Raw genomic sequence first — 55,501 nt, 5'->3', positions numbered from 1 at the left:
GTGTAGAGCCTGGTGGTCATACGTTTGGCCGGTACGGTCAAATAATGATCAACCAGTCCCATTCGGCAATTCCGCAACAACCCGTTGCAGCGCCGCCGCGTCGCCCGCGGTGGCCTGACGGCGGCACAAAGGATGAAATAAGCATGGGCACCCCGACCGTACTCTGGTTCAAGCAGCTGGGCATGCACGACGTCGAACTCGTCGGCGGCAAGAATTCCTCCCTGGGCGAGATGATCCAGCACCTGAGCAAGGCCGGGGTCAGCGTGCCGGATGGCTTCGCCACCACGGCCGAGGCCTACCGCGAGTTCCTGGCCCACGAGGGCCTGGCGGACCGCATCAACGCGCAGCTGTCGGCGCTGGACGTCGACGATGTGCAGACCCTGGCCAGGACCGGCAAGGCGATCCGCGAGGCGGTGGTCAAGGCGCCCTTCCCCGCCGCGCTGGAAAAAGAGATCCGCGCCGCCTACCAGCAGCTGCTGGACGAGGCCGGCGTCGAGATTTCGGTGGCGGTGCGCTCCTCCGCCACCGCCGAGGATCTGCCCGACGCCTCCTTCGCCGGCCAGCAGGAAACCTTCCTCAACGTGCGCGGCATCGAGGACGTGCTGGAGAAGATGAAGGAAGTCTTCGCCTCGTTGTTCAACGACCGCGCCATCGCCTACCGTGTGCACCAGGGCTTCGACCACTCCAAGGTGGCGCTGTCGGCCGGCGTGCAGCGCATGGTGCGCTCGGACATCGGCAGCAGCGGCGTGATGTTCACCATGGACACCGAGTCCGGCTTCCGCGACGCGGTGTTCATCACCTCCAGCTACGGCCTGGGTGAGGCCGTGGTGCAGGGCGCGGTGAATCCGGACGAGTTCTACGTCTACAAGCCGGGCCTGAAGGCCAAGCGCCCCGCCATCATCAAGCGCGGCCTGGGCGAGAAGGCCAAGAAGATGGTCTACGCCAACAGCGGCGGCAAGGCCGTCGAGTTCGTGCCGGTGGCCGAGGCCGAGCGCCGCCAGTTCTCGCTCAACGACGCCGACATCACCGATCTCGCCACCCAGGCCGTGACCATCGAGGCCCACTACGGCCGTCCGATGGACATCGAGTGGGGCAAGGACGGCCTCGACGGCAAGATCTACATCCTGCAGGCGCGTCCGGAAACGGTGAAGTCGCGCGCCTCCGGCAACACCTTGCGCCGCTACAAGCTGAAGAGCCGCGGCAAGGTGATGGCCGAAGGCCGCGCCATCGGCCAGAAGATCGGCGCCGGCAAGGTGCGCAACCTCACCTCGCTGGACCAGATGACGCGGGTACAGCCCGGCGACGTGCTGGTCACCGACATGACCGATCCCGATTGGGAGCCGGTGATGAAGCGCGCCTCCGCCATCGTCACCAACCGCGGCGGCCGCACCTGCCACGCCGCGATCATCGCGCGCGAGCTGGGCATCCCCGCCGTGGTCGGCACCGGTGACGCCACCGAGCGCCTGCGCGACGGGGTCGAGGTCACGGTGTCCTGCGCCGAGGGCGATACCGGCTTCGTCTATGACGGCCACATCGACTTCGCCGTCGACGAGGTGGAGCTGGACAAGATGCCGGAGATCCCGGTGAAGATCACCATGAACGTCGGTACGCCGGAGCAGGCCTTCGATTTCGCCAGCCTGCCCAACCGCGGCGTCGGCCTGGCGCGCCTGGAGTTCATCGTCAACCGCCAGATCGGCATCCATCCGCAGGCGCTGCTGGAACTGGACAAGCAGCCGGCGGACGTGCGCCGCATCATCGACCCGATGATCGCCGCCTACCCCAGCGCGCTGGATTATTTCTGGATGCGCCTGGCCGAAGGCGTCGGCATGATCGCGGCGGCGTTCGCGCCGGAGCCGGTGATCGTGCGCCTGTCGGATTTCAAGTCGAACGAATACGCCAACCTGGTCGGCGGCAGCCGCTACGAGCCGCACGAGGAAAACCCGATGCTGGGCTTCCGCGGCGCCTCGCGCTACATCTCCGAGGCCTTCCGCCCCTGCTTCGACCTCGAGTGCAAGGCGCTGAAGTACGTGCGCGACGAGATGGGCCTGAAGAACGTGCAGGTGATGATACCGTTCGTGCGCACCCTGAGCGAAGCCAGGCGTGTCTGCGAGATCCTCAAGGAAAACGGCCTGGAGCGCGGCAAGAACGACCTCAAGCTGATCATGATGTGCGAACTGCCGAGCAACGCCATCCTGGCCGACGAATTCCTCGAGTACTTCGACGGCTTCTCCATCGGCTCCAACGACATGACCCAGCTGACCCTGGGCCTCGATCGCGACTCGGCCACGGTGGCCGCGGGCTTCGACGAGCGCGACCCGGCGGTGAAGAAGATGCTGCACCTGGCCATCTCCGCCTGCCGCCGCCAGGGCAAGTACGTCGGCATCTGCGGGCAGGGCCCTTCCGATCATCCGGACCTGGCGCGCTGGCTGCTGGACGAGGGCATCGAGAGCATGAGCCTGAACCCGGACACGGTGGTCGAGACCTGGCTGTTCCTGGCGGGGCAAAAGGCCTGATGCCGGGATGGGCGCGATGAACCCGGTCAGGCATGGTCGAAGCGGCGCATGGCTCGCCGCGGCGGCCCTGCTGCTCGGCTTCGCCGCCCATGGCGACGACGGTGCGCTGCCGCCGCTGCAGCACTCGGGCGACATCAGTTACCTGAGCGGCGGTATCGGCCTGGACGAGTCACAGGCGATCAGAGCGGCGGCGGCGAAGTATCCGCTGTCGCTGACCTTTGTCGCCCGCATCGACCAGCACGAAACCTATAGCGCGCCCGAGCTGGTGACCATTCTCAAGGCCGATGGCGCGCCGATTCTGGAAATCAAACCCGACGGTCCCTTCATGCTGGTGGACCTGCCGGCCGGCAAGTACCGCATCACTGCCGGTTCGGCGTCGTGGAGCAAGACCCAGGCGGTGGAGCTCAAACGTGGCGGACACAAACAGCTGGTGTTCCAGTTGCCCGAGTCCGGCGCGGAGTAGGCTGGCCATGGCCTTCGTCTTTCCGGATTGGTGCTTGCGCGCTGCGCGCTCCCGCTCCCCCGCCCCTCTCCCGCAGGTGGGAGAGGGGAATTGAGTCTGTTTCGTTTTTTTCCGTTTGCGTCTTTGTGGTTCGGGGCGAAACGCCTTTTCGCCTTCGGCGTGGTGGCTCTGGCCACTTCCACGGCTCATGCCGACCAGTCCGGCCGCTTCGACTACTACCTCCTCAGCCTGTCCTGGTCGCCGCAATACTGCGCCGGCTCGCACCGCGACGACGGGCTGCAGTGCAGCCGCCCTTACGCTTTCGTCGCGCACGGGCTGTGGCCGCAGAACGAGCGCGGCTATCCGCAAGATTGCGGCGGCCGCGAGCGGGTCGGCGACGACACCATCGCGCGGATGCTGCCGCTGATGCCCAGCCGCGGCCTGATCATCCACGAGTGGCGCAGCCACGGCGCCTGCAGTGGCCTGGGCGCCGACGACTATTTCGACACGGTGACGCGGGCTTACCGCAGCGTGCGCATTCCCGAGACTTACCGTTCGCTCGACCATTACCTCACGGTTGATCCGGCGCAGTTGAAGCGGGATTTCGTGGGTGCCAATCCGGGACTGCGCGAAGCGGACCTGGCGGTGCAGTGCTCGGGGCATTACCTGCAGGAAGTGCGGGTGTGCCTGACGCGTGAACTGAGTCCACGGACCTGTGGGTCCGATGTGCGTGATGAGTGCGGGGGTAGTACGGTGTTGCGGCCGGTGCGCTGACGGCAAGTACGTCGCTGCCCCCTGGATTCCGGCTTTCGCCGGAATGACGGGCTTGAAAGGTTCGCGCTTAAAACGATCGAGCCTTCAACTGGAACGAAATCAGGAGCCGCTGAAAGGCAGCAGAGTCGTGATGGCATCCCGCCCGACCTTGCGCGCCCGCTTGTCCTCGTACATGGCGCGATCCGCCACTTCGGCAGCGCTGGGCAGGCTGCCATGCACGCTGCGCAGGGCATGGCCGATGGAGGCGGAGACGCCCACGGCCTGCAAGGCCCGGCGCAGCCGCTCCTCCACCATCGGCGCCACCTCCGGCACGATGTCGGTGGCGAGGAAGGCGTATTCGTCGCCGCCGACGCGGGCCACCACGTCGCGGCGGCGCACGCAGCCGCGCAGGGCCTGGGCGGCGCGCTGCAGGAGGGCGTCGCCGCTGGCGTGGCCCTCGCGGTCGTTGACCGCCTTGAGACCGTCCAGGTCGATGACGAAGATGCCGGCGTCGAGGTTTTCGCGCTGGCTGCGCTGCTCCTCGATCAGCAGGCACTGTTCCCAGCCGCGGCGGTTGTAGAGCAGCGTCAGGGAATCGGTGGCGGCCTCGCGGCGCGCCTGCTCCTCGCGCAGGGCCAGCTGCTGCCGCTGCTCGACGTAGAGGCGCATGATCAGTTCGGCGTTCCAGATCAGCAGCACCACGAACACCATGACGCTGGCGGCGACGGTGATGGCCACGCCGAGCGACAGGTCGATGATGCCCTGGCGGATGGCCCACACCTGGAGGTAGCCGAACAGCGCCGGCACCAGCACCGCGGCCAGCAGCATGCGCCGGCTGGCGAGACCGCCGTCGGGCTGGGCCGAGAGCAGGCTGGCCAGACCACGGCCGGGATGCAGGCTCTGCAGGCCGGCGGCGAGCAGGGTCATGCTCAGCGCCGCCAGCGGCGGCATGCCGAAGCGGATGCCGGCCTGGGCCTGGCCCAGGCGGTCGAGGTCGAACAGGTAGCTGAGCAGGGCGGCGGCGGGCAGGAACAGGCTGGCGGCGGCGGCGACGTCCGCCAGGTCGAAACGGTCGCGGCGCCGGCCGAAGTAGAGCCAGGCGGCGATGCCGAAGAGGACGAAGGTGAGTGCGGTCTGCGGCGAGGGCCGGCCGTCGAAGTCGATGTCGACTTCATGCATCTGGCGGGCGTAGAGCAGGTCGCCGAGGCCGCTTTCCAGGCCCAGGATGTATTCGGCCAGCACCAGGGCGCCGATGGCGGCGAGGATCATGGCGAGGAACTGGCCGCCGCGCAGCGGCAGAGGCCGCTTGTTGACCGCGTTGGCGGTGCAGGCGGCCAGGGTCAGAGCGGCGAGGCACAGGCACAGGCCGGTCAGCGGCACCTCGGCCGGCTGATGCGGCACTACCTGGATCAGCCAGGTCCAGCCGAATTTCCAGGCCAACAGCAAGGCCACGCCCGCGCCCAGGGCGAACAATGCGCAAGTAAAGGCAAACCTGGGCAAGCGCATGCGCAACTCCATCCCTCCCCATCCCTGGCAACCACATCCGTTGGCTGCAGTTTAGCGCTGCAAGAGTCGAACCGGAAACCGGGATTTGCCACAGGAGCGCCTCGGCGGTGGCCGGACAACGATGTCATGGCGACCGTCCGTCGGTAAATGCCCGGCACAGGCCGGTTGAGGCCGGTTTCAGGGGACGCGCAGGTCTTCGATGGTCATGTCCGGCCGCAGCGCCAGGCGCTGGCGGAACCAGAGGAAGGCCGCGCTGGCGTCGGGCGCGGGGCCCTTGATGCCGAACTCGATGTGGCGGGGGCGGCTGCCGTCGCCGCGGTACGGCAGGCTGGATAGCTTCACCGCGGGGAATTCACGCAGGGTGCCTTCCATCAGCTCGAGCAGGTCGCCCTCGCTGTTGGACCCGTAGGCGCGCAGGGAAAACTCCACCGGGGGATCGGCGCGGTGCAGGCGGCGCAGGGGCCCGTCCAGCACCCATTGCAGCATCGGCCAGGCCATTTCGGGGAAGCCGGGCACGAAGTAGCAATCGCCGATGGAGAAGCCGGCGATGCGGTTGACGGGATTGGGAATGAGCGCGGCGCCCTGCGGGAAGTGTGCCATCAGCACGCGGTTGGGCAGCGCCCGCTCGCCGTACTCGGCCTCGATCAGGGCGATGCCCTCGGCGTGCGGCAGCAGCGGCACGCCGAAGGCGCGGGCCGCCGCCTGGCGGGTGCAGTCGTCGGGGGTGGCGCCGATGCCGCCGCAGGACAGCAGCGCGTCGCCGCGGTCCCGCGCCTGGGCGATGGCGGCGGCGATCTGCGCCTCGTCGTCGCCCAGGAACTGCGCCCAGGCCAGGGCGATGCCGCGCGCGGCAAGCAGCCCGATCACGTGGGGCATATGGCGGTCGGTCCGCTTGCCGGAAAGCAGTTCGTCGCCGATGACCAGCAGGCCGAGTTGCTGCATTGCCGGGGGCCCTACTCCACCGCCCAGCCGTACTTCTCGACCGCGTTGAAGATGTCGGTCTCGGTGACGATGCCGATCACATCCTTGCCCTGCACCACGGTGAAGCGGCTGAGGTTGCTGTCGGTGATCTTGCTGGCCGCCTCGCGGATGCTGGTTTCGGCGGTGACGGAAACGATGGGGCGGCTGGCGACATCGCGGACCTTGGTGGTCGCCGGATTCCTGCCCTTGCCACGCACGATCTTGGCGACGATATCGCGGCGGGTGATGATGCCCCACACGCCGTCCTGGTCGGGCTCGACCACGACGGAGCTGATGTTGTTGTCGGTCATCAGGTGCATGGCCTGCTCCACCGTCTCTTCGTCGGTGACGGTGATGAGCGAGCGCGTCATCAGGTCGGCGACGGTGTGCGGCACGCGGCCGGTTTCCAGCATCTCCTCCATCGGCTGCAGCAGGCGGCGGATTTCGCGCTGCTTGCGCTCCTTCACCAGCTGCTCCTGCTGCGCCTTGCGCTTGGCCTCGAGGTCGATGCCGCCCTCGATGCGCTCGATCAGGGCATCGGCGAACTGGGAGGTGCCGACTTCGGTGGCGCCGTCGATCTGGCGGGCGAAGTCGTAGGTGACGATGCCGTCGCTGACCACTTCCGGGTAGACCAGGGTGATCAGGTCGGCCGCTTCCTTCCAGCCCATGTACTCCAGCATCATCACGCCGGAGAACAGCAGCGAGCCGGGGTTGACCTTGTTCTGGTTGGCGTACTTCGGCGCGGTACCGTGGGTGGCCTCGAACACGGCGACGTTGTCGGCGATGTTGGCGCCGGGGGCGATGCCCATGCCGCCCACTTCGGCGGCGATGGCGTCGGACAGGTAGTCGCCGTTGAGGTTGGTGGTGGCGATGACGTCGAACTCGTCCGGGCGCAGCAGCATCATCTGGAACATGATGTCGGCGATGCGGTCCTTGATGACGATCTTGCCTTCCGGCACCTTGCCCTTGAACTCGCCGTAGAGCTGCTCTTCGGTGATGGTGACCTTGCCGAATTCCTCGCGCGCGACGGCGTAGCCCCAGTTGCGGAAGGCGCCTTCGGTGAATTTCTGGATGTTGCCCTTGTGCACCAGGGTGACCGATTCGCGGCCGTTGTCGACGGCGTACTGGATGGCCTTGCGCACCAGGCGCTTGCTGCCGAATTCGGAGATGGGCTTGATGCCGATGCCGGCGCCTTCGAAGAACTTGGCCTTCATTTCCCTGCGCAGGAAATCCGCCACCTTGGCGTTCTCCGGCGTGCCGGACTTGTATTCGATGCCGGCGTAGACGTCCTCGGTGTTTTCGCGGAACAGGACGATGTCGACCAGGTCCGGGCGCTTCAGCGGGCTGGGCACGCCGGCGTAGTGGCGCACCGGGCGCACGCAGGCATAGAGATCCAGGTCCTGGCGCAGGGCCACGTTGAGGCTGCGGAAGCCGCCGCCGACCGGGGTGGTGAGCGGGCCCTTGATCGAAACGACGAGTTCCTGCAGCACCTTCAGCGTTTCGTCCGGGCAGTAGTTGCCGTCGTAGAGGCCGGCGGCCTTCTCGCCGAGGAAGGTTTCGCACCAGTGGATCTTGCGCTTGCCGCCGTAGGCCTTGGCCACCGCCGCATCCCAGATGCGCAGGCAGGCCTTGGTGATGTCGGGACCGATGCCGTCGCCCTCGACGTAGCCGACGATGGGCTGCTCCGGCACGTGCAGCTTGCCGTCGCGGACGGTGATTTTCTCACCGGTGGTGGGGATCTTGATATGGCGGTACGCGGTGCTCATGGGGAATCCTTCTCCTCAGCCTTGCGCCGATGCTGCCCCGGTCGCCTTTGGCCGTGTCTTGTGGTCACGCGATCGTGGCATTCTAGCATCGGAGGGGGCGTCGCCCGGCGCGCGCAAACGGCGTAGGCTGGGCGTCAATCGCAGCGGAGAATGCCCAGGAGGATCGCCTTGAAATCGCCTACCGCCCTGATTCCGGTGGCCCACGGCTCGGAGAGCCTGGAGACCGTCACCCTGATCAATGTGCTGCGCCGCGCCGAGGTGGAGGTGACGGTGGCGAGCATCGAGACCGAACTCGTCGTCGCCGGCACGCGCGGCGTGCGCCTGCATGCGGACAAGCGCCTGCTCGATACCCTCGGACAGAAGTACGAGCTGATCGTGCTGCCCGGCGGCGAAAAAGGCGCGGAGGCGCTGAACCGGCATGCGCCGCTGATCGAGATGCTGCAACAGCAGAACGATCTGAAGCGCTGGCTGGCGGCGATCTGCGCCGCGCCGGCCCTGACCCTGGCGCCGCATCACCTGCTCGACGGGCGCAAGGCGACCTGTTTCCCGGCGTTCAAGGCGAGATTGCCCGGCTACGTCGACCAGCCGGTGGTGGTGGACGGGCATATCGTCACCAGCCAGGGACCGGGCACGGCGATGACCTTCGCCCTGATCCTGGTGGAGTTGCTGGCGGGACCGGCGAAGAGCCGGGAGGTGGCGGCGGGCCTCCTGTTATGAAGTACATAAAGTCCGGCTCAAACGAAAACGCCCGCTAAAGCGGGCGTTTTCACCGCAAAGCGAGCCTCAGGCGGCCTGCTTCTTCGACACCGCTTCTTCCAGCATCTTCTTCAGCTCGCCGGCCTGGAACAGGTCCAGCGTGATATCGCAGCCGCCGACCAGTTCGCCCTTGACGTAGAGCTGGGGGAAGGTGGGCCAGTTGGCGAACTTGGGCAGGGTGCGGTACACCTCTTCGTCTTCGTAGATGTTGACGTAGGCGTATTCCACCCCGCAGGCATTGAGCGCCTGCACCGTGCGTGCGGAGAAACCGCACTGGGGGAAGTCCGGCGTGCCCTTCATGTAGAGGATGATCGGGTTGTCGGTGACCTGCTGTTTGATCCGTTCAAGGACGTCCATCGTGCGCTCGCGTTGAAACCCAGATGCTTATTTTACCACCACCGGCACCGTCACACATGGCATGGTTAATAACTCCTACGACTAAGCCGAGGATTTTTTTGCCTTTCATGCCGGAACTTCGGCCGCCGCGGCCGGGTCCACCGTATACGGTATTGAATTTGCACGGCCCCTGCCCTAAGGTGTGCGGCGGACAAAACTTCGAACCCCCATCGAACTCCACGTTCAAAAAGAGGAACGTCATGGCCTTTACCCTCCCCGAATTGCCCTACGCACGCGAAGCACTTGAGCCGCACATGTCGCGTGAGACGCTTGAATACCACTACGGCAAGCACCACAAGACCTATGTCGATACGGCCAACAAGCTGATCGTCGGCACCGAGTTCGAAAACGCCTCGCTGGAAGAGGCGGTCAAGAAGTCGTCCGGCAAGCTGTTCAACAACGTCGCGCAGATCTGGAACCACACCTTCTTCTGGAACAGCCTGACGCCGAAGCAGGCCGCCCCCGGCAAGAAGCTGGCGGACGCCCTGGTCAAGCAGTTCGGCGGCATCGACGACTTCAAGAAGCTGTTCACCGAGACCGCCATCGGCACTTTCGGCTCCGGCTGGGCCTGGCTGGTGCAGAAGCCGGACGGCTCCCTGGCGGTGGTCAGCACCTCCAACGCCGCCACCCCGCTGACCACGGCCGACAAGCCGCTGCTCACCTGCGACGTGTGGGAGCATGCCTACTACGTCGATTACCGCAACGCCCGCGCCACCTACCTGGACCATTACTGGAGCCTGGCGAACTGGGCTTTCGCCGAGAAGAATCTGGGGTGAGGACTCGCGCCTAGGCGATGACTAAATGTCATCGCCTGCGAGGCCGAACGCCCGGCCATGGATGGCCGGGCTGGGGGTTGGAAAACCGCCTCCTTCGCGCCAGGGATGGCAAGTGACTGTTAGAATTGTACGGGCCGCCCCGTAATGGGGCGGCCCTTTTGTTTTTTTAGGGGTGTTTGTTGGGTGCTTGTTTCAACAGTCCAGGCATGGATGCCTGGCATCTTGGGCAGGATGCATACTAATTTGCTTGGTATCTTGGGCAGGATGCCCATGCGGAGCCTCACATGGCGGCAAGACATTTTCTGAAATTCAGCGCCCTCCAGGCGGATGAAGCCCGGCGCATCGTGGCGCGCGCCATCGAGCTGAAAACCGCCCGGCCGGAGCACCGGCCCCTGCTCGGCCGCACGCTGGCGATGATTTTCGCCAAGAGTTCGACCCGTACCCGCGTGTCCTTCGAAGTCGGCATGTCCAAGCTCGGCGGCCATGCGCTGATGCTGGCGACGGCGCAGACCCAGCTCGGGCGCGAGGAGCCGCTGTCGGACACGGCCAAGGTGCTGTCGCGCATGTGCGACGCCATCATGATCCGCAACGATTCGCAGGCGGACCAGGAAGAGCTGGCGCACCATTCGCGCGTGCCGGTGATCAACGGCCTGTCCGAGCTGCACCATCCCTGCCAGTTGCTGGCCGATGTGCAGACCTGGTTCGAGCACCGCGGCGATCCCAGGGGCAAGGTCGCGGTGTGGGTGGGCGACGGCAACAATGTCTGCAATTCCTGGATCGAGGCGGCGAAGCTGTTCGGCTTCACCCTGCGCGCCGCGACGCCGCACCAGTACCGCCCCGCGGCGGAGGTGCTGAAGTTCGCCGGCAAGTCGGTGGAGCTGATCGACGATCCGGCCAAGGCGGCGGCCGGCGCCGACCTGGTCGTCACCGATACCTGGACCAGCATGGGCCGCGAGGCGGAGCGCGCCGAGCGCATGCAGATCCTGGCGCCGTTCCAGGTCAACCGCAAGCTGATGTCGCTGGCGGCGAAGGACGCCATCTTCATGCATTGCCTGCCCGCGCATCGCGAAGAGGAAGTCACCGCCGAGGTCATCGACGGTCCGCAGAGCGTGGTGTTCGACGAGGCGGAGAATCGCCTGTGGGCGCAGATGGCGCTGCTGGAGTTCCTGCTGGTTCCCTGAAGCTCTTCCCCACTCAACGTCTCCGGAGGTTGTCCCCATGAGAACACGCGCCCCCTTTGTTCCCGACGACCTCCATGCCACGGTGCAGCATGCACTGGCCGAGGATGTGGGCAGCGGCGATGTGACCGCACGGCTGGTTCCGGCGGAGCAGAAATCCTCGGCGCGGGTGATCGCACGCGAGGCGGCGGTGATTTGCGGCCAGCCCTGGTTCGACGATGTGTTCGCCCGGCTGGACCGCACCGTCGAGGTGCGCTGGGAGGTGCAGGAAGGCGCGCATGTGGAGGCCGAACAACTGTTGTGCACCTTGCATGGGCCGGCCCGTGCCCTGCTTACCGGCGAGCGCACGGCGCTCAATTTCCTGCAGACCCTGTCCGGAACCGCCACGGCGGTACGCCGCTATGTCGACGCGGTGGCCGGCACCAATGCCAAGATCGTCGATACGCGCAAGACCCTGCCCGGCCTGCGCAACGCGCAGAAGTACGCAGTGGTATTCGGCGGCGGAGTCAACCACCGCATCGGCCTGTACGACGGCATCCTGATCAAGGAGAACCATATCGCCGCGGCGGGCGGCATCCGCCAGGCGATCGCCAACGCGCAGGCGCTGAAGGCCGGTGTGCCGCTGATGACCGAGGCGGAGGACCTGGAGGAGGCGCGCGCGGCGCTGGCCGCGGACGTGGATCTGCTGCTGGTGGACGATTTTCCGCTGGAGCAGCTGCGCGAGGCGGTGAAGCTGGTGCGGGCGCATCGCGCCGGCGGCGGCAAGACGGTGCTGGAGTATTCAGGCAACACCACGCTGGGCAATGTGCGCGCCATCGCCGAGACCGGGGTGGACCGCATCGCCGTCGGCGCCATCACCAAGCATGTGCACGCGGTGGATATCTCGATGCGGTTCAGCGGCGGTTAGGAAATCAGAGTTGGCGCGGCAGCGGTAACCGACTTGCGCCGTGGCGTATGCTCAGCACCTCTACACTTCGGCTGCGGACGCGATAAATAATGCGATAGTCGCCTTCAAGGATTTCGCGAATGCTTTCCCGCTGATACTCCGGCACGACGCGCCCGCTGTGTGGTTGCTCGCCGATTTGTTCGCCGCGATCAAGCACGCGCGCCACCCAACGTGCCGCATTCACAGGCTGGTCCTGGGCGATGTAGTCGTGGATTTCCTGCAGACGGCGCTGTGCGCGCACAGTCCAGACGACCTTCACTCAGGCAATCCGAAATGTTTACGCAGGGTGGCAGTGTCCACCACCCTGCCGGCATCGCTGTCAGCAATGCCGGCCTCGATGTCTTCGATTACGGCCAAAGCCTCAGCCACATCTTCCCAAGTAGCATCGTCAGGCAAATGATCGATCAGCTCATGCGCTTTCTGCTTGAGGGTAGGTGCGATATTGGCCATCTGCGAATCCTCCTTAGAGCCTGTAACAGAATGAATCGCACCTGCGTTGCAGTCCAAAATCGCGTCAGGCAAGGCGGAGGCCCCAGCCATGGTGATTCCATGGCTGGGGCTGACAACGCAGTCTGGCGCGATTTTGGGCGCAACCCTCCGGGACGGGGCCATTTTTGCGCAGTGCTGCGCCGGCCAGAGCGCACCATGGAATCACCATGCCGCACTCTGTCCGACTTGCACTGCGCAAAAATGACCGCCGTCGCAGGCGCGATTCATTCTGTTACAGGCTCTTAACGGCTTCATTCTAGCAGTCTGGGCAATGCTCACAATCCAGCTACAACGGCGCTCATTGGCACCTAATCGTTAAACAATTTGTCCTTTTGTCCCTTTCCTCGCACCATGACCCACAGGTCGTCCGGACAGGAAGCGCAGCACCGCCGTATTGAAAGCCTGCGGCGCCTCCAGCGGCACGGCATGGTGCATCCCGGCGAAGATCTTCAGATGCGCGTCGTGCAGGGCCTTGGCGAAGACCTCGGCGTCCGTCACCGGGAAGTAGTCGTGCTCGGCGGCCAGCACCAGCACCGGCATGATCAGCCGGTCCAGTTTCTCCAGCACACTCCAGCCCAGCAGCTGCTTCAGGGTTTCCAGGTAGACGCCGCGGTCGTTGGCCATGCCGCCGGCGGTGGCGCGGTCGCGCAAGGCCTGCTGGTGCGGCCCCGGGAACAGCTTGCCGGCGACGGCGCTGGACAGCCGCTGCGGCCCCAGCACGCCCATCATGAGGTAACGGTAGGCGAACAGGATGCGCTTGCCGAAGGTGTTGGTGCGGAAGCTCGGCAGCGTGTCGGCGGCGATCAGGCGTTCGATCCGCTGCGGCCGGTCCACCGCCATCTGCAAGGCCACCGCGCCGCCCATGGAATGACCGATCAGGTGGAAGCGCTCGACCTGGAGCTGCTCGAGCAGGTGCCAGATGTCGCCGGCGAAGGTGGCGACGCCGTAGTTGCCGGAACGCTCGCTCCGGCCGAAGCCGCGCAGGTCCGGCGCGATGACGCGGTAGTGCTCGGCGAAGGCCGGGATGTTGTATTCCCAATCCCTGCAGCTGGCGCCGATGCCGTGCAGCAGCACCAGCGGCGGACCGGCGCCGGCCTCCTCGTAATGGAGGCGGACGCCGGGTAGCTCGGCGTAGGGCACGCCCCGCCCTCAGCGGCTCCCGCCCGCCGTGGTGGGCGTGCAGAAGCAGTAGACGTAGGCGTTGTTGGGATCGTTGAAGCGGCTGAACAGCAGGGCGGCGTCCTGCACCGGCTGGACCAGCAGGCTGGCGTGCTGCGGCAGGAAGGCGGCGAGGAACGATAGATCGGCATGCGAGCCGCCGAGGATCTTGCCCAGCCACTGCGCCAGCAGGTCGCGCTGCGGCTGCAACTCGTCGATGCGGTAGCCGCCCGGCTTGAGGTCGGCCAGCTTGGCGGCGGCGGCTTCGGCGTCCTCGATGCCGCCGAGGCTGTCGACCAGGCCCAGGCCCTTGGCGGCGACGCCGCTCCAGACGCGGCCGCGGGCGATGCTGTCGACCTTGTCCACCGGAATGTTGCGCCCCTTCGAAACGCCGGCGATGAACTGGTGGTAGCCGTGCTCGATGTTGGACTGCATGATGGTCTTCATCTCCGGCGACAGCGGCCGGTCGGCGCGGAAGGCGCCGGCCAGCGGCGTGGTGCCGACGCCGTCGGTGTGGATGCCGAGCTTGTTCATCGGCTGGTCGATGGTGGGGATCAGGCCGAAGATGCCGATGGAGCCGGTGATGGTGGACGGCTCGGCCCAGATCTGGTCGGCGGCCATGGAGATCCAGTAGCCACCGGAGGCGGCCAGGGTGGACATCGACACCACCACGGGCTTGCCGTCGTCCTTCAGCGCCTCGACCCCGCGGCGGATCTTCTCGGAGGCGGTGACGCTGCCGCCGGGGGAGTTGACGCGCAGCACCACGGCCTTGACGTCGTCGTCGTGGCGCGCTTCTTCGAGCAGGCCGGAAATGGTGTCGCCGCCGGCGGTGTCGTTGTCGCTCTCGCCGTCGACGATCTCGCCTTCCACCACCACCAGCGCGATGCGGGTGGAGGACTGCGGCTTCTGCTCGTGCCGGGTGGCGCGCAGGTAGCTGGAGAAGTCGATCTGGCGGAAGGTGCCCTTGTCCTTGTCGTAGCCGACCTTGTCGGCCAGGCGTTTACGGAATTGGGACAGGGTCTCGACGTGGTTCACCAGGTGGGCATCGAGCGCGTAGGACGCGGCGTCGCCTGAGCGCTTGAGCAGCTCGGGGGCGAAGTCGCGCGCGTAGGTATCGGCGGCCTTGTCGGGCAGCTTGCGTGCGGCGGAGATCTGCTGGTTGTAGACGTCCCACAGGTCGCCGAGCCAGGCCTGGTTGGCGAGCTTGGCTTCGGGGGACATGTCGTTGCGCAGGAACGGCTCGACCGCGGACTTGTACTCGCCGACGCGGAAGACGTTGATCTGGACGCCGAGCTTGTCCAGCGCGTCCTTGAAGTAGTTGGTGTACATGCCGTAGCCCTGGAGCATCAGCATGCCCATGGGATCGAGCGAGACTTCATCGGCCTGGGCGGCGATGTAGTACTGCGCCTGATCGAAGGATTCGCCGTAGACGTAGATGGGCTTGCCGGCGGCGCGGAATTTCTTCATCGCGACGCCCAGCTCCTGCAGCTGCGGCAGGCCGGCGGATTGCAGGTCGTCGAGGCGCAGCACGGCGAAGGGGATGCGCGGGTCGGTGGCACCCAGCTTGAGGGCGTCGGTGAGGTCGCGCAGCAGGGTTTGCGAGGGGTGCGTCTGGCCCAGTTGGCGCAGGACGTTCTGGCCGGTGCTGTTAACCTGCTCGACCACGGTGCCGGTGGGAATCAGGGTCAGGGCGATGTTGTTCTCGACATGTACCGGCGTGCCGCCCTGGAAGGCGAACCAGACCAGCATCAGGGAGATCAGCATGCCGATGACGAAGATGGTGCGGTAGATGCCGACGACCAGCCGCCAGATCCAGCCGAAAAAACGCAATACAGGAGATTTGGACTCGCTCATCGAAATGCCGGAAGAAAAATAGGGAAATAAGTGGTGTTCAGGAGTATCGCATGCCCTTGCCGCGGCGCGCCTTTCAACGGCGGCGCAAGCGCTGGGCCGGCGCGGCGCCAGCGGCCCGGAAGGTGGCGCCGGGCCGGCGGGAAAGTGAATGCTTTCCGATAGTTGCCGCCTATACAGGGATTAAGAACATTTAACTGGTTTTATCGCTTTGGCGTCCTTAGAATGCTGATCGCAAGCTCGGGGCCAGGCTTCGACCGTCGGCCCGGGCAAAGTTCAATCCGGGTTGGATGCGTCAGCCGCCGCAGGCGTTGCAAGGCAGCTCTGGCAAAGCGCGATGCCGCCCCTACATTCCCTTGCTACGATCATCCGATCCCCTACCCTTCGTTCAGGAACAATGAGCAACCATCACCGCCTCATCATCCTCGGCTCCGGCCCCGCCGGCTACACCGCCGCGGTGTATGCCGCGCGCGCCAACCTGAAGCCGGTGCTGATCACCGGCCTGGAGCAGGGCGGCCAGCTGATGACCACCACCGAGGTGGATAACTGGCCGGGCGACGTGCACGGGCTGATGGGACCGGACCTGATGGAGCGGATGCGCCAGCACGCCGAGCGTTTCGATACGCAGTTCGTGTTCGACCACATCCATGAGGTGAACCTGAAGCAGCGCCCGTTCAAGCTGCGCGGCGACCAGGGCGAGTACACCTGCGATGCGCTGATCATCGCCACCGGCGCCAGTGCCATGTACCTGGGCCTGGATTCGGAGCAGGCCTACCGCGGCAAGGGCGTTTCCGCCTGCGCCACCTGCGACGGCTTTTTCTACAAGGGCCAGGACGTGATGGTGGTGGGCGGCGGCAACACGGCGGTGGAAGAGGCGCTGTACCTGTCCAACATCGCCAACAAGGTGACCATCGTGCATCGCCGGGACAAGTTCCGCGGCGAGAAGATCCTGCACGACAAGCTGTTCAAGAAGGCGGCGGAAGGCAAGGTGGAAGTGGCCTTCAACACGACGCTGGACGAGGTGCTGGGCGATCCTTCGGGTGTCACCGGCGCGCGCGTCAAGGACAGCGACGGCAGGACCCGCGATATCGCGCTCAAGGGCGTGTTCATCGCCATTGGCCATTCGCCCAATACCGCCATGTTCGAAGGGCAGCTGGAAATGCACAACGGCTACCTCAAGGTGCGCAGCGGCAGCAACGGGGGCGCCACCGAGACCAGCGTGCCGGGCGTGTTCGCCGCCGGCGACGTGATGGATCACGTCTATCGCCAGGCCATCACCTCGGCCGGTACCGGTTGCCAGGCGGCGCTGGATGCGGAGAAGTTCCTGGACAAGATTCCGGAAACAGTGCCTGTCGGGGAATAGAACCTCCATGCAGGAGCCGGTCGTTCGTGACCGGACCATTCAGAGAAGCAAAACAGAATCCCGGCCATGGCCGGGATTTTTTTGCCCGGCGCAAACGTCCGGCGGCGTTGCCATTCGCCGCTGGTCCGGGCAAGCTCTGGTTGCAGGCCCTCTCCAGAACGGGGCCGCCCCGACCTGGAACCACGGCATGAAGATGAAACTCTACCTGAGCCTCACCTCGCCTTTTGCGCGCAAGGTGCGCATCCTGGTGCAGGAGTTGGGCCTGAGCGATCTGGTCAACGAGGTCCTGGTCGATCCCTACAACGCACCCGAGGACTTCCTCGACGCCAACCCGCTGTCCAAGGTGCCGGTGCTGGTGACCGAAAAGGGCGAAAAGCTGCCCGACAGCCAGTTGATCGCCGAATACCTGCTGACCCGCGGCCGCGGCCTTGCACCGATGCCGCGCGGCGGCCAGCGCTGGGCCCTGCTGCGCCGCCTGCAACTGGCGGACGGCATCATGAGCGCCGCCGTCTCCAGCCGCCGCGAGAAGCTGCGGCCGCCGGAACTGCTCAACCAGGGCTGGGTGGACCGCAAGACCGCCGCCATGAACCGCGCGCTCGATGCACTCAACGCCGAGGCGGCCGAACTGCTGCACGACGGCCCGGTGCGCATGGTGGAAATCTCCCTCGGCTGTGCCCTGGGCTATCTCGACTTCCGTCATCCGCAGCTGCAGTGGCGCCAGGACCGGGAGCGCTTGGCCAGCTGGTATTTCAGTTTCGCGCAGCGTCCCTCGATGCAGTCCACGCAACCGCCCGCCGGAGCCTGAATGGTCCTGCGCCTGCCGGTCTTCCTCGCACTGCTCGCGGCCCTGCTGCTGCAGGGCTGCACCAGCTGGGGCCCCGCCCCGGAGCGGGCCAAGCGCGAGGCCATCATCGAAACCGCGCTGGGCCAGGTGGGGCGTCCCTACCGGTACGGCGGCGATTCGCCCGATGGCTTCGATTGCAGCGGGCTGGTCGAATACAGCTATGCCGAGGCCGGGATCAAGGTGCCGCACAATACTTCGGCCTTGCGCGGCAGCGGTTCGCATATCGACCTGGACGATGCGCGTCCGGGCGACCTGCTGTTCTATCGCTTCGACCGCAGCCCGTCCTCGCTGCACGTGGCCATTTACCTGGGTCACGGCAAGATGGTGCATGCGCCGGCCCACGGCAAGCAGGTTTCGGTGATCCACACCGATGACAACCCGTGGCCGGGGCGTTTCCTGGGGGCGGTGCGGGTGCTGCGCTAGACCCGGACGTTTTACCGTTGACCTGTTTCTTACGCGCGCAAAAAAGCCGGCGCCGCGATGCGGCGCCGGCTTCGAGCCAATTGACCCGCGCAATCCGGCCGCAGCCGGACAGCGGTATCAGCCGAGCTTTTCCTTGATGCGGGCGGCCTTGCCGGCCAGACCGCGCAGGTAGTACAGCTTGGCTCGGGCGACGTCACCGCGGCGCTTCACCGAGATCTCGGCGACCTGCTGGCTGTAGGTCTGGAACACGCGCTCGACGCCTTCGCCGTGGCTGATCTTGCGCACGGTGAACGCGGAGTTGATGCCGCGCGAACGAATGGCGATGACCACGCCCTCGAACGCCTGGAGGCGCTCGCGGTCGCCTTCCTTGACCTTGACCTTCACTTCGACCGTGTCACCGGCGCGGAAGTCCGGGACTTTCTTGGACTGCATCTGTTCCGCGTCGAGCTGCTGAATGATGTTGCTCATGTTCATGTTTCCACCTCACCGTTGTCTCAAAGTCGAACGTCCTGTTCGAAATACCGGTCATCCATGGCCGGACTGCTCAACTACTACAGGACATCCGAATCAGGGCTGTCCAATCCGGCTTCGGCGATGAATTCACGCAGAAGCCTTGTTTGTTCCTTGTTCAGCTCCAGGCCCGCCAACAGATCGGGCCGCTTCAACCAGGTGGCGCCGAGGGCCTGCTTCAGCCGCCAGCGCGCCACTTTCGCATGGTCGCCCGACAGCAGCACCTCCGGCACCGCCTCACCGCGCCAGTGTTCCGGCCGCGTGTAATGCGGGTGGTCGAGCAGGCCGCTGGCGAACGAATCGTTCGGCGCCGACTGCTCGTGGCCGAGGGCGCCGGGCAACCAGCGCGCGATCGCATCCACCAGCGCCATCGCCGGCAACTCCCCGCCCGAAAGCACGAAATCGCCCAGCGACAGCTCCACATCCACCGCGCGCATCGCGCGTTCGTCCGGCCCTTCGTAGCGGCCGCACAGCAAAATCAGGCCCGGCTCCAGCGCCAGACGCCGGACCCAGTCCTGGGTCAGCGGCTCGCCCTGCGGGCTCAGGCCGATCACCCTGGCCTCGCCGATCGCGGCCTTGGCGGCGGCGATCGCCGCAGTCAGCGGCTCTGCTTCCATCACCATGCCGGGGCCGCCGCCGTAAGGCCGGTCGTCCACCCGCCGGTCGCGGTCCTCGCTGTAGTCGCGGATGTCTCGCGCCTTCAGCTCCAGAATGCCGGCTTCCACCGCCTTGCGGGGGATGCCGAACCGCACCACCTGCTCCACCAGTTCGGGGAACAGGGTCAAAATCTCAATCTTCACTTCAGTAGTCCGGCGCCCATTCGGCGACGATCCGCTTTTGCTCCAGGTCGACCGACTGGATGATCGGCCCGACCACGAACGGGATCAGCCGCTCGATCTCGCCCTGTTCCAGCACCAGCACGTCCTGCGCGCCGTTTTCCATCACGCTGACCACCCGGCCCAGCGCTTCGCCGGCGCTTGAAACGACTTCCAGGCCGACCAGGTCGTCCCAGTAGTAACTACCCGGCGGGGCTTTCGGCAACGAGGCCCGATCCACCTGGATCTCGGCGCCGAGCAGCATGGCCGCGATGTCGCGATCCTCGATCGGCGCGCCGCTGGGGTCGCTGATCTTCGCCACCAGGCCGGCTACCTGCGCCTTGCCCTCGATCAGACGGGCTTCATAAGGCTGCGCGGTGAGCAACCACCAGCGCGAATAATTCAGCAGGTTCTCGGCGGGGCGGGTGTAGGACTGCAGCTTGACCCAGCCACGGACGCCGAAAACGCCGGCGATGCGGCCAAGCGTGACCCGATGGGTCACTTAGGCTGCTTTCTCCGCCACGGGAGCCGCTGCGGCAGCGCCCTTCACCAGGTAGGCGACGCGCTCGGAAATCTGCGCGCCCTGGCCCTTCCAGTATTCGACGCGGGTGGTGTCGACCACCAACTTCTGCTCGCCGCCCTTGGCGTTCGGGTTGTAATAGCCCAGGCGCTCGATGAACTTGCCGTCGCGCGAGGACCGGCTTTCGGTCGCCACGAGGTGATAGAACGGACGCTTCTTGGCGCCAGCGCGAGCCAGACGAATTTTTACCATGGTTTCAACTCTCGAAAATATCCGCGACTGCGTGCGCGAAAGCGTGCGATTTTAGCTGTCGTTGCACGAAAAATAAAGCCGGAAACCGGCTTTTCTGCTTTGGAGACGCCGGCTTGGCGCTGTTTCGGCCAAACGGCACCCCGATTTGGGGCGATTCCGTCCGGTGGCCTACCGCATCATCCCCGGGGGCATGCGGCCGGCGAGGCTGCGCATCAGCTTGGCCATGCCGCCGCCGGAGAGCTTTTTCATCATCTCGCGGGTCTGGTCGAACTGGCGCAGGAGTTTGTTGACCTCCTGCACTTCCATGCCGGCGCCGGCGGCGATGCGGCGCTTGCGCGAGGCCTTGATCAGGTCCGGGAAACGGCGTTCCTGCAGGGTCATGGAGTTGATGATGGCGACGGCCCGCTTGATCTCGCGTTCCGGCTGGGCCTTTTGCAGCTGCGCCTGCATCTTGGCGCCGCCCGGCAGCTTCTCCAGCAGGGACTCGACACCGCCCATGTTCTGCATCTGCTGCATCTGCTCGCGGAAATCGCCCAGGTCGAAGCTCTTCTTCGACTTGAGCTTGCCGGCCAGCTTGGCGGCCGCTTCGGCGTCGACCTTGCGCGCCGTCTCCTCGATCAGGCCGAGCATGTCGCCCTGGCCGAGGATGCGCGCTGCGATGCGGTCCGGATGGAACACTTCCAGCGCCGCCGACTTCTCGCCGACGCCGATGAACTTGACCGGCTTGCCGGTGACGTGGCGGACGGACAGCGCGGCGCCGCCGCGGGAGTCGCCGTCGGCCTTGGTCAGGATCACGCCGGTGAGCGGCACGGTTTCCGAGAAGACCTTGGCGGTCTTGGCGGCGTCCTGGCCGGTCATCGAGTCGACCACGAACAGCGTCTCGATGGGGTTGAGCGCGGCGTGCAGGGCCGCGATCTCCTTCATCATCGCTCCGTCGATGGAGGTGCGGCCGGCGGTATCGACGATCAGCACGTCGAGATACTGCTTGCGCGCGTATTCCACCGCGGCGGCAGCGATGGCCAGGGGATCCTGCCCCGCCTCGCTGGGGAACCATTCGACACCGACGCCGGCGGCGACGATCTTCAACTGCTCGATGGCGGCCGGACGGTAGACGTCGCAGGACACCACCAGCACTTTCTTCTTGTCCACCTCGCGCAGGCGCAGGGCCAGCTTGCCGGTGGTGGTGGTCTTGCCCGAGCCCTGCAGGCCGCACATCAGCAGGATGGCGGGCGGCTGGGTGCGCAGGTTGAGCGCTTCGGCCGTGCCGCCGAGGACCTCGGTCAGTTCCTGCTGGACGATGCGCAGCAGGGCCTGGCCCGGGGTGAGGCTCTGCGTGACTTCCTGGCCGACGGCGCGCGCCTTGACCCGCTCGACGAAGTCGCGCACCACCGGCAGCGCCACGTCGGCTTCCAGCAGGGCCATGCGCAGTTCGCGCGCGGCGGTGTTGACCTGGTCCTCGGTGAGGCGGCCCTGGCCGCGCAGGGCGTCGAGCGTGCGGGTCAGGCGACTGCTTAGATTTTCGAACATGGAGAGGCGCAAGGCAGAGACGTTAGATGGACCATTTTACGCGCTGCGCAGCCTGCTTGTTTGAATAGTCGGCGCCATGGATGGCGCCTTTCTTGTCAGGACGACACTACGACAGGATGATGTCGCCGCGCTTGAGGTGGCTGTAGTCCCAGCCGGCCAGGGCGGTGAGGCATTGCTGCTCGATGGCGCGCTCGGTGCCGGGCTTGTGGTGGGTCAGGAACAGCTTGGGGCGGTGGCGCAGCTTGGCCAGTTCGTGGCCGAGCAGGCTGGGGGTGAAGTGCTTGGCGATCTGTCCCAGCGCGGCGTCCTCGTCGGGAAAGGCGATCTCGATCATCAGGCGGTCCAGCCGCGGCTGGGCATTGAGGAAGTGCCACAGGCGGTCGTCGGCATAGGTGTCGCCGCTGAAGGCGAAGACGCCCTCGCCGCTGTCGATCAGGTAACCGACCGCCGGCACCGTGTGCAGGACCTCGAACGGCGTCACCTTGAGGCCGCCCAGGCGGGTGGTGACCGCCGGCGCCAGGGCGTGGAAGGTCATCAGGGGATGCTCGGCATCGGGTAGCTTGGTGAAGTCCGGCCACAGCTTCCAGTTGAACAGGTGCTCCTGCAGCGCCTCGACCGTTTCGCGGGAGGCGTGGACATGCAAGGGGCGCTCGATCAGGCCGAACAGGTTGTCGGCCATGAAGGCCAGGCCGCAGACGTGGTCGAGGTGGGAATGGGTCAGCAGCACGTCGCTGATCCGGCCCATCTGGGCCAGGCTCAGATCGCCTACGCCGGTCCCGGCGTCGACGAGCAACTCGTCATCGACCAGCAGACCGGTGGTCCGCAGCCCGGGCCCCACTCCCCCGCTGCACCCCAAGACTTTGATGCGCATTGCGATTTGTTTAGAAGTTAGACCGGATACTAGCACAGCATTTCGACCCCGAACCGTGCACCGGGTCCGTGTAAATCCGCCGCGCCGATGCTATCGTGGAGGGTGTCCAAGACTGTTTCCCCATGCACCTGATCCTTAGCCTGATCGCCGCCCTGCTCTACACCGGGGCCGCCTGGAGAGCCGCGCGCAATACGCAGGCCGACGTGCTGTCGCAGCGCGGGCTGATTCCCGTGGCGCTGGCGCTGCACGCCGCAGCCCTGCTGCTGCAAACCGTATTCGGCGCCAAGCTGCAGATCGGCGTCGGCGAGGCCGCCTCGCTGCTGGCCTGGCTGTCGGCGCTGATGCTGTGGGTGTTCTGCCTGCGCGAGCCGTTGCAGGCGCTGGGCGTGGTCAATTACCCGTTCACGGCGCTGTGCGCGCTGTGGCCGGCGCTGGTGAGCGGCGAGATCAACCCGATCCCGCTCGACGACTGGCGCCTGGGCGTGCATATCGTATTGTCCCTGCTCAGCGCGGGGCTGCTGACCCTGGCGGCGATCCACGCCCTGGCCATCGCCATCCTCGACCGGGTGTTGCACCGCCCGGACAGCATCGCCCTGGCGCGGCGGCTGCCGCCGCTGCAGACCATGGAGAAGCTGCTGTTCCAGCTGATCTTCGTCGGCTTCTTCCTGCTGTCCCTGACCCTGTGCAGCGGCCTGCTGATCATTCCCGACCTGCACGGCGAACACCTGGCGCAACTGATCCTCACCGCCAGCGCATGGCTGATCTTCAGCGTGCTGCTGTGGGGGCGCCTGCGCTATGGCTGGCGCGGCCGCACCGCCATCCGCTGGGCGCTGTCCGGCTACGCCACACTGGTCGCGGCGTATTTCGGCAGCAAGCTGGTGCTGGAACAGATTTTCAACATTCACTGGAGTTGAGCGGGTTCCGCCACGAAAAGCCGACCTGAAGCACATTTGCTGCGCCGCAGCGCTTGACAGCAGACGGTAGGTTTCCGTAACTATGGTGGTCCGCGTTCCGCCCCCCAAGAGCGTTTTTTGGACGATATACCCCTATCCGCGCTGTTTGGCCTGCTGATACTCCTGGTCGGTCTCGCCGCTTTCTTCGCCGGTTCCGAAACCGGGTTGATGATGCTCAACCGTTACCGGCTGCGGCATTCGGCCAAGCAGGGCAGCCGCAGCGCGCAGCTGGCGCAGAGCCTGCTGGAACGCCCCGACCGCCTCATCGGCCTGATCCTGCTGGGCAACGTGCTGACCAGCACCCTCGCCGCCTCGGTGGCCCTGCTGATCGGCTACCGGCTGGGCGGCCAGACCGGCGCCGCCGTGGCGCCGCTGGCGCTGACCTTCATCCTGCTGATTTTCGGCGAAGCCGCGCCGAAAACCCTGGCCGCGCTCTACCCGGAGCGGGTCGGCCTGCCCTCGGCCTATGTCTATTGGCCGCTGCAGCGCCTGCTGTTCCCGGTGCTGGTGCTGGTCAACATGCTCAGCAACGGCCTGCTGCGCCTGTTCGGGGTGAGCCCGGAAGACGCCGCCCAGCACTCGCTGTCCGCCGAGGAACTGCGCTCGGTGGTGGCCGAGGCCGGCGCCATGATTCCGCAGCGCCACCAGCGCATGCTGCTGTCGATCCTCGACCTGGAGCGGGCGACCGTCGAGGACATCATGATCCCGCGCAACGAGATCCTGGGCATCGACCTGTCCGAGCCCTGGGACAAGGCCCTGGAAGTGATCACCGGCAGCAGCCACACGCGCCTGCCCGTATTCGACGGCTCCATCGACGAACTGAAAGGCGTGGTGCACCTGCGCAAGCTGGTGCGCCTGGCGGTGGGCAACGAGCTGAACCTGGATAGCCTGATGACCCAGGTGCGCGACCCCTACTTCATCCCCGAGGGCACGCCGCTCAACCAGCAGCTGCTCAACTTCCAGGACCAGAAGCGCCGCATCGGCTTCGTCGTCGACGAATACGGCGACATCCAGGGCCTGGTGACGCTGGAAGACATCCTGGAAGAGGTGGTCGGCGAGTTCACCTCGGACCCGGCGACACGGGTCAAGAACGTCTACCTCGACGCCGACGGCAGCGTGCTGGTGCACGGCTCGGTGACGGTGCGCTCGCTCAACCGCTCGCTCGGCTGGAAGCTGCCCACCGGGGGACCGAAGACGCTCAACGGCCTGGTGCTGGAGAAGCTGCAGGAACTGCCCAAGCCGGGCCGGCGCCTGGAGATCAACAACTACCAGATCGAGATCACCGACACGCGCGCCAACGCGGTGAAGACGGCGCGCATCCGGCCGGTGGCTGCCGCTACCGCGGCGCTTGCGGCTGGTAGCCGCTGACCAATACTGTAGGTCGGCTCAAGCGAAGCGGAGCCGACAGCGCAGTGAATCATCTGTGCCTGTCGGTTCCGAGCGCTACGCGCTCTTGAACCGACCTACTCCCGCCTCCCTACGGCGGAGTGAGTTTTTCCCTGGCGATGAATTCCTGCAATCCGTTCGCGGCCGTGGCCTTGACCTTGGTGCGCAGCTTGTCGGTCCAGCCCAGCAACAAGCCGGGAAGGCCGAGCGCCTGGCGTGACCAGCGGTAGAAATCGAAGCGGTCGACGTGGCGCAGGATCAGGCCGTCGCGGAATTCGAATTCGGCGTCGATGATGTTGTGCACCTTGCGCCGGGTCATGCTGAAGCTGTACCAGGCTTCCCAGTGGGCGCGGCCGCGCGTGTCGTCGGCCTGGAGGTTGCCGAACTCCACCCGCAGATCGGTGCCGCGCACGCACAACATGCGCCACATCGCGCCGACCTGCCAGCCGTGCAGATCGAACACTTCGTCGGTGAAATGCGCCTGGCTGTGGTAGCAGGCCGCCATGGCGGCGTAGTCGCGGCGCGAGAATGCCAGATAGAAACGCTGCAGCAGTTCGACATTCGGATGCATCGCCCTTCTCCCCTGTGCCTTGACGGCTCGGACAGCCCCTGGAGGCCTTTTGTTGGCTCTTATATGTGCAGCAGCGCCTGATCCAGGCGCGGTACGGCGAACACTTCCATATCCAGCTTGACGGTGCGCCGCGGCCGGTTGGCTTCGGGCACGATGGCGCGCTTGAAGCCGTGCTTGGCCGCTTCCACCAAGCGCTCCTCGCCGTTCTGCACCGGGCGGATTTCGCCGGCCAACCCCACCTCGCCGAACACCACCATGTCGTGCGGCACCGGGCGGCCGCGGAACGAGGACAGCGCGGCCAGCAGCAGCGGCAGGTCGGCCGCTGTTTCCTGGATGCGCATGCCGCCGACGACGTTGGCGAACACATCCTGATCGGACAGGGCGATGCCGGCATGGCGATGCAGCACGGCCAGCAGCATGGCCAGCCGGTTGCCTTCAAGGCCCAGGGCGACGCGGCGCGGGTTGCCGGCCTGCGAAGCATCCACCAGCACCTGCACTTCCACCAGCAGCGGCCGGCTGCCCTGGCGCGTCACGGTGATGACGCTGCCCGGTACCGGCTGCTCATGCCGCGACAGGAACAGGGCGGAAGGATTGCTCACCTCGCGCAGGCCGCCATCGGTCATGGCGAAGACCCCCAGCTCGTTGACCGCGCCGAAGCGGTTCTTCACCGCGCGCACGATGCGGTAACGGCTGCCGACGTCGTGCTCGAAATACAACACGGTGTCGACCATGTGCTCGAGCACCCGCGGCCCGGCGATGGCGCCTTCCTTGGTGACGTGGCCGACCAGCACGATGGCGCAACCGCTGGCCTTGGCGTAGCGCACCAGTTGCGCGGTGCACTCGCGCAGCTGCGAAACCGAGCCAGGCGCGGCTTCCAGCGTATCGGTGTAGAGGGTCTGGATCGAGTCCAGCACGACGAAGCCCGGCTTGGTGCGGACCAGCGTATCGAGGATGGTCTCGAGCATGGTTTCCGCCAGCACCGGCAGGTCCAGCCGCGGCAGCCCGAGCCGGCGCGCGCGCAGGGAAACCTGGGTCAGCGATTCCTCGCCGGTGACGTAGAGCGTATCGAGGCGCCCTTCCAAGGCGGCCAGGGCCTGCAGCAGCAGGGTCGATTTGCCGATGCCGGGGTCGCCGCCGATCAGGATCACCGCGCCGGGCACGATGCCGCCGCCCAGCACCCGGTCCAGCTCGCTCAGCCCGGTGGGAATGCGCGCGGTATCCTCTTCCGCCACCTGGTCCAGCCGCTGCACCGCGCTGCTCGGCGCCACCAGGCCGGGCGCGGCGCGGCCGCGCGCCTTCGGCGCGGCCATGCCCTCGACCAGGGTGTTCCAGGCACCGCACTCGCCGCATTGTCCCGACCACTTGGGATATTCGGTCCCGCAGTTCTGGCAAAAGAACACGGTTTTGCGGGCAGCTTTGCGGGACGTGACGGACTTCTCCATAGAAACGCGATTGTCTCAGATAGGGGGCGTTGATTACCCGGAAAAACGGTAGTATGCGGGCGACAAGTGCCCGTCAACAATGTTGAATCTGGATGTGGGCGGGGAACAGCCCCCATCGACACAGCCTGCAAGTTGACGGGGGGCAGTTTCCCGTCAATTTGATTTGGCAAGCGGACGGGGACAAGAACGAAAGTCCGATGGGGATTTGAATGAAGCAAGGATTCTTTCGCTCCGACTGGTTCGCCGCGCTGGCCTTCGCGTTGGTGTTTGCCGTGGTCGCTTATCTGGCCTTCGGCAACGCATTCCAGAGCGTGGAACGTTCGGCCTACGATTTCGGGGTGAGCCACCGCAACCGCACACCGTCGGATCGCGTGGCGGTCATCGCCATCGACGATCAGAGCATCCAGAACCTGGGCCGCTGGCCCTGGCCGCGTACCCTGCACGCCCAACTGGTGGACAAGCTGCGCGCCGGCGGCGCCAAGGTCATCGGCAGCACCGTGTTCTATTCCGAGTCGGAGCAGGACGCCGGCGCTGTGGTGATCGACGACCTGGCCAAGTCGCTGCAGGCTTCGCCGCTGACGCAGCAGATCCCGGCCGAGATCGACAGCTTCAACGTCATGCTGCAGGACACCGCGCAGCACGACCGCGCCGTCGCCGGCATCGCCAAGGCCTACCGTCAGTCCTCGCTGGCCACCGACTACAGCAAGAGCATCGAAGCGTTCAGCGCCAAGCTGGATGCGGCGCGCAAACGCCTGGCCGCGGACAACTCGCTGGCGCAGTCCTTCACCGCCGCCGGTGACGTGCTGCTGCCGATGAGCTTCGAACTGGGCCGCCCGCAGGGGCGTCCGGACAAGCCCCTGCCCGATTACATCCGTCGCTTCGCCCTCAGCCACATCGTCGACCGCGTCGACGCCAAGAGCCACGGCGCAGTCCCGATCCCGACCATCAGCGTGCAGATACCGGTGCCCGAACTGGGTACCGTGGCCGCCGGCGTCGGTGCGCTCAACTCGACCCTCGACCTGGACGGCGGCATCCGCCAGGAGCCGCTCGTGCTGCAGTACTACGACGAGCTTTATCCCTCGTTGTCGCTGTTGCTGGCGGCGCAGGCATTGAACCTGAAGCCTGCCGACATCGAGGTACGCCTGGGTGAAGGCGTGGGGCTGGGCGGCCTCAACATCGGCACCGATGCCCAGTTGCGCATGTACACGCATTTCTACAACAGCCGCGACGACCAGGCGCCGTTCCCGGTGGACTCGTTCTACGATGTCTACGCCGGCAAGATTCCGGTGGAGAAGTACAAGGACAAGATCGTGCTGATCGGCGCAACCGCGCGCGGGGTCGGCACCAGCTTCCCCACTCCGGTATCCGCGGCGATGGCGCCGGTGTTGACCCTGGCGCACACCGTATCGAGCCTGCTGCAGCAGGACTACTACGCGCGCCCGTCCTGGGCCGGCTGGGCCGAGCTGGCCCTGTACCTGCTGCTGGCCGCCTACCTGGCTTTCGCGGTGCCGAAGCTGCCGGCAGTCGGTGCGGCACTGGTTACGTCCGGCCTGGTGGTGGCACTGTTCGTGGCCGAATTCGTTCTGCTCACCGGCGACGCCCTGTGGCTCAAGCTGACCACCCCGGCGCTGCTGCTGGTGTTCGGGCACCTGTTCATGACGGTGAAGAAGTTCCGCATCACCGAGAAGCTGAAGAAGAGCTCCGACGCCGAAAGCGCCGAGAGCAACAAGATGCTCGGCCTGGCCTTCCAGGGCCAGGGCCAGCTCGACATGGCGTTCGAGAAGTTCAAGCGCGTCGACAACGTCGACGACCGCCTGCTCGACCTGATGTACAACCTGGCGCTGGATTTCGAGCGCAAGCGCCAGTTCAACAAGTCCGGCGCGGTCTACGAATACATCGCCAAGCACAATCCCAAGTTCAAGGACGTGCAGGAAAAGCTGTCGCGGGCCAAGAAGATGGAAAGCACCATCATTCTCGGCGGCGGCAGCCGCGGCGGCGCCACTACCGCCGGCGGCACCCTGATCATGGGCGGCGACAACACGGTGGAAAAGCCCATGCTTGGCCGCTACCAGGTGGAGCGCGAGCTGGGCAAAGGCGCCATGGGCGTGGTCTACCTGGGCAAGGATCCGAAGATCGGCCGCATGGTGGCGATCAAGACCATGGCCCTGTCGCAGGAATTCGAGCCGGACGAACTGAAGGAAGTGAAGGAGCGCTTCTTCCGCGAGGCGGAAACCGCGGGGCGCCTGTCGCATCCCAATATCGTCTCCATCTACGATGCCGGCGAGGAGCACGATCTCGCCTACATCGCGATGGAATTCATCAAGGGTTACGACCTGGTGCGCCACACCAAGCCCAATGCCCTGCTGGAAGTGCCGGAGGTGCTCAAGATCATCGCCGACGCCGCCGACGCGCTGGACTATGCGCACGGCAACGGCGTGGTCCACCGCGACATCAAGCCGGCCAACATGATGCTGCTGACCGACACACGGGTGATCAAGGTCACCGACTTCGGCATCGCCCGCATCACCGACAGCAGCAAGACCAAGACCGGCATGGTGCTGGGCACGCCCAGCTACATGTCGCCGGAACAGTTGTCCGGCAAGAAGGTCGACGGCCGCTCCGACCTGTTCTCGCTGGGCGTGACGCTGTACCAGCTGCTCACCGGAGCGCTGCCGTTCCAGGCCGACTCGATGGCGACGCTGATGTTCAAGATCGCCAACGAGCCGCAGGCACCGGTGCTGACGCTGCGGCCGGACCTGCCGCCGGAACTCGAGGAGATCATCAGCCACGCCCTGCAGAAGCAGCTCGAGGCCCGCTACGCGGCCGGCCGTGATTTCGCGCGCGATCTGCGCGGGCTGCTCCGCTAACCCGCGGCTGTATGCCGATGGCGCTCAAGGGCAAGGTGGCGACCGCTCTGCTGACCGATGTCGGCCAGGTGCGGGACAACAACGAGGACGCCATCGCCGAGGACGGCGATATCGGCCTGCTGATTCTCGCCGACGGCATGGGCGGCTACAACGCTGGCGAGATCGCCAGCGGCATCGCCACCGCCACCGTGCTCGACGTGGTGCGGCGCGAATGGCCGAAACTGAAGCACGGTCAGGTCGACGGCGAGAGCGGCTACAGCGTGGAATCCCTGCTGCTGCGGCAGGCCCTGGAAAACGCCCACACCACCATCTACCAGGTGGCGCAGAGCCAGCCGCAGTGCGCCGGCATGGGCACCACCGCGGTGGTCTGCCTGCTCTACGACGACCGCCTGTCCATCGCCTATGCCGGCGACTCGCGCCTGTACCGGTTGCGCGGCGGCAAGCTGGAACAGATCACGCGGGACCACTCGCTGGTGGAGGAACTGGTGGCCCGCGGCCACTACTCCCGGGAGGACGCGATGCAGCTGGTGCGCCGCAACATCGTGACCCGCGCCCTGGGCGTCGAACCCACCGTGGAGGTGGACCTGATCGAGGAAGGGGTGGAGCCGGGCGACGTGGTGCTGCTGTGCTCGGACGGCCTCACCGACATGATCGACGACGAGGGGATCCGCTTAACCCTCGTGCAGTTTGCTGATAATCTCAACACCGCGGCGGAAATGCTTGTCCGCAAAGCAAATGAGCGCGGCGGCAGGGACAACGTTTCAGTGGTGCTGGCACGGGTGGACGCCGCATTTCCGCACAAGCGGCCGTGGTACGAGCGCCTGATCGAATGGTTTTGAGCATACAAATGGGAATGGGGACTGTCTGACATGGCCAAGCTGATCATTACCGACGCCGAGGGCGCGACGCGGGATTTCCCGCTGAGCAAGGAGCGCGTCAGCATCGGGCGCCATCCCGACAACGACATCAGCCTCAACGACAAGGCGGTGTCCGGCCGCCATGCCGTGGTCATCACCATCCTGCGCGACTCCTTCCTGGAAGACCTGAACAGCACCAACGGCACCCAAGTCAACGGCAAGCAGATCGCCAAGCACCCGCTGTCCAACGGCGACACCATCAGCATTGGCCGCAACACCCTGAAATACCAGTCGGAAGTCGTCGCCGGTGAGGATGACGACTTCGAGCGGACCATGATCCTGCGTCCCGGCCAGATGGGCGCGGCGTTCGAGTCCCAGGTCAACAAGGCGGCGGCGTCCGCGCCAGGTCACGAACCTCCGGCCGGCGGCAAGCCGCTGGTGGGCAAGCTGCGCGTCGCCTCCGGCCCCAACGCCGGCAAGGAACTGGAACTGACCAAGGCGCTGACCACCATCGGCCGCCCCGGCGTGCAGGTGGCGGCAATCACCCGCCGCGCCGACGGCTATTACATCGTCCACGTCGGCGGCAGCAGCGGCGGCCAGCACCCCCTGGTCAACGGCCAGGAAATCGACGCCCAGGCGCGCAAGCTGAACAACGGCGACACCATCGACCTGGTCGGCACCAAGATGACGTTCCTACTCGGCGCCTAGTACACGCCCGGCCGTAACTGCCCATCGGGGCAGTGGACGGCGTGACATAAAGCGCGGACGAAGCGGCATAGTTCCCTCCAGCCGGGGATCTTAAGCTGCGTGCACTTCAAGTCAAGGAATTCGTCATGCGCGCCCTCTACAAGCTGCTGCTCGGCTGGCCCGAACGCATCGCCCAATACCTGCTGCCGCTGGGGCCGCTGCTGGCGCGCATCGTGACGGGCTGGGTGTTCCTGTGGAGCGGTTGGGGCAAGCTCAACAACCTGCCGCAGATGATCGAGAACTTCACCAGCTGGGGTATTCCCTTTCCCCATATCCTCACCCCCTTCGTCTCCGGGGTGGAATTCTTCGGCGGCATCTTCCTGCTGCTGGGCCTGTTCACGCGCATCTCCGCCGGCGCCCTGGCGGTGACCATGATCGTGGCGATCAAGTCGGCCAAGTGGGATGACGTCGACTCGCTGGAAACCCTGCTGGGCTTCGACGAGAGCGAGTATTTCGCGCTGTTCACCTGGCTGGCCATCGCCGGTGCCGGGAAGCTGTCGCTGGACCACCTGCTGGCGCGCTGGATTGATCCGTCCAGCCAGGCGAAATAGAAACTACAGCATCTGGTGTAGGGCGGGTCCGTGACCCGCCGCTTGCCGCGACAGGCGGGTCGCAGACCCGCCCTACGGGAATCCTGGAGACGGGGCGGAGCTCTCGCCGCCCATTCAATTCCGGTGGATGAAATGGACCCGGTTGGTCAGGCCGCAGAACAGTTCGTAAGCCAGGGTGCCGGCCCAGCCGGCGACTTCCTCCGCCGGCAGCCCCGGGCCCCACAGCACCACCGTATCGCCCGCCCGGGCCTGGGGCAGGCCGCGCAGGTCGACGCTGATCATGTCCATGGAAACGCGCCCCACGATGGGCGCGCGCTTGCCGTGGATCAGCACGGGGGCTCCGGTGGGCAGGATGCGGTGCACGCCGTCGGCATACCCCACCGCCACCACGCCGACCCGCATCCGTTCCGGGCAGCGGAAGGTGGCGCCATAGCCCACTGTTTCACCAGCCTCCAGCTCATGCACCGCGATCAGGCGGCTCTCTACGCACATCGCCGGGCGCAGTCCCAGCTCGGCCCCGGTGCTGCCGCCCGGCAGGGGGCTGGCGCCGTACAGCATCAGGCCCGGCCGCACCCAGTCGACGCGCGCCTGCGGCCAGACGATGAGGCCGGCGGAATTGGCGATCGAGCGCGGCCCCGGAATGCCCTGCAAGGCCTGTTCGAAAGCCTGCACCTGCCGCTGTGTCATCGGGTTGTCGGCCTCGTCGGCACAGGCCAGGTGAGTGATCCAGCCCGCCAGGGTCCAGGCCGGGCGTGCCTGTAGTGCCGCCAGCAGTTCCGCCGCTGCCGCCAGCGGAAAGCCGAGCCGGTGCATGCCGCTGTCGAGCTTGAACCATAGGGTCAGCGGCCGCTCCTGCGGCAGGCGCCGCAGCAACTCCAGTTGCCAGAAATCGTGCACCACCACCTGCAACTGCAGCCGGGCCGCTTCTTCCGCTTCTTCCAGCGACAGCACGCCCTCGAGCAGGGTGATCGGCGCGGTCAGCGCCGCTTCGCGCAGGACCAGGGCCTCTTCCAGGCAGGCGACGGCAAAGGCATCGACGCCGGCCTGCTGCAGGGCGCGGCCAACGGACACAGCGCCATGGCCGTAGGCGTCGGCCTTGATCGCCGCCATGACTTTGGAGCCCGGCGCGTACTCGCGCACCCGCGCCAGGTTGTGGCGGATGGCAGCGAGATCGATGGTGGCGGTGACGCGGGGGGTGAAAGGGGAAGTCATTGCGGCGTAGTTTCCGGCTTCCTGCTCCCGGTTTCCAGAGATGCAGCCGGGTTATTTGTTCCCTGAAAACCGGGAATCGGGTTATTACCGGAAACTGCTTCAGTTGTTGTAGGCGTATTCCGGCGCCAGGTTGTCGAAGCGCGTGTACTTGCCGAGGAAGGCGGTCTTGACCTTGCCGGTGGGGCCGCTACGCTGCTTGGCGATGATGATCTCGGCGGTGCCTGGGGCCAGCGATTCCTTGTTGTGGTAATCGTCGCGATAGACGAACAGCACCACATCTGCGTCCTGTTCGATGGAGCCCGATTCGCGCAGGTCCGACATGATCGGGCGCTTGTCGGTACGGCTTTCGAGCGTGCGCGACAGCTGCGACAGGGCGATGATCGGCACCTTCAGTTCCTTCGCCAGCGCCTTCAGCGAGCGTGAAATCTCGGAGATCTCGTTGGTTCGGTTCTCGCGATTGTTCGGCACCTGCATCAGCTGGATGTAATCGACCACGATCAGGGCCAGCGGGTGCTTGGCCGCGAGGCGGCGGGCGCGGCCGGCGAGTTCCTGCGGCGACAGCGAGCCGGTTTCATCGATGAACAGGGGCGCTTCGCGCAGCAGGCCGCTGGCCGAGACCAGGCGGCTCCAGTCGTGATCCTCGAGGTGGCCGCTGCGCAGCGCCTGCTGGTCGATGCGTCCGAACGAGGACAGCACGCGCAGGGCCAGCTGCTCGGCGGACATTTCCATGCTGAACACCACCGTCGGCAGCTTGCGCTCGATGGCGACGTGCTCGGCGATGTTCATGGCGAAACTGGTCTTGCCCATGCCGGGACGGCCGCCGACGATGATCAGGTCGGCTTCGTGCATGCCCTGGGTCATCTTGTCGAGTTCGATGAACCCGGTCGGCGTGCCGGCGAAGGCGTCCGGATTGGCGCGCAGGCGTTCGAGGCGGTCCTCGATGGCGTCCATCAGGACCGGCATGCCCTTGACCTGGCTCGCCGCCTTGCTGCCGCGCGCGCGGATGGCGAAGATCTGCTGCTCGGCGACGTCGATCAGGGTGCCGGAGTGGCGGCCGGCCGGCTGGTAGCCGAGTTCGGCCACATCCTGGCCGGTGGCGATGAGGGCGCGCAGCACCGAGCGCTCGCGGACGATCTCGGCGTAGGCCTTGACGTTGGCGGCGCTGGGCGTGTCGGCGGCCAGGGTGCCGAGGTAGGACACGCCGCCGGCATCGTCCAGCTTGTTCTGCTGCCGCAGGTGTTCGGACAGGGTGACGAAATCGCAGGGCTTGCCCTGCCCCATCAGCTCGCCGATGGCGCGGAAGATCACCCGATGATCCTGGGTGTAGAAATCTTCTTCCGAGACCTGATCGACCAGGTCGTACCAGGCACGGTTGTTGAGCAGCAGGCCGCCCAGCACCGACTGTTCCGCTTCCATCGAATGCGGCGGCTGCTTGGGGCTGGGCGCGAGCTTGCCCTGTCCGCCGCCGAGCGTTACAGGTTGTAGTGGGGTAGCCATGAAGCTGCGATTAGATACCTTTGTCGTTGCGGGTGCGCTGGAACGGACGGTGGAATCGACGCCCTATAAGCCTGTGCGGCAGCGGTGGAAAAGTCCTGGAACACACTGTGTATAAGTTCGCCCCGAACGGCAAGTGCCCGGCAGTCGGGACGACATGGCCAGATCCAGCGGACTCTCTCTGGAAAACGGATAAACATTCGTACAAATAAGCACTTGCGCTTATGCCGGACGCGCGGAGAAACCGCCGCCCGGCGATCCATGCGGACAAAAAAAAGCCCGCCGAAGCGGGCCATTTTCTGTAAGGCCGCTGCGTAAGGACCTAGCCCTTCTCTTCCTCGACCACCACGGTGAGGGCGACTTCGACCTCGGTGTGGAGACGGGCGACGATCGTGTAGGTGCCGATGGTGCGAATGGCTCCATCGGGCATGTCGATCTCGCTCTTCTTCAGATCGAGCTTCTGGGCGTCGGCGGCACGGGAGATCTCGTTCGGGCCGACCGAGCCGTACAGCTTGCCTTCCTCGGCGGCCAGGGCGCGGACCTTGATGACCACGCCGGCCAGCTTCTCGGCGCGCAGCTTGGCGCCGTTGAGCGAGTCGTTGGCCTTCTTCACCAGCTCGGCCTTGCGCTCTTCGAACACCTTGCGGTTGCCTTCGGTGGCGGACAACGCCTTGCCCTGCGGCAACAGGAAGTTGCGGCCGTAGCCGGACTTGACCTTGACGGTATCGCCGAGGTCGCCGAGGTTCTTCACCTTCTGGAGCAGAATCAGTTCCATCGTGGTTCTCCTGGCTTACTCGTGACGGTCGGTGTACGGCAGCAGCGACAGGTAGCGGGCGCGCTTGATGGCGACGGCCAGCTGGCGCTGATAGCGGGTACGCGTGCCGGTGATGCGGCTCGGCACGATCTTGCCGTTCTCGGCGACGTACTGCTTGAGGGTGGCGAGGTCCTTGTAGTCGATCTCGACCACGCCCTCAGCGGTGAACTTGCAGGACTTCTTCTTGCGGAAAAAACGGGCCATGGCTTAGACCTCCTCGGTGGCGGCTGCGGGCTCGGCGTCGGCGGACTCGCCGGCATCGCCATCGGCGGAATCGGACGAGCGGGACTTGTACTCCGGCTTCTTGTCTTCTTCCGGCACCTTGAACAGCGGCGACTGCTCGGTCTCGCCGGCTTCCTTGCGGATGACCAGCTTGCGGATCACCGCGTCGTTGAAGCGGAAGGCGCTTTCCAGTTCCTTCAGCACGGCGTCGGAGCATTCGACGTTGAGCAGCACGTAGTGCGCCTTGTGCAGCTTGGCAACCGGGTAGGCCAGCTGGCGGCGGCCCCAGTCTTCCATACGGTGGACCTTGCCGCCGTCGGATTCAACCATAGCCTTGTAACGCTCGATCATGGCCGGGACCTGTTCGCTCTGGTCCGGGTGCACCATGACCACAATCTCGTAGTGACGCATGTAGTCTCCTTGTGGATGATGGAGCCTGGTCGGAAAACCGGGCTCCGGTCAGTCCCCCGTGACGTAACCGGTGGGACAAGTTTTCCCCGGCATGGGCCGAGTAATGACTCAAGTTTTTCCGGCCAAGGCCGGAAAAACGGCTTCACGGGTCAAAGCGACCCGAAAGGGGGCGGATTTTACGCGAAGCGGCGGCGCGACGCAAATACCTGCTTTGGCTGGAATTTTGGCCGCTGCAAGCAACCCTGCCACGGCTCAGGGGCCGAGGGCGCAGCATTGCGGATTGGACAGCAGTTCCCGCGTCCGCGCATCGGCCTGGGCCAGGTCGGCGGGGCGCATGCGGCTGCGCAGGTCGGCCAGCATGGCGTCGAAGCGCTTCTGCTCGCCGGCGGCCTCGAACACCTGGTCCAGGGCACTGAAGCTGGCGTAGGCCTCGACGTTGTTCTGCGGCAGCACATCGCCCTCCGCGTACCAGGAGCCGAAGGTCCACAGGGCGGTCGCGCTGCCCTCGTCCCTTGCCCGCCCGAGGTAGTCGACCGCCTCCTGGTCCAGCCCCTCCTGCTTGGCCCGCTGCTCAGGGCTGCATTCGGAGATGTACTGGCAATACTCCCCCTGCGGCAGATGCAGCGGCAGGTCGAGCTGGGCTTCCATCAGGCCGGCGTCCGCGGCCTGCTTCATCCAGTCGCGATACTGGCCGCGCTCCTCGGCCGGCACCCCGTCGCATTCCTGGTAGCGGCGCCGCAAGGTCCGTTCCTCGTTGGCGGGATCGTCGACGTCCCAACCGCCGCGGCGGCGCGTTTCGTAGGTGTGTTCGATGGTCTGTTCCAGGCCGGCCTTGTCCGCGGGTACATCGCGGCATTCGTAGAGCAACAGGCCGAGGCGGTATTGCGCCGGCCGGTCGCCGGCCTTGGCCGCCGGTTCCAGTTCGGCATAGGCCGGCCCGTAAGGCGGCGCCGGGACGCTGAGACGAGGCCGGCGCTGCAGGCGGATGGTGACGCCGGAAGCCGACACCACCTCTTTCACGGTGATTTGCGCGGGCTTCGGCGCCGGATTTGCCGCCGCCGGGCTCGTCTGGACGACCGTGGCCGCCTGTGGATGGGGGCCCGCGCCGCTATCGGTGCCGCCGAACCAGTACCAGGCTCCGAGCAAGGCGGCCCCCAGGGCCGCCAGCGGGAGGAGCCGGCGTCTCCGCATCAGCTGCGCTGACGGAACGCTTCGTACAGGCACACCGCCGCCGCCACCGAAACGTTGAGGCTCTCGATGCGCCCGACCATCGGGATGCGCGCCAGGCGGTCGCAGGTTTCGGCGGTGAGCCGGCGCAGGCCTTCCGCCTCGCCGCCCATCACCAGCACCAGGGGACCGGTGAAGTCGATGTCGTAGATCGACTCTTCCGCCTCCCCCGCCAGCCCGGTGATCCAGTAGCCGAGCCCCTTGAGCTTTTCCAGGGTGCGGGTGAGGTTGGTGACGGCGACCACCGGCACGCGCTCGGCGGAGCCGGCGGCGGCCATGCGCACGGCCGGGGTGAGGCCCACGGCACGATCCTTGGGAATGATGATGGCGGAAACACCCACCGCTTCGGCGCTGCGCAGGCAGGCGCCGAGGTTGTGCGGATCCTGCACGCCGTCCAGCGCCAGGATCATGCGGTCGGCGGTGGCCGGCACGTCCAGCACGTCCTCGCCCACCACGCCCGCCGCCTCGATCGCCGCCAGCACCCCCTGGTGCTTCAGCCCCGGGGCATACAGATCCAGCGTGTCGCGCCCGACGTTGCGCACGGTGACCTTGGCCTTGGCCGCGATCTCCAGCATGCGCTGCGCGCGCTGGTCCTTGCGCGTATCCGACAGCAGGATCTCACGCGGTTTGCGCTCACCATCTTCCAGCGCGGCGATCACCGCGTGGAACCCACCGATATAAGTTTCAGCCATGGGCGGATTTTAGCGGCAAGCCCGTCCTCAATGCTTTTTCGGCTTGCTGCCGCCCTCGCCGCCGGACTTGCCCCTGGACGGCCCGCCGGACTGGCCCTTGCCACGCTGGCCGGGCTTGCCCTGCCCCTGCGGCGCGCGATCGGACTTGCCGGATTTGCCGCCCCGGTCGCCGCCGCCTCTGTCGCCGCCACCACGGTTCTGACCGCCCCTGCCCGGTGCGCCGCGACCCTGGCCACGGCCCTGTGCGTCTCCCGCCGTGTTGCCGCGGCCCGCGCCGCCGCCGGCGTTGGAGATTTCCAGGTCGATCTTGCGCTCGTCGAGGCTGACGCGGACCACGCGCACGCGCAGGCGCTCGCCCAGGGCGTAGACCTTCTTGCTGCGGCTGCCGACCAGGCGCTGGTGGCGCGCGTCGAACTCGAAGAAGTCGTCCTGCAGGTTGGAGACGTGCACCATGCCTTCGATGTACAGGCCTTCCAGCTCGATGAACAGGCCGAAGGAGGCGACGCTGGTGATGACGCCGGCGAATTCCGCGCCGACGTGGTGGCGCATGAACTCGCACTTGAGCCAGGTGGAGACGTCGCGGGTGGCGTCGTCGGCGCGGCGCTCGGCCATCGAGCAGTGCGTGCCCAGCGTTTCCATCTGCTGCAGGGTGTATTCGAAGGTCTTGGGCTTGCCCTTCAGCAGCACGTGCTTGATCGCCCGGTGCAGCAGCAGATCCGGATAACGGCGGATCGGCGAGGTGAAGTGGGCGTAGTGGGTCAGCGCCAGGCCGAAATGGCCGGTGTTCTGCGGGCTGTAGCGGGCCTGCATCAGGGAGCGCAGCATCACGCTCTGCACCAGGCCGGCATCCTCGCGGCCCTTGAGCTGGCTCAGGGTCTTGGCGTAGTCGGCACCCTGCGGCGTGGACCCGCCGGACAGGCTCAGGCCGCGGCCGGCGAGGAATTCACGCAGCAGCGCCACCTTGTCGCCGTCGGGCTCGGCATGGACGCGGTACAGCGCCGGCATCTCGTGCTTCTCCACCAGCTTGGCCGACTCGACGTTGGCCGCGATCATGCACTCCTCGATCAGGCGGTGGGCGACGTTGCGCTTGACCGGCACGATCTTCTCGATCTTGCGCTCGCTGCCGAACACGATCTTGGTCTCGGTGCCTTCGAAGTCGATGGCGCCGCGCTTCTCGCGCGCGGCGAACAGCGCGTCGAACACGCCCTTGAGGGTCTGCAGCGGCTTGACCAGCTCGGGCCGCTCCTGCGCCTGCGGGCCCTTGGGGTTTTCGAGGATTTCGGCGACGTCGTCGTAGATCAGCCGCGCATGCGAGCGCATCACCGCTTCGTAGAACTTGGACTTGCCGATCTCGCCGCTCTTGCTGACGCGCATCTCGCACACCATGCACAGGCGGTCGACCTGCGGGTTGATCGAGCACAGGCCGTTGGAGAGGGCCTCGGGCAGCATCGGGATGACGTTCTCGGGGAAGTACACCGAGGTGCCGCGATTCTGCGCCTCGGCGTCCAGCGCAGTGCCCGGCCGCACGTAGGCGGAGACGTCGGCGATGGCGACCCACAGCTTCCAGCCGCCGCCCTTGAGGCCGTGCACGGTTTCGGCGTAGACCGCGTCGTCGAAGTCGCGGGCGTCGGCGCCGTCGATGGTCATCAGGCCAAGCTTGCGGATGTCGACGCGGCCTTCCATCTGCTCCGGCTGCACCGTCGGCTTGTAGGCCGCGGCTTCGCGTTCCACCGCCTCGGGCCATTCGAACGGCAGCTTGTGGGCGCGGATCGCGGCCTGGATTTCCATGCCCGGCGCCATGTGCTCGCCAAGCACTTCGATCACCCTGCCGACCGGCAGGGAGCGGTCTCCCGGCGGGGTCACCAGCTCGGCCACCACCATCTGGCCTTCCGTGGCGCCGCCGCGGTCGGCGGCGGGAACGATGAGTTCGGGGTGGCGCGGATTGCTCGGGATCACGGTGAATACCGGCGATCCCGCGCTCTGGTTGACATGGAGGCGGCCGACCACGGTGGTGGTGCCGCGCTCGATCACTTCCATCAGGGTGCCTTCGCGGCGGCCGCGGGCATCGGTCTCGGTGACGCGCACGCGGGCGCGGTCGCCGTGCATCAGGCCGCGCATCTGCTTGGGCGGCAGGAACACGTCCGGGCCGCCGGATTCGGAAGCGAGGAAGCCGTAGCCGTCGCGGTGCACGCTGACCTTGCCCTCGACCGTGTTCGGCGGCGGCGTCTTCACCGCCTCCTGGCCGGTGGCGCGGTAAGCGCCGCGGCGGTCGACCGGAAACAGCTGGCCCTCGCGCGTCATGGCCACCAGGCGCTTGATGAAGGCTTCCTGCTCGTTCAGCTTCTTCAGCCCGAAATGGGCGATCAGCTCGTCCAGGGTCAGCGGCTCGGCGCTCTCTTCCAGGGTGCTGAGGATCAGGTTGCGGCTGGGCAGCGGGTTGGCATAGCGGGCGGACTCGGACGCATGGTCCGGATCGCTGGCGCGCCAGTCGCCTTCAACCCCGCGGGCCTTGACGCCGGGCGGGTGCTGGCCCCTGGGGCCGGATTTCTGGGACGGAAACTGCGGCTCCGTCTTGTCGTTATGCTCTTGACGCCTGTTTTTCTTGTTTCTTTTCATTTTCATTGACAAACCCTGGCTGCGCCTTTAGTCTGCGCACCCCATGCCGAGATGGCGGAATTGGTAGACGCACCAGTTTCAGGTACTGGCGGGTAACACCGTGGAGGTTCGAGTCCTCTTCTCGGCACCAATAAAAAAGTAGCCCGGCCCTGCCGGGCTATTTTTTTGCCTGCTGCTTTTGCAGCGGGCCCGTTGAGCCGCAACTCCGCCGCATCCGTTTGCGACGAATCCACCGCCCGCCCTGCTTCAAAGAGGGCCGGAGAGGGGTTGGAGTGCCGGCACAGCCCGCCGAGATTCAAACTCTGCTGGGTCCACTGCTCCCCCGCCTGCGGCCGGGGAGAGGGACTGTTCTTTACGCTTATGGTCAAAATAATCCTTGTTGTTCTGGTTCGACGGTTCAGTCGAAGGGGTTCCTGAGCACCATGGTGTGCTCACGGTCGGGGCCGGTGGAGATGATGGCGACTTCGGCGCCGGTGACCTCCTCCATGCGTTTGAGGTACGCCTGTGCGTTCTTCGGCAGCTTGTCGAATGAACGCACGCCGAAGGTGGATTCGCTCCAGCCCGGCAGGCTTTCGTACACCGGCTCGACGCAGGCCAGGCCTTCGGCGCCGATCGGCGGGGTGTCCACTTCCACGCCATCGACCTTGTAGCCGGTGCAGATGCGCACCGCGTCCATGCCGTCCAGCACGTCGAGCTTGGTCACGCACAGGCCGGTGACGCTGTTGTTGAAGATCGAGCGGCGCGCGGCGACGGCGTCGAACCAGCCGCAGCGGCGCGGGCGCCGGGTGACGGTGCCGTATTCGTCGCCCTTGTCGCGGATCGACTGGCCGAGGTCGTTGTCCAGCTCGGTCGGGAACGGGCCGCTGCCGACGCGGGTGGCGTAGGCCTTGACGATGCCCAGCACGTAGTTGAATTCGCGCGGGCCGACACCGGTGCCGGTGGCGGCGCCGCCGGCGGTGGTGTTGCTGGAGGTGACGTAGGGATAGGTGCCGTGGTCGACGTCGAGCATGGCGCCCTGGGCGCCTTCGAACAGGATGTTGTGGCCGGCGACGATGTGGCGGCGCAGCAGCTCGGTGACGTCGGCGACCATCGGCTTCACTTCATCGGCGAAGGCCAGGCAGGTGTCCAGGGTTTTCTGGAAATCGACCGGAGCCTCCTTGAAGTAATGCTGCAGCACGAAGTTGTGGTAGTCCAGCACTTCGCCCAGCTTGGAGGCCAGCCGCTCGCGGTGGAACAGGTCACCGATGCGGATGGCGCGACGGGCGATCTTGTCCTCGTAGGCCGGGCCGATGCCGCGGCCGGTGGTGCCGAGCTTGGCGTCGCCGCGGGCCCGTTCACGGGCCTGGTCGAGGCGGATGTGGTGTTCGAGGATCAGCGGGCAGGCTTCGGATACCTTGAGGCGGTCACGCACCGGGATGCCGCGCGATTCCAGGCCCCGGATTTCTTCCAGCAGGCGCGGCACGTAGACCACCACGCCGTTGCCGATGAGGCAGTCGACGCCGGCCCGCATGATGCCGGAGGGGATCAGGTTCAGCGCGGTCTTGACGCCGTCGATGACCAGGGTGTGGCCGGCATTGTGTCCGCCCTGGAAACGAGCGACTGCCTGGCAACGGTCGGTGAGCAGGTCGACGACCTTGCCCTTGCCCTCGTCACCCCATTGCGCGCCGATGATTACGACTGACTTACCCATTGTTTTTCCTGTTCACTAGTTTGGCGAGGCTGTTCGAGCTCACTGCCCCAACCGCAATAATTCGTTCAAATCCGCCGAGAATCCGGTGGCGGGCCGCGACTGGCCGAACTCGCTGCCGACGCCGTCATAGCGCCCGCCGCGCGCCACCTCGCGTCCGTGTCCGGGCACGAAGGCGGCGAACACCAGGCCGGTCTGGTAGCGGTAGCCACGCAGCTCGGCCAGGTCGATGTGCAGCGGCACGTCCGGCGCCACCCGCTTCAGCTCGGCCGCCGCCTGTTCCACCGCCGCCAGGGCTTCCGCCACCGTGGCATCGCCCAGATCCAGTGTGTGGCGCGCACGTTGTAGAACGGTGACATCGCCGTTCAGCTCCATCAGGGCCGCCAGCCCGGCCAGCGAGGAAGGGGCCAGGCGCCGGGCGGCGGCGAAGTCACGCAGGTCCGGCTGCGATTTGCGCTGCAGGATGTCGAACACCGCGGTTTCGGCCGCGGCGTCGAGACCCAGCTTGGCCGCCAGGGCGCGGTAGATGCCGACGTGGCCCAGATCCAGGTGCCCGGTCTTGATGCCCGCCAGGCGCAGGGTTTCCAGCATCAGGTGCAGGGTTTCCAGGTCGGCGGAGATGCTGGCCTCGCCGAAGATCTCGCAACCCACCTGGCGCGGCGCGCGAGAGCCGCCGAGGCTGTCGGGGCGGGTGCGCAACACCGTGCCGAGGTAGCACAGGCGCACCACCGCCTGGTCGGCGAAATGGCGGGTGGCGATGCGCGCGGCCTGGGGCGTCATGTCGGCACGCAGGCCGAGCAAGCGCCCGCCGGCGGGGTCGGTGAGCTTGAAGGTCTGCCTTTCCAGGTCGGAACCGGCGCCGGTCAGCAGGGTGTCGAGGTGCTCCAGCAGCGGCGGCAGGATCAGTTCATAGCCTTGCTCGCGGTAGCGGTCGAGCAGGGCGCGGCGCAGTGCTTCGATGCGCCAGGACACCGGCGGCAGCGATTCCTCCACGCCTTCGGGAAGCATCCATGGGGTGCTCATCTCAGGCCAGCCAGTGGATCAGCTGCAGCGCCAGCAGGCCGCTGAGCATACTGAGGAAGCCGACGGTGCGCAGGCCGCGGTCGTCGACCGTGGCCATGCGCGTGAACATGGCGCGGGCGCGAACCGGCGACAGGAACGGCAGGATGCCCTCGATCACCATCACCAGCGACAGGGCGCGCACCACGTCGAGCCATTGGATCATCATGTTGCGTCAGCCGGCATCACTTGCCGCTCCCCGCGTCCTTGAAATATTTGAAGAACTCGCCCTTGGGCTCGAGCACCAGCACATTGCGCTTGCCCGTGAAGGACTCGCGGTAGGCGTTGAGCGAACCGTAGAAAGCGAAGAATTCCGGATCCTGGCCATAGGACTTGGCGTAGATCTCGGCGGCCTTGCCGTCGCCCTCGCCGCGCAGCGCTTCTGCCTTGCGGTAGGCCTCGGCCAGGGTGGTCTGCGCCTCGCTGTCGGCAGCGGCGCGGATCGACTCGGCCTCCTCGTTGCCGCGCGCGCGCAGGTCGTCGGCCTGGCGCTTGCGGTCGGCGCGGATGCCGTCGAAGTAGGCGTCGGCCAGTTCCTTCGGCAGGCTCAGGTTTTCGATGCGCACGTCGGCGACCTCGATGCCCAGGTCGCGGGCCTTGTCCTGGGCTTCGCGGAGCAGCACTTCATCCATCTGGTCGTGGTTGCCGGAGATGATCTGTTCGAGGCTGCGGCTGCCCAGCACGTCGCGCAGGCTGGTCTTGACCACCTTCATCAGGCGGTCGCCGACCACCAGGTCCTTGCCGGCTGTGGCCCGATAGTAGGTGGCAACGTCGGCGATGCGCCACTTCACGTAGTACTCCACGTTCAGTGTCTTCTGGTCGCCGGTGGGGATGCTTTCGGTCTCGGTGCCGGTGAGCAGGCGCCGGTCGAACTTCTCCACGGTCTGCGCGAACGGCACCTTGAAGTGCAGGCCCGGGGCCGGCACCGCGCTCTTGAACTTTTCGAACTCGAGCACCACCGCGACGGCGCGCTGGTCGACCACGAAGATGCTGTTAGCCAGCAGCACCAGCAGCAGGGCGACGCCCAGCATCAGGCTCTGTTTCCGGTTCATCAGCGACCCTCCCGGTTGCGCGAGCGGGCACCGCTGTCGTCGTTGCCGGAGGCCGGCGGCGCCGCGGCGCTCGGGGGAGCGACGGCCGGCGCCGGAGTTTCCGGCGCGGCGTTGAGCATCTGCTGCAGCGGCACGGTGATGCCGGGGTTGCCCTTGTCCACATCCATCAGCACGGTCCCGGACTTCGAATAGATCTCGGTCATGGTGTCGAGATACAGGCGCTTGCGCGTCACCTGGGGCGACTTGCGGTATTCCTGCAGGACGGCGTTGAAGCGCGCCACGTCACCCTCGGCGCGGGCGATGACCTGATCGCGATAGGCCTGCGCCTCGGTGACGCTGCGCGCGGCCTCGCCCCGGGCTACCGGCACGCGGCTGCTGGCGTAGGCCTGGGCGTCGTTGCGGGCGCGCTTCTGGTCGTCGGCGGCCTTGATGGTGTCGGCGAAGGCCGGCACCAGGGCATCCGGCGGCGACACCTTGCTCAGGGTGAGTTCGGTGATCTGCAGGCCGCAATGGTAGCCATCCAGGGTCTGCTGCAGCAGCTGCCGGGTCTTGGCCACGATCTCGGCCTGGCTGTTGCGCAGGTCGCTTTTTCCCACCACCTCGTCGATGGTGTAGCCGGCGACCACCTGCTGCAAGGCGTTCTTGGCGGCATAACGCAGGGTGTCGTCGGGACTGTCGACGTTGAAGGCATTCTCCTCCACCGAGGACACGCGGAACTGCACGGTCAGCCCGATATCGACCAGGTTCTGGTCCTTGGTGAACAGCTCGCTCTGCACCGGGGCCTGGCGCGGCACGCCGACGTTGACCATCTTGACGTGCTCGAACGGCGGCGGCAGGTGCCAGTGCAGGCCGGGATTCTCGGTGCGGGCGTAGGCGCCGAAGCGGATCACCAGGGCACGCTCCTGCTCTTCCACCTTGTAGAACCCGAACAGCAGCCAGATCAGGCCCAGGAGGGCCGCGAACAGCAGAACCGGCACACCGCCCAGCCCCTTGCCGCCGCCCCAGCGCTCCTTGAAGCGCTTGAGCAGCTGGCTGAGGTCGGGCGGCAGCTCACCGCGCTTGCCCCCCGACCCCTGGTTCCAGGGGTCGCGGTTGTTGTTACCCGGCTCATTCCAGGCCATTTCTGCTCCGCTCAAGGGGAATAGCGTCTTTCGTGGACGCAAAGCTTACGGGAAATAATCCCAGGAAAATCGTGTTTGAAAGCGGGATTTTAGGAAGCGGCGGCGACTGCGGCAACCGCGCGGGGTGGCAATTTGACCCCGGCTTCCCGGCACAGACGCTCCAGGCGCGAGTACGGCAGACGCACGGTCAGGCGCAAGCCGCCATCGTCATCGACCTTTTCCGAGCGCACCGCATGGAGGGAAAACAGCTGCGCACGCAGGCGCGCGGCGCTGGGCGGGAGCAGGATTTCTTCCTCGATCAGGTCGGGGTAGAGGCTGGCGGCGATGGCGGTGCGCAACAGGTCCAGTCCCTCGCCGGTGCGGGAGGAGACGAAGACGCGAACCGGGCGGCCTTCCTCGTCGCGCTCGATGCGCGCCAATTCCGGCTCGGTGCCTTCCTTGCGCAGATCGATCTTGTTGTAGACCAGCAGGCGCGGCACCTCGTCGGCGCCGATCTCGCGCAGCACCGCATCGACCTGTTCCATGCGGGCGACCCGCTCGGCGTCCGCGGCGTCGACCACGTGCAGCAGCAGATCGGCCTCGCGCGACTCTTCCAGGGTGGCGCGGAAGGCGGCGATGAGATCATGCGGCAGGTCGCGGATGAAGCCGACCGTATCCGCCAGCACCGCGGTCTCGCCGGTGGGCAGCGCCACCTTGCGCACGGTGGTGTCCAGCGTCGCGAACAGCAGGTTGGAGGCGAAGGTGTCGTCGCCGGTGAGGGCGTTGAACAGGGTCGACTTGCCGGCATTGGTGTAGCCGACCAGGGACACTGTGGGAATTTCGCTGCGCTCGCGGCCGTGCCGGTTCTGCGCGCGGCGGCTGCGCACTTCTTCCAGGCGCCGCTTCAGCGTGTCGATGCGGGCACGTACCAGGCGGCGATCGGTTTCGAGCTGGGATTCGCCCGGGCCGCGCAGGCCGATGCCGCCCTTCTGGCGTTCCAGATGGGTCCAGCCACGGACCAAGCGGGTGGCCAGGTGCTGCATCTGGGCCAGTTCCACCTGCAGCTTGCCCTCGTGGGAACGGGCACGGCGGGCGAAGATGTCGAGGATCAGGCCGGCGCGGTCCAGCACCCGGCATTTCAGGCGCCGTTCGAGATTGCGCTCCTGGCTGGGCGACAGGTCATGGTTGAAGATGACCAGTTCCGCTTCGGCCGCGGCGGCCGCGGCGGCCGCTTCGTCGACCTTGCCGCTGCCGACATACAGCCCGGCATCGGGACGGTCGCGGCTGCCGCCGAGCACGGCCACGACTTCCGCGCCGGCGGAACGGGCCAGTTCGAGGAATTCGGCGCGATCGGCTTCGAAGTCGGTGCCCGGGAATTCCAGGTGCACCAATACCGCTTTCTGCCTGCCGGCCGCGTTGGCGGCCGGTGCAGTGTTGGAATCCGGATTGGTGCTCAGCGGCTTGACTCTCGCAACTCAGGCATCAGCGGGCTGGGCTTCGCCGTCGTCGGTTTCAGCGATGCGCACGGCACGGGCCGGCACGATGGTGGAGATCGCGTGCTTGTAGACCATCTGGCTGACGGTGTTCTTCAGCAGGACCACGAACTGGTCAAAGGATTCGATCTGGCCTTGCAGCTTGATGCCATTCACCAGGTAGATCGAAACCGGTATGCGCTCTTTGCGCAGGGCGTTGAGAAACGGCTCCTGCAGAGTCTGTCCTTTAGACATTTTTAATCCTTTTTCGTTTTGAACAACGACAGTTGCCTGTCTATACAGAGAAAGTGTAGCACGCGTCTGGTCCATGGGGCCGTATGCCAAGTTCAGGCTGATTTGACTAGATTCAAGACCGCGCCGGCGGCGTTCGGTTCCGTGGGATCGATCCATACCCATCCGGATTCGCCGCGGAGCCAGGTCAGCTGGCGCTTGGCGTATTGCCGGGTAGCGCTCATGCCCATCTCGATCGCCTGTTCCAGGCCGTATTCGCCGTCCAGGTGACGCCACAGCTGGCGGTAGCCCACGGCGCGCATCGACGGCAGTTGCAGATGCAGGTCGCCGCGCGCCCGCAGGCGCATGACTTCACCGAGAAAACCCTGCTCCATCATGATGCGGAAACGCTCCCGGATGCGTTGGTGCAAAGCCGGGCGATCCGGCGGGCAGACCGCGACCCGTATGACAACGCCGGTCCAGCCCTCGCCACGCGGCCGCAGGAACTGCCGGCTGGCCGACTCGCCGCTCAGCGCATGGATTTCCAGCGCACGCTGGATGCGCTGGGCGTCGTTCGGGTGCAGGCGCGCCGCGCTTTCCGGATCGACTTCGGCCAGGCGCGCGTGCAATGCGCCCCAGCCGAGCTGCGCGGCTTCCGCTTCGGTGCGCTCGCGGAACCCCGCGTCTGCCGAGGGCAGTTCGCTCAAGCCATGTAACAAAGCGCGAAAATAGAGCATGGTGCCGCCCACCAGGATGGGCTGGTTGCCGCGGGCGTGGATTTCACCGATCAGGCTTCGCGCATCGGCGGCGAAGCGCGCCGCGGAATAGACCTCGGCCGGATCGATCAGGTCGAGGAGATGGTGCGGCACCCGCGCCCGTGTCGCAACATCCGGTTTTGCGGTGCCGATATCCATGCCGCGATAGATCTGCGCCGAATCGACGCTGACGATCTCCGCCCTGCCCTCCAGGCGCTCGAACAATTGCAGAGCCAGCGCCGACTTGCCGGCGGCGGTGGGGCCGGCAATGGCGATGAGGGGTGGCGGGGTCACGAGCGGTGGAATATTTCAAACAACACTAATGCGGCTCTGCCAATGGTCCGGGTGTCGACGATGATGGAAAACGGAGACGATCAATAACTCATCGCCCCTTAGGCGATAAATCAACGCGTACGGAAAGCGCCTAAGGGCGATACGTCGGCACCCCATTTCGATTGGGCGAAAGCCCTCTGGATTTCGCTGAACCTGCGCCACCGAAGCTTCAACAGCACGGGCGAAATCGAATCCCAGGCCGGGAGAGCGCTTCTCGAACCAATTCTGCGCCGCCAAAGCCTCGAGACGAGCCTCTGGACGGAATACAACCTTCATCAAGGCTTGCCTTTGAACAGCTCCGTGCGTAATTGCTCCCAGGCAACCGCGGTGGATGGATCGGCATCGTGCTCACGCAGCCGACGCTCGATTTCCGCCAGTTTCGCCTGGTCCAAAGACAGGGCTTCCGGCGCATCCTGCGCGATGCTATCCCACAGGTCCTCGGCCAGCTGAATACGCTCGGCGACAGACAGTTTTGCAAATTCGGGCGCGAGTGCGGACATGGAGAAACCTCTCAAAACTCTTTCAGCCTCTGGAGAATATTAATGCAATCACAACGCCATCGTCCGGCGCAGTAGCTCAGCGGCCTCGCAAAAACAGTCGATCCAGGTCCTCGGCGCCGACCTGCACCCAGGTCGGACGGCCGTGATTGCATTGGCCGGAGAGTTCGGTGGTTTCCATGTCGCGCAGCAGGGCGTCCATTTCCGGCAGGGTCAGGCGGCGGTTGGCCTTGATGGCGCTGCGGCAGGCCATGTCGGCGAGGATGCGGTGCTGGGCATCGAGCACTTCGCCGAAATGCGATTCGCTGTCGCCGTCCTCGCCGCACAGCGAGCGCAGCAGCGCGCCGAGATCGGTCTTGGCCAGCAGCGGCGGCAGCGCGCGCACCGTCACCGCTTCCGGTCCGGCGCGGTCGATGACCAGGCCCAGCCTCGACAACGCTTCGCGCTGCGTTTCGAGCTGGTCGGCCTCGGCCTCGCCCACCCGCACCACCTCCGGCACCAACAGGGCTTGCGCCGGGATGCCGCCGCTTTCGAGCTGGTGTTTGTAACGTTCGTACAGCACGCGCTCGTGCGCGGCGTGGGCGTCGACCAGCACCAGGCCGGTGCGGTTCTCGGCCAGGATGAAGACCCCGTGCAGCTGCGCCAGGGCGCGGCCCAGTGGCTGCTGTGCCACCGCCATGGCGCCGTTGCCATCCGCCGCAGGTGAATTCGCGCCGGCGTAGAGCGGCCAGGCGGTGGAAGCCAGTGTCGGTGCCGGCTCGCGGATTTCCGAAAAATTGCTGCCGCCGAACTGACTTGCGCTGCCGCCATATGAAGCCGGGCGAGCGTAACGCAGGGGCTCCTGCACCGGATCGGGCGCCGCCTCGGCCGGCGCATGCAGTTCCACCCGGTGGTGCTGCAGCGGATCGGGACGGATACGGCGCAGCAACTGGTGCACGCAGCCGAACAGGAAGTCATGCACCTGTGCCGACTGGCGGAAGCGCACCTCGGTCTTGGCCGGGTGCACATTGACATCGACGCCGGCGGGATCGAGTTCGAGAAACAGTACGAAGGCCGGGTAGCGGGTGGAGTGCAGCACGTCCGCATAGGCGCGGCGCAAGGCATGACCGAGCAGCTTGTCGCGCACCATGCGGCCGTTGACGTAGAGGAACTGCAGGTCCGGCTGTGCCCGCGCGAAGCTGGGCAGCGCCACCCAACCCCACAGGCGGAAGCCCAGGCGCGATTCGTCCAGCATCACCGCATTGGCCATGAATTCTTCGCTGCAGACCTCGGCGATGCGCGCTTCGCGCGCGGCATCGTCGGTCGCGGGCGAAAGATCCAGCGCCCGGCGGCCGTTGTGGCGCAGGGCCAGGCGCAGGTCGAAGCGCGCCAGGGCCAGGCGCCGTGCCAGCTGGTCGATATGGCGGAATTCGGTGGACTCGGCGCGCATGAACTTGCGCCGCGCCGGGGTGTTGAAGAACAGGTCGCGCACTTCCACCGTGGTACCCACCGCGTGCGCGGCGGCCTGCGGCTCGCTGGCATCGACCGCGCCCGCGCCGCCGATGCGCCAGCCATGCGCGTCCTGCGCGGTGCGCGAGGTCAGGGCGAAACGGGACACCGAGAGGATGCTGGGCAGCGCCTCGCCGCGGAAGCCGAGGCTGGCGACGCTCTCCAGGTCTTCCAGCGAGGCGATCTTGCTGGTGGCGTGGCGCTGCAGGGCCGTGGCCAGCTGCTCGCGCGGGATGCCGCCGCCGTCGTCGCGGATGCGGATCAGCCCGAGGCCGCCCTGCTCCACTTCGATCTCGATATGGCGGCCGCCGGCGTCGAGGCTGTTCTCGACCAGTTCCTTGACGACGGCGGAGGGGCGCTCGACCACCTCACCTGCCGCGATCTGGTTGATGAGCTGGTCAGGGAGAACCTGAATGGTCACAGCGGGGATGGTCACGGCGCGCTCGACTGAATCATGGCGCCTAGGATAAAGGAAGGCCCGGGCATTCTGTGCCCGGGCCTTAAGGCTACGAAGATAGCTCTAGTTGTCGCTTTCGCTGCGCGCGCTGTGCTCGTAGCTCACCGGCATGGCCTTGCCGCGCGCACGGCGCCGCGGTTCGGCCGGGCGATCCGGCTGCGTCACCGCCACCAGCTGTTGCTGCTGCAGCGGACGGTAGCGCGAGAAATAGCCCTTGATGCCTTCGAAAATGCCGTCGGCGAATTGCACTTGGTAATCCGGACTGCGCAGCATCTGCTCCTCACGCGGATTGCTGATGAAGGCCGTCTCCACCAGCACCGAGGGGATATCCGGCGACTTCAGCACCATGAAGCCGGCCTGCTGCACCATCGGTTTCTGCAATTCGTTGACCTTGTGCAGCGAGTCCAACAGGCGGTTGCCGAGGTCGAAGCTTGCATCCATGGTGGCCGACTGCGAGATGTCGAGCAGCACCGCCGCCAGCCGGTCGTCCTTGTCGTGCAGGTCGACGCCGCCGACAAGGTCGGCCGCGTTTTCGTGGTTGGCCAGCCAGCGCGCCTGCTCGGTGGTGGCGCCGTGGTCGGACAGCACGTAGACCGCGGTGCCGCGCATGTCGCGGTCGCGGTAGGAATTGGCGTGGATCGACACGAACAGGTCGGCCTGGGCCTGGCGGGCGCGGATGGTGCGCTGGCGCAGGTCGACGTAGTAGTCGCCGTCGCGGGTCAGTACCGCGCGCATGCCGGGCTGCGCGTTGATGCGCCTGGCCAGCTGGCGGGCGATGGCCAGGGTGACGTTCTTTTCCTGCAGGCCGCTGCGGCCCTGGGCGCCGGGGTCGACGCCGCCATGGCCGGCGTCAACGGCAATGACGATGGGCTTCACACCCAGTGGCACGGCGTCACGTGCACTCGCCGCCGCCGAAGCGCTGGGCACCGCGACTGGTGGCGTATTGGCATTGATGGGCGCATTGACCGCGGCGCTGGTGGGCGCGGCCGGCTGCGGCGCCGATACCGGGGGCGGCGGCGGTGCGGGGGCGGCCATGGCGAACTGTGCGGGCGCGCCGGCCGGGGCGGCAGCCGGCGCCGGGGCGGCAGCCGGCGCCGGGGCGGCGGCGGTCGCTGCGGAAGGCGGCAGGCCAGCGGAGGCACCGGCCGGAGCGGCCGAGGCCGTCACCATCGCCGGCATGGAAGCAGCGCCCTGCGGGTACAGGTCGAGAATCAGACGGTAGCCGAAGCCGCCGCTGGGCTGCAGGCCGAAGCTCTTGGGCGTGGCCGCCTGGCTCAGGTCCAGCACCACGCGCAGGCCGCCCTCATGCGGGCCGGAGCGCACGCTCTTGACGATGCCCTTGGGGCCCTGGTTGAGATTGAGCGCACGCCCGCGCCTGGCATCGGCGATGTCGATGACCACCCGGTCCGGGTTGCTCAGGGTGAAGACGTTGTTGTCGGCGCGGGCGTCGAGATCGAACACGACGCGGGTGCTTTCGGCGCTGTCGAGCAGGCGCACTTCACGCAGCTCGCCTGCGTGCGCGCAGGCGACGAACAGCAGCATGATTGCAGGTCCAACGTACCGACGCATGAAGCCCCCGACGGGCGATGACCTGGGAAAGATAGCGCCGCCAGCCGGATAATTCAACAATTTTCTTTGCTTAATCAACAAGTACTGCCAGACACTTCAAGTTTATTGTGGGCCGGAAGGCGGGAAATCACCCCGGCAACAGGCCCGCGGCGGCCAAAATCGGAGCCAGCGCCGGAGTGGATTCGAGACGGATTTCCCGGCCCGTGCCAGCGGCTTGCAGGAAGATCTTCAAGTCCGCCGTCGGCAGCTGGCCGGCGCCGCGTTCCGGCCATTCCACCAGCCAGACCGAGCTTTCGGGGGGCGTATCGTACACGCCCAGCTGCTCCAGTTCGGCGGCATCGGACAGGCGGTAAAGGTCCAGATGCAGCAGGCTGCGACCGGCCAATTCGTAGGGCTCGACCAGGGTGTAGGTAGGGCTGCGGATGGCGCCGCTGGCGCCCAGTTCGCGCAACCAGCCGCGCACCAGGGTGGTCTTGCCGGCGCCGAGGTCGCCGTGCAGGAACACTACGAGGCCGGCGCAGCCGATGAGGGCGCGCGCCAGCCGTGCGCCCATCGCCTCGGTGGCTGCGGCATCGGCCAGGTCGAGGCGGACGGACGTTCCGCTCAAGGATTCACCACCGCGCGCAGGGCCTCGATCAGGTCCGACGGCACCAGGCCGCGTTCGCCGTCGCGAGCGGCACGATCGCCGGCCAGCGCATGTGCCAGGACGGCAGCGGCGCCGGCGTTCTCGGGATTCAAGCCCTGGGCGAGGAAAGCCGCGGCGATGCCGGTCAGGGCGTCGCCCATACCTCCCACGCCCATGCCGGGGTTACCGTAAGGGCAGAGTACCGGTTCGTCCGCGCCCTGCACCAGGGTGCCGGCGCCCTTGAGCAGGGCCACCCCACCGTAGCGCTGCCGCAGTTCGCCCGTCGCTTTCAACCGGTCGGCCTGGACTTCGGCCGTGGAGATGCCAAGCAGGCGCCCGGCCTCGCCCGGATGGGGCGTCAGGATCCACCGTTCGTTGCGTTGAGGAGCCTGCGCCAGCAGATTCAAGGCATCGGCATCGACCACCAGGGGCTTGCCGGCGCTGAAGGCTTCGGCGCAGGCCATGCGCCCCCACTCCCCCTGCCCAAGGCCCGGGCCGATGGCGATCACGTCGGCGCGGCCAATGGCGGTTTGCAGCTCACCCGCCGCTTCGACACCGCGGCACATCAGTTCCGGCTGCGCCGCCGTCAGCAGCGGCGCGTGCGCGGCGCGGGTGGCGACGCTGATCAGGCCGGCGCCGGCGCGCATGGCGGCGCGGGCCGCCAGCAGCACCGCGCCGATGGTGCCGGCGTCACCGCCGATGACCAGGACATGGCCGTTGTCACCCTTGTGCGAGGTGCGTGGCCGCGGCGGTAGCCAACGGCGCAGATCGTCCGCATCCAGCAGGCGCGCCAGCGGCGCGATATCCCCGTAGACCGCAGCGGGCACTTCCAGTGCATCGAACACGACGGGGCCGGTGCAACCCGGCCCTTGCCCGGTATGCAGGCCCAGCTTGCGGCCGATGAAGGTGACGGTGAGGTCGGCGCGAACCGCCTGGCCGAGAATCGCCCCGGTGTCGGCCTGCAAGCCGGAAGGAATGTCCACCGCCAGCACCAGGGCACCCTGCCCGCGCGCCCGCGCGATGGCTTCGATTGCGGCGAGTGCCGCGCCCTGCGGCGGGCGCGATAGGCCGGTGCCGAAAATGGCATCGACGATCAGATCGGCCTTGAAGAAGTCATCACCGGCATCCTCAAAACGCTCGATGGCGCCCTGCCCCAGCCAGGCCGTGCGGGCCGTAGCGGCATCCCCCTTGGGTGCATGCCCGTCGATCTCGCAGACGCGCACCTTGCAACCGGCGGCCTGCGCCAGACGCGCGATCTCGTAGCCGTCGCCGCCGTTGTTGCCGGATCCGGCGACCACCGCCACCGTACGCAGCAGCGGCCAGCGGTCGTGCGCCGCATTCCAGGCCGCCGCCGCTGCGCGGCGCATCAGGGTATAGCCGGGGATACCGTGGTCCTCGATGGTGCGGCGATCCAGCTCGCGCACCTGTGCGGCGGCATACAATCGGTGGTCGATCATCGTCATGACATCAGTATAGTGACCTCCGCTTCCCTTCCCACCGACCTGCCCGCGCGAATTAAAGCCTGGGCGCGCGAATACGGCTTCGCCGACGCCGCCATCGCGCCGCTGTCCCTGGAAGCGGACCGCGCGCAACTCGAACGCTGGCTGGCGGACGGCTGGCACGGTGAAATGGAATACATGGCGCGCGATCCGGAGATGCGCGCGAATCCGGCCAAGCTGCGCCCCGGCACGCTGTCGGCGATCAGCGCGCGGCTCGACTACCAGCCGCCGGCGGACGCGGCTGAAGCCAACCTGGCGGACGGCGAGCGCGCCTACATTTCGCGCTATGCCTTGGGCCGCGATTACCACAAGCTGATGCGCTCGCGGCTGAAGAAGCTGGCCGAGCGCATCGCCGTGGAGATCGGCCCGCACGGCTACCGCGTATTTTCCGACAGCGCGCCTTCACTGGAAAAAGCCCTGGCGCGCAACGCCGGCCTCGGCTGGATCGGCAAGAACACGCTGCTGCTGACGCGCGAAGCCGGCTCATGGTTCTTCCTCGGCGAGATCTACACCGACCTGCCTCTCACCGCCGATGTCGCAGCGCCGACCAATCTCTGCGGCAGCTGCACGGCCTGCATCGACATCTGCCCGACGCAGGCCATCGTCGGCCCCTACAAGCTCGATGCGCGCCGCTGTGTTTCCTATCTCACCATCGAGAATCGCGGCCCGATTCCGGAGGAACTGCGGCCGCTGATGGGCAACCGCATCTTCGGCTGCGACGACTGCCAGCTGGTCTGCCCCTGGAACCGCTACGCCCAGGTCAGCACCGATCCCGACTTCGCACCGCGGCATGGGCTGGACACGGCCAAGCTGACCGAACTGTTCGCCTGGAGCGAGGAGGAGTGGTCGCGCAAAACCGAGGGGATGGCGATGCGACGCGCCGGCTACCACGGCTTTCTGCGCAACATCGCCGTGGCGTTGGGCAATGCACCAGCCACCGCAGCGGTGCTTGCAGCCTTGAATGCGCGCGCGCAGGACAACGACGAGCTGGTGCGCGAAC

Annotated in this window: 56 protein-coding genes and 1 tRNA gene (2 of these 57 running past the window's edge); 19 read left to right on the top strand and 38 right to left on the bottom strand. The window is 66.5% G+C overall.

The features are described 5' to 3' along the window. The 4 genes from BP26_RS0101840 to BP26_RS0101825 all read left to right on the top strand — a co-directional run. Positions 1-6: the 3' portion of a DMT family transporter gene (locus tag BP26_RS0101840; RefSeq protein ID WP_245611672.1), read on the top strand. 324 nt of this gene lie to the left of the window's left edge; the window shows 6 of its 330 coding nt (coding positions 325-330); the start codon falls outside the window, past its left edge; the stop codon is at positions 4-6. Positions 7-143: 137 nt separating this feature from the next. Further along, positions 144-2,513: a phosphoenolpyruvate synthase gene (gene ppsA / locus BP26_RS0101835; RefSeq protein WP_029918876.1), complete on the top strand. Its 2,370-nt coding sequence runs from the start codon at positions 144-146 to the stop codon at positions 2,511-2,513. A gap of 16 nt (positions 2,514-2,529) precedes the next feature. After that, positions 2,530-2,976: a hypothetical protein gene (locus tag BP26_RS0101830; RefSeq protein ID WP_029918875.1), complete on the top strand. Its 447-nt coding sequence runs from the start codon at positions 2,530-2,532 to the stop codon at positions 2,974-2,976. Positions 2,977-3,066: 90 nt separating this feature from the next. After that, positions 3,067-3,729 carry a ribonuclease T2 family protein gene (locus BP26_RS0101825; protein ID WP_169740623.1) on the top strand — a complete coding sequence of 221 codons (663 nt, stop codon included), beginning with the start codon at positions 3,067-3,069 and terminating at the stop codon, positions 3,727-3,729. 99 nt (positions 3,730-3,828) lie between these two features. Here BP26_RS0101825 and BP26_RS27230 read toward each other — a convergent pair whose 3' ends face one another. The 3 genes from BP26_RS27230 to icd form a co-directional block, all read right to left on the bottom strand. After that, a complete protein-coding gene (locus BP26_RS27230; RefSeq protein ID WP_157572306.1) occupies positions 3,829-5,214 on the bottom strand; it encodes a GGDEF domain-containing protein in 1,386 nt (461 codons plus the stop codon). 177 nt (positions 5,215-5,391) lie between these two features. Further along, complete coding sequence (locus BP26_RS0101815; RefSeq protein ID WP_036515804.1) at positions 5,392-6,156, bottom strand: competence/damage-inducible protein A; 765 nt, start codon at positions 6,154-6,156, stop codon at positions 5,392-5,394. 11 nt (positions 6,157-6,167) lie between these two features. Continuing rightward, positions 6,168-7,940, bottom strand: a complete 1,773-nt coding sequence (icd, locus tag BP26_RS0101810) for an isocitrate dehydrogenase (NADP(+)) (protein WP_029918871.1) — start codon at positions 7,938-7,940, stop codon at positions 6,168-6,170. Positions 7,941-8,090: 150 nt separating this feature from the next. Between icd and BP26_RS0101805 the strand changes: the two genes are divergently transcribed. Then, the gene (locus BP26_RS0101805) at positions 8,091-8,657 is read left to right on the top strand and encodes a DJ-1 family glyoxalase III (protein ID WP_051748039.1); all 567 of its coding nucleotides are present in this window, start codon (positions 8,091-8,093) and stop codon (positions 8,655-8,657) included. Positions 8,658-8,723: 66 nt separating this feature from the next. Here the strand turns inward: BP26_RS0101805 and grxD are convergent, their stop codons facing one another. Continuing rightward, entirely contained in the window at positions 8,724-9,053 is a 330-nt protein-coding gene (gene grxD / locus BP26_RS0101800; protein WP_029918869.1) for a Grx4 family monothiol glutaredoxin, read from the bottom strand. A gap of 239 nt (positions 9,054-9,292) precedes the next feature. Here grxD and BP26_RS0101795 point away from each other — a divergent pair, with 239 nt between their 5' ends. The 3 genes from BP26_RS0101795 to nadC all read left to right on the top strand — a co-directional run bounded on the left by BP26_RS0101795 (position 9,293) and on the right by nadC (position 11,953). After that, positions 9,293-9,868, top strand: a complete 576-nt coding sequence (locus tag BP26_RS0101795; protein WP_029918868.1) for a superoxide dismutase — start codon at positions 9,293-9,295, stop codon at positions 9,866-9,868. 284 nt (positions 9,869-10,152) lie between these two features. Then, complete coding sequence (gene argF, locus BP26_RS0101790) at positions 10,153-11,049, top strand: ornithine carbamoyltransferase (RefSeq protein WP_029918867.1); 897 nt, start codon at positions 10,153-10,155, stop codon at positions 11,047-11,049. 37 nt (positions 11,050-11,086) lie between these two features. Further along, positions 11,087-11,953 (top strand): carboxylating nicotinate-nucleotide diphosphorylase, encoded by an 867-nt coding sequence (gene nadC / locus BP26_RS0101785; protein WP_029918866.1) that lies wholly within the window; start codon positions 11,087-11,089, stop codon positions 11,951-11,953. Positions 11,954-11,957: 4 nt separating this feature from the next. Here the strand turns inward: nadC and BP26_RS0101780 are convergent, their stop codons facing one another. The 4 genes from BP26_RS0101780 to sppA form a co-directional block, all read right to left on the bottom strand. Continuing rightward, positions 11,958-12,251, bottom strand: a complete 294-nt coding sequence (locus BP26_RS0101780; RefSeq protein WP_029918865.1) for a type II toxin-antitoxin system RelE/ParE family toxin — start codon at positions 12,249-12,251, stop codon at positions 11,958-11,960. Then, the gene (locus BP26_RS0101775; protein ID WP_029918864.1) at positions 12,248-12,442 is read right to left on the bottom strand and encodes a hypothetical protein; all 195 of its coding nucleotides are present in this window, start codon (positions 12,440-12,442) and stop codon (positions 12,248-12,250) included. Before BP26_RS0101775 ends, BP26_RS0101780 begins: the two co-directional genes overlap by 4 nt. Before the next feature lie 354 nt (positions 12,443-12,796). Then, the gene (locus BP26_RS0101770; protein WP_051748037.1) at positions 12,797-13,621 is read right to left on the bottom strand and encodes an alpha/beta fold hydrolase; all 825 of its coding nucleotides are present in this window, start codon (positions 13,619-13,621) and stop codon (positions 12,797-12,799) included. Positions 13,622-13,630: 9 nt separating this feature from the next. Continuing rightward, positions 13,631-15,493, bottom strand: a complete 1,863-nt coding sequence (gene sppA / locus BP26_RS0101765; protein WP_029918862.1) for a signal peptide peptidase SppA — start codon at positions 15,491-15,493, stop codon at positions 13,631-13,633. 394 nt (positions 15,494-15,887) lie between these two features. Between sppA and trxB the strand changes: the two genes are divergently transcribed. The 3 genes from trxB (at position 15,888) to BP26_RS0101750 (ending at position 18,120) form a co-directional block, all read left to right on the top strand. Then, complete coding sequence (gene trxB, locus BP26_RS0101760) at positions 15,888-16,853, top strand: thioredoxin-disulfide reductase (protein WP_029918861.1); 966 nt, start codon at positions 15,888-15,890, stop codon at positions 16,851-16,853. 187 nt (positions 16,854-17,040) lie between these two features. Further along, the gene (locus BP26_RS0101755) at positions 17,041-17,658 is read left to right on the top strand and encodes a glutathione S-transferase N-terminal domain-containing protein (RefSeq protein ID WP_051748035.1); all 618 of its coding nucleotides are present in this window, start codon (positions 17,041-17,043) and stop codon (positions 17,656-17,658) included. Then, complete coding sequence (locus BP26_RS0101750) at positions 17,659-18,120, top strand: C40 family peptidase (protein WP_029918859.1); 462 nt, start codon at positions 17,659-17,661, stop codon at positions 18,118-18,120. A gap of 117 nt (positions 18,121-18,237) precedes the next feature. On the opposite strand, the gene rplS is transcribed toward BP26_RS0101750, so the two are convergent. From rplS to BP26_RS0101720, 6 genes are all read right to left on the bottom strand, one after another. Beyond that, a complete protein-coding gene (gene rplS / locus BP26_RS0101745) occupies positions 18,238-18,588 on the bottom strand; it encodes a 50S ribosomal protein L19 (protein WP_029918858.1) in 351 nt (116 codons plus the stop codon). An 83-nt stretch (positions 18,589-18,671) separates the two neighbouring features. Continuing rightward, complete coding sequence (gene trmD, locus BP26_RS0101740; protein ID WP_036515802.1) at positions 18,672-19,430, bottom strand: tRNA (guanosine(37)-N1)-methyltransferase TrmD; 759 nt, start codon at positions 19,428-19,430, stop codon at positions 18,672-18,674. A 1-nt stretch (position 19,431) separates the two neighbouring features. Then, the gene (rimM, locus tag BP26_RS0101735) at positions 19,432-19,947 is read right to left on the bottom strand and encodes a ribosome maturation factor RimM (RefSeq protein ID WP_029918856.1); all 516 of its coding nucleotides are present in this window, start codon (positions 19,945-19,947) and stop codon (positions 19,432-19,434) included. Further along, the gene (gene rpsP / locus BP26_RS0101730) at positions 19,948-20,217 is read right to left on the bottom strand and encodes a 30S ribosomal protein S16 (RefSeq protein WP_029918855.1); all 270 of its coding nucleotides are present in this window, start codon (positions 20,215-20,217) and stop codon (positions 19,948-19,950) included. It abuts the gene before it with no gap. A gap of 168 nt (positions 20,218-20,385) precedes the next feature. Continuing rightward, a complete protein-coding gene (gene ffh / locus BP26_RS0101725; protein ID WP_029918854.1) occupies positions 20,386-21,744 on the bottom strand; it encodes a signal recognition particle protein in 1,359 nt (452 codons plus the stop codon). A 106-nt stretch (positions 21,745-21,850) separates the two neighbouring features. Then, the gene (locus BP26_RS0101720; protein ID WP_051748033.1) at positions 21,851-22,615 is read right to left on the bottom strand and encodes a 3',5'-cyclic-nucleotide phosphodiesterase; all 765 of its coding nucleotides are present in this window, start codon (positions 22,613-22,615) and stop codon (positions 21,851-21,853) included. 122 nt (positions 22,616-22,737) lie between these two features. Between BP26_RS0101720 and BP26_RS0101715 the strand changes: the two genes are divergently transcribed. Further along, the gene (locus tag BP26_RS0101715) at positions 22,738-23,529 is read left to right on the top strand and encodes a cytochrome C assembly family protein (RefSeq protein WP_029918852.1); all 792 of its coding nucleotides are present in this window, start codon (positions 22,738-22,740) and stop codon (positions 23,527-23,529) included. 117 nt (positions 23,530-23,646) lie between these two features. Continuing rightward, positions 23,647-24,936 carry an HlyC/CorC family transporter gene (locus BP26_RS0101710; RefSeq protein WP_029918851.1) on the top strand — a complete coding sequence of 430 codons (1,290 nt, stop codon included), beginning with the start codon at positions 23,647-23,649 and terminating at the stop codon, positions 24,934-24,936. A 109-nt stretch (positions 24,937-25,045) separates the two neighbouring features. On the opposite strand, the gene BP26_RS0101705 is transcribed toward BP26_RS0101710, so the two are convergent. Further along, entirely contained in the window at positions 25,046-25,525 is a 480-nt protein-coding gene (locus BP26_RS0101705) for a nuclear transport factor 2 family protein (RefSeq protein ID WP_029918850.1), read from the bottom strand. Between the two features lie 59 nt (positions 25,526-25,584). After that, a complete protein-coding gene (gene radA / locus BP26_RS0101700) occupies positions 25,585-26,967 on the bottom strand; it encodes a DNA repair protein RadA (RefSeq protein WP_029918849.1) in 1,383 nt (460 codons plus the stop codon). 209 nt (positions 26,968-27,176) lie between these two features. On the opposite strand from radA, the gene BP26_RS0101690 reads away from it, so the two are divergent. From BP26_RS0101690 to BP26_RS0101675, 4 genes are all read left to right on the top strand, one after another. Further along, positions 27,177-29,834, top strand: coding sequence for a CHASE2 domain-containing serine/threonine-protein kinase (locus BP26_RS0101690; RefSeq protein ID WP_029918848.1), 2,658 nt, complete (start codon positions 27,177-27,179; stop codon positions 29,832-29,834). A gap of 11 nt (positions 29,835-29,845) precedes the next feature. Beyond that, on the top strand, positions 29,846-30,673 hold the full coding sequence (locus BP26_RS0101685; protein ID WP_211254794.1) for a Stp1/IreP family PP2C-type Ser/Thr phosphatase: 828 nt from the start codon (positions 29,846-29,848) through the stop codon (positions 30,671-30,673). 30 nt (positions 30,674-30,703) lie between these two features. After that, positions 30,704-31,399, top strand: a complete 696-nt coding sequence (locus BP26_RS0101680) for an FHA domain-containing protein (RefSeq protein WP_029918846.1) — start codon at positions 30,704-30,706, stop codon at positions 31,397-31,399. A gap of 125 nt (positions 31,400-31,524) precedes the next feature. Next, entirely contained in the window at positions 31,525-31,989 is a 465-nt protein-coding gene (locus BP26_RS0101675) for a DoxX family protein (protein WP_029918845.1), read from the top strand. A 114-nt stretch (positions 31,990-32,103) separates the two neighbouring features. Here the strand turns inward: BP26_RS0101675 and alr are convergent, their stop codons facing one another. The 8 genes from alr to rnr all read right to left on the bottom strand — a co-directional run bounded on the left by alr (position 32,104) and on the right by rnr (position 40,683). Next, complete coding sequence (gene alr, locus BP26_RS0101670) at positions 32,104-33,201, bottom strand: alanine racemase (protein WP_029918844.1); 1,098 nt, start codon at positions 33,199-33,201, stop codon at positions 32,104-32,106. A 99-nt stretch (positions 33,202-33,300) separates the two neighbouring features. After that, positions 33,301-34,698, bottom strand: a complete 1,398-nt coding sequence (gene dnaB, locus BP26_RS0101665; protein ID WP_051748031.1) for a replicative DNA helicase — start codon at positions 34,696-34,698, stop codon at positions 33,301-33,303. A 319-nt stretch (positions 34,699-35,017) separates the two neighbouring features. Beyond that, positions 35,018-35,470 (bottom strand): 50S ribosomal protein L9, encoded by a 453-nt coding sequence (gene rplI / locus BP26_RS0101660; protein ID WP_029918842.1) that lies wholly within the window; start codon positions 35,468-35,470, stop codon positions 35,018-35,020. Between the two features lie 15 nt (positions 35,471-35,485). Continuing rightward, the gene (gene rpsR, locus BP26_RS0101655) at positions 35,486-35,713 is read right to left on the bottom strand and encodes a 30S ribosomal protein S18 (RefSeq protein ID WP_029918841.1); all 228 of its coding nucleotides are present in this window, start codon (positions 35,711-35,713) and stop codon (positions 35,486-35,488) included. A 3-nt stretch (positions 35,714-35,716) separates the two neighbouring features. Continuing rightward, on the bottom strand, positions 35,717-36,142 hold the full coding sequence (gene rpsF / locus BP26_RS0101650) for a 30S ribosomal protein S6 (RefSeq protein ID WP_029918840.1): 426 nt from the start codon (positions 36,140-36,142) through the stop codon (positions 35,717-35,719). A 252-nt stretch (positions 36,143-36,394) separates the two neighbouring features. Next, entirely contained in the window at positions 36,395-37,288 is an 894-nt protein-coding gene (locus tag BP26_RS0101645) for an SEL1-like repeat protein (protein WP_157572305.1), read from the bottom strand. A gap of 44 nt (positions 37,289-37,332) precedes the next feature. Beyond that, the gene (gene rlmB / locus BP26_RS0101640) at positions 37,333-38,061 is read right to left on the bottom strand and encodes a 23S rRNA (guanosine(2251)-2'-O)-methyltransferase RlmB (RefSeq protein WP_029918838.1); all 729 of its coding nucleotides are present in this window, start codon (positions 38,059-38,061) and stop codon (positions 37,333-37,335) included. 27 nt (positions 38,062-38,088) lie between these two features. Further along, a complete protein-coding gene (rnr, locus tag BP26_RS0101635) occupies positions 38,089-40,683 on the bottom strand; it encodes a ribonuclease R (protein ID WP_245611671.1) in 2,595 nt (864 codons plus the stop codon). 39 nt (positions 40,684-40,722) lie between these two features. Between rnr and BP26_RS0101630 the strand changes: the two genes are divergently transcribed. Beyond that, positions 40,723-40,807 (top strand) — tRNA-Leu (locus tag BP26_RS0101630). Between the two features lie 267 nt (positions 40,808-41,074). On the opposite strand, the gene BP26_RS0101625 is transcribed toward BP26_RS0101630, so the two are convergent. The 14 genes from BP26_RS0101625 to BP26_RS0101565 all read right to left on the bottom strand — a co-directional run bounded on the left by BP26_RS0101625 (position 41,075) and on the right by BP26_RS0101565 (position 54,459). Then, positions 41,075-42,367, bottom strand: coding sequence for an adenylosuccinate synthase (locus BP26_RS0101625; protein ID WP_029918836.1), 1,293 nt, complete (start codon positions 42,365-42,367; stop codon positions 41,075-41,077). A 39-nt stretch (positions 42,368-42,406) separates the two neighbouring features. Continuing rightward, positions 42,407-43,387, bottom strand: coding sequence for an ATP phosphoribosyltransferase regulatory subunit (locus tag BP26_RS0101620; RefSeq protein ID WP_029918835.1), 981 nt, complete (start codon positions 43,385-43,387; stop codon positions 42,407-42,409). Between the two features lies 1 nt (position 43,388). Further along, complete coding sequence (locus BP26_RS0101615; protein ID WP_245611670.1) at positions 43,389-43,592, bottom strand: DUF2065 domain-containing protein; 204 nt, start codon at positions 43,590-43,592, stop codon at positions 43,389-43,391. Positions 43,593-43,608: 16 nt separating this feature from the next. Further along, positions 43,609-44,475: a protease modulator HflC gene (gene hflC, locus BP26_RS0101610; RefSeq protein ID WP_029918833.1), complete on the bottom strand. Its 867-nt coding sequence runs from the start codon at positions 44,473-44,475 to the stop codon at positions 43,609-43,611. Further along, positions 44,475-45,596, bottom strand: coding sequence for an FtsH protease activity modulator HflK (hflK, locus tag BP26_RS0101605; RefSeq protein WP_029918832.1), 1,122 nt, complete (start codon positions 45,594-45,596; stop codon positions 44,475-44,477). Before hflK ends, hflC begins: the two co-directional genes overlap by 1 nt. Before the next feature lie 89 nt (positions 45,597-45,685). After that, on the bottom strand, positions 45,686-47,032 hold the full coding sequence (gene hflX / locus BP26_RS0101600; RefSeq protein WP_084182689.1) for a ribosome rescue GTPase HflX: 1,347 nt from the start codon (positions 47,030-47,032) through the stop codon (positions 45,686-45,688). Between the two features lie 18 nt (positions 47,033-47,050). Next, positions 47,051-47,302: an RNA chaperone Hfq gene (hfq, locus tag BP26_RS0101595; RefSeq protein WP_029918830.1), complete on the bottom strand. Its 252-nt coding sequence runs from the start codon at positions 47,300-47,302 to the stop codon at positions 47,051-47,053. A gap of 92 nt (positions 47,303-47,394) precedes the next feature. Beyond that, positions 47,395-48,327: a tRNA (adenosine(37)-N6)-dimethylallyltransferase MiaA gene (miaA, locus tag BP26_RS0101590; protein ID WP_029918829.1), complete on the bottom strand. Its 933-nt coding sequence runs from the start codon at positions 48,325-48,327 to the stop codon at positions 47,395-47,397. Positions 48,328-48,342: 15 nt separating this feature from the next. After that, entirely contained in the window at positions 48,343-48,642 is a 300-nt protein-coding gene (locus BP26_RS28195; RefSeq protein ID WP_084182688.1) for a type II toxin-antitoxin system RelE/ParE family toxin, read from the bottom strand. Then, positions 48,642-48,866: an addiction module protein gene (locus tag BP26_RS0101585; RefSeq protein WP_029918828.1), complete on the bottom strand. Its 225-nt coding sequence runs from the start codon at positions 48,864-48,866 to the stop codon at positions 48,642-48,644. Before BP26_RS0101585 ends, BP26_RS28195 begins: the two co-directional genes overlap by 1 nt. Positions 48,867-48,942: 76 nt before the next feature. After that, positions 48,943-50,781: a DNA mismatch repair endonuclease MutL gene (mutL, locus tag BP26_RS0101580; protein WP_157572315.1), complete on the bottom strand. Its 1,839-nt coding sequence runs from the start codon at positions 50,779-50,781 to the stop codon at positions 48,943-48,945. 90 nt (positions 50,782-50,871) lie between these two features. After that, positions 50,872-52,350, bottom strand: a complete 1,479-nt coding sequence (locus BP26_RS0101575; RefSeq protein WP_169740622.1) for an N-acetylmuramoyl-L-alanine amidase — start codon at positions 52,348-52,350, stop codon at positions 50,872-50,874. Positions 52,351-52,504: 154 nt separating this feature from the next. Further along, positions 52,505-52,984, bottom strand: a complete 480-nt coding sequence (tsaE, locus tag BP26_RS0101570) for a tRNA (adenosine(37)-N6)-threonylcarbamoyltransferase complex ATPase subunit type 1 TsaE (RefSeq protein ID WP_036515796.1) — start codon at positions 52,982-52,984, stop codon at positions 52,505-52,507. Further along, on the bottom strand, positions 52,981-54,459 hold the full coding sequence (locus BP26_RS0101565) for an NAD(P)H-hydrate dehydratase (RefSeq protein WP_211254793.1): 1,479 nt from the start codon (positions 54,457-54,459) through the stop codon (positions 52,981-52,983). The genes tsaE and BP26_RS0101565 overlap by 4 nt, the downstream gene beginning before the upstream one ends. A gap of 18 nt (positions 54,460-54,477) precedes the next feature. On the opposite strand from BP26_RS0101565, the gene queG reads away from it, so the two are divergent. Beyond that, positions 54,478-55,501: the 5' portion of a tRNA epoxyqueuosine(34) reductase QueG gene (gene queG / locus BP26_RS0101560; protein ID WP_036515793.1), read on the top strand. The gene runs 65 nt beyond the window's last position; only the first 1,024 of its 1,089 coding nucleotides appear in the window; it begins with the start codon at positions 54,478-54,480; its stop codon lies off the right edge, out of view.

It is taken from the genome of Nevskia soli DSM 19509, from assembly GCF_000711955.1.
Lineage (GTDB): Bacteria > Pseudomonadota > Gammaproteobacteria > Nevskiales > Nevskiaceae > Nevskia > Nevskia soli.
This window is presented reverse-complemented; position numbering and strand designations above follow the sequence as displayed.

What these genes read in the sequence shown, in the direction of transcription:
- rplS (WP_029918858.1), bottom strand. Translation starts at nt 18,588, where the DNA reads ATGAGCAACATCATTCAGCAGCTCGACGCGGAACAGATGCAGTCCAAG.
- BP26_RS0101680 (WP_029918846.1), top strand. Translation starts at nt 30,704, where the DNA reads ATGGCCAAGCTGATCATTACCGACGCCGAGGGCGCGACGCGGGATTTC.
- BP26_RS0101615 (WP_245611670.1), bottom strand. Translation starts at nt 43,592, where the DNA reads ATGATGATCCAATGGCTCGACGTGGTGCGCGCCCTGTCGCTGGTGATG.
- rpsP (WP_029918855.1), bottom strand. Translation starts at nt 20,217, where the DNA reads ATGGTAAAAATTCGTCTGGCTCGCGCTGGCGCCAAGAAGCGTCCGTTC.
- BP26_RS0101585 (WP_029918828.1), bottom strand. Translation starts at nt 48,866, where the DNA reads ATGTCCGCACTCGCGCCCGAATTTGCAAAACTGTCTGTCGCCGAGCGT.
- rlmB (WP_029918838.1), bottom strand. Translation starts at nt 38,061, where the DNA reads ATGGCTGAAACTTATATCGGTGGGTTCCACGCGGTGATCGCCGCGCTG.
- BP26_RS0101795 (WP_029918868.1), top strand. Translation starts at nt 9,293, where the DNA reads ATGGCCTTTACCCTCCCCGAATTGCCCTACGCACGCGAAGCACTTGAG.
- BP26_RS0101620 (WP_029918835.1), bottom strand. Translation starts at nt 43,387, where the DNA reads ATGAGCACCCCATGGATGCTTCCCGAAGGCGTGGAGGAATCGCTGCCG.
- BP26_RS27230 (WP_157572306.1), bottom strand. Translation starts at nt 5,214, where the DNA reads ATGCGCTTGCCCAGGTTTGCCTTTACTTGCGCATTGTTCGCCCTGGGC.
- hflC (WP_029918833.1), bottom strand. Translation starts at nt 44,475, where the DNA reads ATGAACCGGAAACAGAGCCTGATGCTGGGCGTCGCCCTGCTGCTGGTG.
- dnaB (WP_051748031.1), bottom strand. Translation starts at nt 34,698, where the DNA reads ATGGCTACCCCACTACAACCTGTAACGCTCGGCGGCGGACAGGGCAAG.
- BP26_RS0101720 (WP_051748033.1), bottom strand. Translation starts at nt 22,615, where the DNA reads ATGCGCATCAAAGTCTTGGGGTGCAGCGGGGGAGTGGGGCCCGGGCTG.
- hflK (WP_029918832.1), bottom strand. Translation starts at nt 45,596, where the DNA reads ATGGCCTGGAATGAGCCGGGTAACAACAACCGCGACCCCTGGAACCAG.
- BP26_RS0101775 (WP_029918864.1), bottom strand. Translation starts at nt 12,442, where the DNA reads ATGGCCAATATCGCACCTACCCTCAAGCAGAAAGCGCATGAGCTGATC.
- ppsA (WP_029918876.1), top strand. Translation starts at nt 144, where the DNA reads ATGGGCACCCCGACCGTACTCTGGTTCAAGCAGCTGGGCATGCACGAC.
- BP26_RS0101750 (WP_029918859.1), top strand. Translation starts at nt 17,659, where the DNA reads ATGGTCCTGCGCCTGCCGGTCTTCCTCGCACTGCTCGCGGCCCTGCTG.
- BP26_RS0101805 (WP_051748039.1), top strand. Translation starts at nt 8,091, where the DNA reads ATGCCCAGGAGGATCGCCTTGAAATCGCCTACCGCCCTGATTCCGGTG.
- BP26_RS0101815 (WP_036515804.1), bottom strand. Translation starts at nt 6,156, where the DNA reads ATGCAGCAACTCGGCCTGCTGGTCATCGGCGACGAACTGCTTTCCGGC.
- BP26_RS0101705 (WP_029918850.1), bottom strand. Translation starts at nt 25,525, where the DNA reads ATGCATCCGAATGTCGAACTGCTGCAGCGTTTCTATCTGGCATTCTCG.
- BP26_RS0101685 (WP_211254794.1), top strand. Translation starts at nt 29,846, where the DNA reads ATGCCGATGGCGCTCAAGGGCAAGGTGGCGACCGCTCTGCTGACCGAT.
- BP26_RS0101565 (WP_211254793.1), bottom strand. Translation starts at nt 54,459, where the DNA reads ATGATCGACCACCGATTGTATGCCGCCGCACAGGTGCGCGAGCTGGAT.
- argF (WP_029918867.1), top strand. Translation starts at nt 10,153, where the DNA reads ATGGCGGCAAGACATTTTCTGAAATTCAGCGCCCTCCAGGCGGATGAA.
- rpsR (WP_029918841.1), bottom strand. Translation starts at nt 35,713, where the DNA reads ATGGCCCGTTTTTTCCGCAAGAAGAAGTCCTGCAAGTTCACCGCTGAG.
- BP26_RS0101575 (WP_169740622.1), bottom strand. Translation starts at nt 52,350, where the DNA reads ATGCTGCTGTTCGTCGCCTGCGCGCACGCAGGCGAGCTGCGTGAAGTG.
- grxD (WP_029918869.1), bottom strand. Translation starts at nt 9,053, where the DNA reads ATGGACGTCCTTGAACGGATCAAACAGCAGGTCACCGACAACCCGATC.
- alr (WP_029918844.1), bottom strand. Translation starts at nt 33,201, where the DNA reads ATGACTTCCCCTTTCACCCCCCGCGTCACCGCCACCATCGATCTCGCT.
- sppA (WP_029918862.1), bottom strand. Translation starts at nt 15,493, where the DNA reads ATGAGCGAGTCCAAATCTCCTGTATTGCGTTTTTTCGGCTGGATCTGG.
- rpsF (WP_029918840.1), bottom strand. Translation starts at nt 36,142, where the DNA reads ATGCGTCACTACGAGATTGTGGTCATGGTGCACCCGGACCAGAGCGAA.
- ffh (WP_029918854.1), bottom strand. Translation starts at nt 21,744, where the DNA reads ATGTTCGAAAATCTAAGCAGTCGCCTGACCCGCACGCTCGACGCCCTG.
- trxB (WP_029918861.1), top strand. Translation starts at nt 15,888, where the DNA reads ATGAGCAACCATCACCGCCTCATCATCCTCGGCTCCGGCCCCGCCGGC.
- nadC (WP_029918866.1), top strand. Translation starts at nt 11,087, where the DNA reads ATGAGAACACGCGCCCCCTTTGTTCCCGACGACCTCCATGCCACGGTG.
- BP26_RS0101715 (WP_029918852.1), top strand. Translation starts at nt 22,738, where the DNA reads ATGCACCTGATCCTTAGCCTGATCGCCGCCCTGCTCTACACCGGGGCC.
- rplI (WP_029918842.1), bottom strand. Translation starts at nt 35,470, where the DNA reads ATGGAACTGATTCTGCTCCAGAAGGTGAAGAACCTCGGCGACCTCGGC.
- rnr (WP_245611671.1), bottom strand. Translation starts at nt 40,683, where the DNA reads ATGAAAATGAAAAGAAACAAGAAAAACAGGCGTCAAGAGCATAACGAC.
- icd (WP_029918871.1), bottom strand. Translation starts at nt 7,940, where the DNA reads ATGAGCACCGCGTACCGCCATATCAAGATCCCCACCACCGGTGAGAAA.
- BP26_RS28195 (WP_084182688.1), bottom strand. Translation starts at nt 48,642, where the DNA reads ATGAAGGTTGTATTCCGTCCAGAGGCTCGTCTCGAGGCTTTGGCGGCG.
- hfq (WP_029918830.1), bottom strand. Translation starts at nt 47,302, where the DNA reads ATGTCTAAAGGACAGACTCTGCAGGAGCCGTTTCTCAACGCCCTGCGC.
- radA (WP_029918849.1), bottom strand. Translation starts at nt 26,967, where the DNA reads ATGGAGAAGTCCGTCACGTCCCGCAAAGCTGCCCGCAAAACCGTGTTC.
- BP26_RS0101755 (WP_051748035.1), top strand. Translation starts at nt 17,041, where the DNA reads ATGAAGATGAAACTCTACCTGAGCCTCACCTCGCCTTTTGCGCGCAAG.
- BP26_RS0101690 (WP_029918848.1), top strand. Translation starts at nt 27,177, where the DNA reads ATGAAGCAAGGATTCTTTCGCTCCGACTGGTTCGCCGCGCTGGCCTTC.
- BP26_RS0101830 (WP_029918875.1), top strand. Translation starts at nt 2,530, where the DNA reads ATGAACCCGGTCAGGCATGGTCGAAGCGGCGCATGGCTCGCCGCGGCG.
- BP26_RS0101625 (WP_029918836.1), bottom strand. Translation starts at nt 42,367, where the DNA reads ATGGGTAAGTCAGTCGTAATCATCGGCGCGCAATGGGGTGACGAGGGC.
- BP26_RS0101675 (WP_029918845.1), top strand. Translation starts at nt 31,525, where the DNA reads ATGCGCGCCCTCTACAAGCTGCTGCTCGGCTGGCCCGAACGCATCGCC.